Source organism: Sphaerisporangium rufum (assembly GCF_016863395.1).
GTDB lineage: Bacteria > Actinomycetota > Actinomycetes > Streptosporangiales > Streptosporangiaceae > Sphaerisporangium > Sphaerisporangium rufum.
This window is the reverse complement of the sequence record NZ_BOOU01000055.1, coordinates 55,012-110,842: the sequence shown is the minus strand read 5'-3', so window position 1 is coordinate 110,842 and position 55,831 is coordinate 55,012. Positions and strand designations below refer to the sequence as shown.

Annotated in this window: 43 protein-coding genes and 1 pseudogene (1 of these 44 cut by a window edge); 29 read left to right on the top strand and 15 right to left on the bottom strand. The window is 70.7% G+C overall.

Going from position 1 to position 55,831, the window contains the following annotated elements:
* The 6 genes from Sru01_RS21050 to Sru01_RS21025 form a co-directional block, all read left to right on the top strand.
* The coding region (locus tag Sru01_RS21050) for a Rieske 2Fe-2S domain-containing protein (protein WP_203989098.1) at positions 1-199 on the top strand (199 nt) is incomplete at its 5' end.
* A gap of 1 nt (position 200) precedes the next feature.
* Positions 201-947, top strand: coding sequence for a Fe-S cluster assembly ATPase SufC (gene sufC / locus Sru01_RS21045; protein ID WP_203989097.1), 747 nt, complete (start codon positions 201-203; stop codon positions 945-947).
* Positions 944-2,206, top strand: coding sequence for a cysteine desulfurase (locus Sru01_RS21040; protein ID WP_203989095.1), 1,263 nt, complete (start codon positions 944-946; stop codon positions 2,204-2,206). Before sufC ends, Sru01_RS21040 begins: the two co-directional genes overlap by 4 nt.
* Positions 2,207-2,208: 2 nt before the next feature.
* Positions 2,209-2,646, top strand: coding sequence for a Fe-S cluster assembly sulfur transfer protein SufU (sufU, locus tag Sru01_RS21035; protein WP_203989093.1), 438 nt, complete (start codon positions 2,209-2,211; stop codon positions 2,644-2,646).
* Positions 2,647-2,713: 67 nt separating this feature from the next.
* Positions 2,714-3,085: a metal-sulfur cluster assembly factor gene (locus Sru01_RS21030; RefSeq protein WP_203989091.1), complete on the top strand. Its 372-nt coding sequence runs from the start codon at positions 2,714-2,716 to the stop codon at positions 3,083-3,085.
* Between the two features lie 354 nt (positions 3,086-3,439).
* The gene (locus Sru01_RS21025; RefSeq protein ID WP_239137617.1) at positions 3,440-4,930 is read left to right on the top strand and encodes a DEAD/DEAH box helicase; all 1,491 of its coding nucleotides are present in this window, start codon (positions 3,440-3,442) and stop codon (positions 4,928-4,930) included.
* 78 nt (positions 4,931-5,008) lie between these two features.
* Here Sru01_RS21025 and Sru01_RS21020 read toward each other — a convergent pair whose 3' ends face one another.
* Complete coding sequence (locus Sru01_RS21020; RefSeq protein ID WP_203989089.1) at positions 5,009-6,811, bottom strand: SpoIIE family protein phosphatase; 1,803 nt, start codon at positions 6,809-6,811, stop codon at positions 5,009-5,011.
* 377 nt (positions 6,812-7,188) lie between these two features.
* Here Sru01_RS21020 and Sru01_RS21015 point away from each other — a divergent pair, with 377 nt between their 5' ends.
* The 6 genes from Sru01_RS21015 (at position 7,189) to Sru01_RS20990 (ending at position 11,876) form a co-directional block, all read left to right on the top strand.
* A complete protein-coding gene (locus Sru01_RS21015) occupies positions 7,189-7,452 on the top strand; it encodes a phosphoribosyl-ATP diphosphatase (protein ID WP_189163533.1) in 264 nt (87 codons plus the stop codon).
* A gap of 63 nt (positions 7,453-7,515) precedes the next feature.
* The gene (gene hisG, locus Sru01_RS21010; protein WP_203989087.1) at positions 7,516-8,361 is read left to right on the top strand and encodes an ATP phosphoribosyltransferase; all 846 of its coding nucleotides are present in this window, start codon (positions 7,516-7,518) and stop codon (positions 8,359-8,361) included.
* A 97-nt stretch (positions 8,362-8,458) separates the two neighbouring features.
* Positions 8,459-9,355 (top strand): ABC transporter ATP-binding protein, encoded by an 897-nt coding sequence (locus tag Sru01_RS21005; RefSeq protein ID WP_203989085.1) that lies wholly within the window; start codon positions 8,459-8,461, stop codon positions 9,353-9,355.
* 3 nt (positions 9,356-9,358) lie between these two features.
* The gene (locus Sru01_RS21000) at positions 9,359-10,093 is read left to right on the top strand and encodes an ABC transporter permease (protein ID WP_203989083.1); all 735 of its coding nucleotides are present in this window, start codon (positions 9,359-9,361) and stop codon (positions 10,091-10,093) included.
* Positions 10,094-10,095: 2 nt separating this feature from the next.
* Positions 10,096-11,274, top strand: a complete 1,179-nt coding sequence (locus Sru01_RS20995) for a sensor histidine kinase (protein WP_203989081.1) — start codon at positions 10,096-10,098, stop codon at positions 11,272-11,274.
* A complete protein-coding gene (locus tag Sru01_RS20990; RefSeq protein WP_203989079.1) occupies positions 11,271-11,876 on the top strand; it encodes a response regulator transcription factor in 606 nt (201 codons plus the stop codon). Before Sru01_RS20995 ends, Sru01_RS20990 begins: the two co-directional genes overlap by 4 nt.
* A gap of 106 nt (positions 11,877-11,982) precedes the next feature.
* Here the strand turns inward: Sru01_RS20990 and Sru01_RS20985 are convergent, their stop codons facing one another.
* Complete coding sequence (locus Sru01_RS20985; protein WP_203989077.1) at positions 11,983-12,501, bottom strand: ATP-binding protein; 519 nt, start codon at positions 12,499-12,501, stop codon at positions 11,983-11,985.
* Positions 12,502-12,550: 49 nt separating this feature from the next.
* Positions 12,551-12,865 carry a hypothetical protein gene (locus Sru01_RS20980; protein ID WP_203989075.1) on the bottom strand — a complete coding sequence of 105 codons (315 nt, stop codon included), beginning with the start codon at positions 12,863-12,865 and terminating at the stop codon, positions 12,551-12,553.
* A 178-nt stretch (positions 12,866-13,043) separates the two neighbouring features.
* Here Sru01_RS20980 and Sru01_RS20975 point away from each other — a divergent pair, with 178 nt between their 5' ends.
* Together Sru01_RS20975 and Sru01_RS20970 are read left to right on the top strand one after the other, a co-directional pair.
* Positions 13,044-13,931: a helix-turn-helix domain-containing protein gene (locus Sru01_RS20975; protein WP_239137616.1), complete on the top strand. Its 888-nt coding sequence runs from the start codon at positions 13,044-13,046 to the stop codon at positions 13,929-13,931.
* Positions 13,918-14,139, top strand: a complete 222-nt coding sequence (locus Sru01_RS20970; protein WP_203989073.1) for a DUF397 domain-containing protein — start codon at positions 13,918-13,920, stop codon at positions 14,137-14,139. Before Sru01_RS20975 ends, Sru01_RS20970 begins: the two co-directional genes overlap by 14 nt.
* 67 nt (positions 14,140-14,206) lie before the next feature.
* On the opposite strand, the gene Sru01_RS36620 is transcribed toward Sru01_RS20970, so the two are convergent.
* Positions 14,207-14,608, bottom strand: a complete 402-nt coding sequence (locus Sru01_RS36620; protein WP_203989071.1) for a restriction system modified-DNA reader domain-containing protein — start codon at positions 14,606-14,608, stop codon at positions 14,207-14,209.
* A gap of 306 nt (positions 14,609-14,914) precedes the next feature.
* Here Sru01_RS36620 and Sru01_RS36280 point away from each other — a divergent pair.
* A pseudogene (locus tag Sru01_RS36280) lies at positions 14,915-15,226 on the top strand (transposase); the annotation flags it as partial.
* Between the two features lie 48 nt (positions 15,227-15,274).
* Here the strand turns inward: Sru01_RS36280 and Sru01_RS20960 are convergent.
* The 5 genes from Sru01_RS20960 to Sru01_RS20940 form a co-directional block, all read right to left on the bottom strand.
* Positions 15,275-16,477 carry an McrC family protein gene (locus Sru01_RS20960; protein ID WP_203989069.1) on the bottom strand — a complete coding sequence of 401 codons (1,203 nt, stop codon included), beginning with the start codon at positions 16,475-16,477 and terminating at the stop codon, positions 15,275-15,277.
* The gene (locus Sru01_RS20955) at positions 16,474-18,477 is read right to left on the bottom strand and encodes an McrB family protein (protein ID WP_203989067.1); all 2,004 of its coding nucleotides are present in this window, start codon (positions 18,475-18,477) and stop codon (positions 16,474-16,476) included. Before Sru01_RS20955 ends, Sru01_RS20960 begins: the two co-directional genes overlap by 4 nt.
* Before the next feature lie 95 nt (positions 18,478-18,572).
* Positions 18,573-22,622 (bottom strand): Eco57I restriction-modification methylase domain-containing protein, encoded by a 4,050-nt coding sequence (locus Sru01_RS20950; RefSeq protein WP_203989065.1) that lies wholly within the window; start codon positions 22,620-22,622, stop codon positions 18,573-18,575.
* Entirely contained in the window at positions 22,619-25,468 is a 2,850-nt protein-coding gene (locus tag Sru01_RS20945; protein ID WP_203989063.1) for a DUF8741 domain-containing protein, read from the bottom strand. Before Sru01_RS20945 ends, Sru01_RS20950 begins: the two co-directional genes overlap by 4 nt.
* Positions 25,465-30,636 carry a DEAD/DEAH box helicase gene (locus Sru01_RS20940; RefSeq protein WP_203989060.1) on the bottom strand — a complete coding sequence of 1,724 codons (5,172 nt, stop codon included), beginning with the start codon at positions 30,634-30,636 and terminating at the stop codon, positions 25,465-25,467. Before Sru01_RS20940 ends, Sru01_RS20945 begins: the two co-directional genes overlap by 4 nt.
* Before the next feature lie 186 nt (positions 30,637-30,822).
* Between Sru01_RS20940 and Sru01_RS20935 the strand changes: the two genes are divergently transcribed.
* Positions 30,823-31,620, top strand: a complete 798-nt coding sequence (locus Sru01_RS20935; protein ID WP_203989058.1) for a nucleoside-diphosphate kinase — start codon at positions 30,823-30,825, stop codon at positions 31,618-31,620.
* A gap of 144 nt (positions 31,621-31,764) precedes the next feature.
* On the opposite strand, the gene Sru01_RS20930 is transcribed toward Sru01_RS20935, so the two are convergent.
* Positions 31,765-32,184 (bottom strand): hypothetical protein, encoded by a 420-nt coding sequence (locus tag Sru01_RS20930; RefSeq protein ID WP_203989056.1) that lies wholly within the window; start codon positions 32,182-32,184, stop codon positions 31,765-31,767.
* A gap of 165 nt (positions 32,185-32,349) precedes the next feature.
* Between Sru01_RS20930 and pepN the strand changes: the two genes are divergently transcribed.
* The gene (gene pepN, locus Sru01_RS20925) at positions 32,350-34,875 is read left to right on the top strand and encodes an aminopeptidase N (RefSeq protein ID WP_203989054.1); all 2,526 of its coding nucleotides are present in this window, start codon (positions 32,350-32,352) and stop codon (positions 34,873-34,875) included.
* 43 nt (positions 34,876-34,918) lie between these two features.
* On the opposite strand, the gene Sru01_RS20920 is transcribed toward pepN, so the two are convergent.
* Complete coding sequence (locus Sru01_RS20920; RefSeq protein ID WP_203989051.1) at positions 34,919-36,163, bottom strand: MFS transporter; 1,245 nt, start codon at positions 36,161-36,163, stop codon at positions 34,919-34,921.
* A gap of 132 nt (positions 36,164-36,295) precedes the next feature.
* On the opposite strand from Sru01_RS20920, the gene Sru01_RS20915 reads away from it, so the two are divergent.
* The 6 genes from Sru01_RS20915 (at position 36,296) to Sru01_RS20890 (ending at position 43,559) form a co-directional block, all read left to right on the top strand.
* Positions 36,296-37,243, top strand: coding sequence for a LysR family transcriptional regulator (locus Sru01_RS20915; protein ID WP_203989049.1), 948 nt, complete (start codon positions 36,296-36,298; stop codon positions 37,241-37,243).
* A 262-nt stretch (positions 37,244-37,505) separates the two neighbouring features.
* Positions 37,506-38,270 (top strand): acVLRF1 family peptidyl-tRNA hydrolase, encoded by a 765-nt coding sequence (locus Sru01_RS20910; RefSeq protein ID WP_203989047.1) that lies wholly within the window; start codon positions 37,506-37,508, stop codon positions 38,268-38,270.
* A gap of 345 nt (positions 38,271-38,615) precedes the next feature.
* On the top strand, positions 38,616-40,214 hold the full coding sequence (locus Sru01_RS20905; RefSeq protein ID WP_203989045.1) for an ABC-F family ATP-binding cassette domain-containing protein: 1,599 nt from the start codon (positions 38,616-38,618) through the stop codon (positions 40,212-40,214).
* Between the two features lie 114 nt (positions 40,215-40,328).
* The gene (locus tag Sru01_RS20900; RefSeq protein WP_203989043.1) at positions 40,329-40,544 is read left to right on the top strand and encodes a helix-turn-helix domain-containing protein; all 216 of its coding nucleotides are present in this window, start codon (positions 40,329-40,331) and stop codon (positions 40,542-40,544) included.
* Between the two features lie 112 nt (positions 40,545-40,656).
* Complete coding sequence (locus tag Sru01_RS20895; RefSeq protein WP_203989041.1) at positions 40,657-41,574, top strand: enoyl-CoA hydratase/isomerase family protein; 918 nt, start codon at positions 40,657-40,659, stop codon at positions 41,572-41,574.
* A gap of 110 nt (positions 41,575-41,684) precedes the next feature.
* Positions 41,685-43,559, top strand: a complete 1,875-nt coding sequence (locus tag Sru01_RS20890; protein ID WP_203989039.1) for an ABC transporter ATP-binding protein — start codon at positions 41,685-41,687, stop codon at positions 43,557-43,559.
* 16 nt (positions 43,560-43,575) lie between these two features.
* Here Sru01_RS20890 and Sru01_RS20885 read toward each other — a convergent pair whose 3' ends face one another.
* Entirely contained in the window at positions 43,576-44,460 is an 885-nt protein-coding gene (locus Sru01_RS20885) for a sulfotransferase family protein (protein ID WP_203989037.1), read from the bottom strand.
* A gap of 167 nt (positions 44,461-44,627) precedes the next feature.
* On the opposite strand from Sru01_RS20885, the gene Sru01_RS20880 reads away from it, so the two are divergent.
* On the top strand, positions 44,628-45,554 hold the full coding sequence (locus Sru01_RS20880; protein WP_239137615.1) for a S66 peptidase family protein: 927 nt from the start codon (positions 44,628-44,630) through the stop codon (positions 45,552-45,554).
* A 103-nt stretch (positions 45,555-45,657) separates the two neighbouring features.
* The gene (locus Sru01_RS20875; RefSeq protein WP_239137614.1) at positions 45,658-46,491 is read left to right on the top strand and encodes a hypothetical protein; all 834 of its coding nucleotides are present in this window, start codon (positions 45,658-45,660) and stop codon (positions 46,489-46,491) included.
* Here the strand turns inward: Sru01_RS20875 and Sru01_RS20870 are convergent.
* Both Sru01_RS20870 and yczE read right to left on the bottom strand, forming a co-directional pair.
* On the bottom strand, positions 46,473-48,293 hold the full coding sequence (locus Sru01_RS20870; RefSeq protein ID WP_239137613.1) for a glycoside hydrolase family 15 protein: 1,821 nt from the start codon (positions 48,291-48,293) through the stop codon (positions 46,473-46,475). The genes Sru01_RS20875 and Sru01_RS20870 overlap by 19 nt on opposite strands.
* Before the next feature lie 42 nt (positions 48,294-48,335).
* Complete coding sequence (gene yczE, locus Sru01_RS20865) at positions 48,336-48,941, bottom strand: membrane protein YczE (RefSeq protein WP_203989032.1); 606 nt, start codon at positions 48,939-48,941, stop codon at positions 48,336-48,338.
* A gap of 64 nt (positions 48,942-49,005) precedes the next feature.
* Between yczE and yczR the strand changes: the two genes are divergently transcribed.
* Positions 49,006-50,445 carry a MocR-like transcription factor YczR gene (yczR, locus tag Sru01_RS20860; protein WP_203989030.1) on the top strand — a complete coding sequence of 480 codons (1,440 nt, stop codon included), beginning with the start codon at positions 49,006-49,008 and terminating at the stop codon, positions 50,443-50,445.
* On the opposite strand, the gene Sru01_RS20855 is transcribed toward yczR, so the two are convergent.
* Positions 50,429-51,940, bottom strand: a complete 1,512-nt coding sequence (locus Sru01_RS20855; protein WP_203989028.1) for a peptide MFS transporter — start codon at positions 51,938-51,940, stop codon at positions 50,429-50,431. The genes yczR and Sru01_RS20855 overlap by 17 nt on opposite strands.
* Before the next feature lie 287 nt (positions 51,941-52,227).
* Between Sru01_RS20855 and Sru01_RS20850 the strand changes: the two genes are divergently transcribed.
* The 3 genes from Sru01_RS20850 to Sru01_RS20840 form a co-directional block, all read left to right on the top strand.
* A complete protein-coding gene (locus tag Sru01_RS20850; protein ID WP_203989026.1) occupies positions 52,228-54,069 on the top strand; it encodes an AMP-dependent synthetase/ligase in 1,842 nt (613 codons plus the stop codon).
* A 51-nt stretch (positions 54,070-54,120) separates the two neighbouring features.
* Positions 54,121-55,146 (top strand): hypothetical protein, encoded by a 1,026-nt coding sequence (locus Sru01_RS20845; protein ID WP_203989024.1) that lies wholly within the window; start codon positions 54,121-54,123, stop codon positions 55,144-55,146.
* Between the two features lie 155 nt (positions 55,147-55,301).
* Positions 55,302-55,831, top strand: the 5' portion of a protein-coding gene (locus tag Sru01_RS20840; protein WP_203989022.1) for a hypothetical protein. Its footprint extends 298 nt past the window's final position; 530 of the gene's 828 nt are visible here — the first part of the coding sequence; its start codon is at positions 55,302-55,304; the stop codon falls past the right edge of the window.

The following is a 55,831-nucleotide window of genomic DNA, read 5'->3' as shown; positions in this document are numbered from 1 at the left end:
GGTGCGCCTCAGCGAGGGCGACGTGTACGACGACACGCTGGAGTGCTGGCTGCACGGCTCGTGCTTCGACGTGCGCACCGGCAAGCCGACCGGCCCGCCGGCGACCCGGCCGGTCCCTGTCTACCGAGTGAAGCTCGACGGCGACGACGTGCTCGTCTCGCTCGACGGCGCCGACAATGCCGACAATGGAGAGTCCTAAAGTGTCCACCCTGGAAATCCGTGACCTGCGTGTCGCCGTCGAGGACAAGGAGATCCTGCGCGGCGTCGACCTGACCGTGCGGTCCGGCGAGACCCACGCCCTGATGGGCCCGAACGGCTCGGGCAAATCCACCCTGGCCTACGCCGTCGCCGGCCACCCGAAGTACACCATCACCTCCGGCACGGTCACCCTGGACGGCGAGGACGTGCTGTCGCTGTCGGTGGACGAGCGCGCCCGCGCCGGCCTGTTCCTGGCCATGCAGTACCCCGTCGAGGTGCCCGGCGTCTCGGTGTCGAACTTCCTGCGCAGCGCGGTCACCTCGGTGCGCGGCGAGGCGCCCAAGCTGCGGGTGTTCACCAAGGAGCTCAAGGAGGGCATGGACGCGCTGTCCATCGACGCCTCCTTCGCCCAGCGCAACCTCAACGAGGGGTTCTCCGGCGGCGAGAAGAAGCGCCACGAGATCCTGCAGCTGGAGCTGCTCAAGCCGAAGATCGCCATCCTGGACGAGACCGACTCCGGGCTGGACGTCGACGCGCTGCGCGTGGTGTCCGAGGGCGTCAACCGCTTCACCGCGGGCGGTGAGACCGGCGTGCTGCTGATCACCCACTACACCCGGATCCTGCGCTACGTGAAGCCGGACTTCGTGCACGTCTTCTCCGCCGGCCGGATCGTCGAGGAGGGCGGCCCCGAGCTCGCCGACCGGCTGGAGGCCGAGGGCTACGAGCGCTTCACCAAGGCGAGTGCATGACCGAGACCCTGTTCGACGTGGAGAGGATCAGGAAGGACTTCCCGATCCTCTCCCGCGAGCTGCCCGGCGGCCGGCCGCTGGTCTACCTCGACTCGGGGAATTCCTCGCAGAAGCCGCTGCAGGTGGTGAACGCCATGCGCGACCACCTGGAGCATCACTACAGCAACGTCGGCCGCGCGCTGCACGTGCTCGGCAGCGAGTCCACCGAGGCCTACGAGGGCGCGCGCGACAAGGTGGCGGCGTTCATCGGCGCCCCCTCGCGCGACGAGGTCGTCTTCACCAAGAACGCCTCCGAGGCGCTGAACCTGGTGGCCTACGCCTTCGGCAACCCGCTGGCCGAGGACGAGCGGTTCCGGGTGCGGCCCGGCGACGAGATCCTCATCTCCGAGATGGAGCACCACTCCAACATCGTGCCCTGGCAGCTGGTCGCCCAGCGCACCGGCGCGACGCTGCGCTGGTTCCCGGTCACCGACGAGGGCCGGCTGGACCTGTCCGGCCTCACCGAGCTGGTCAACGAGCGCACGAAGATCGTGTCGATCGTGCACCAGTCCAACGTGCTGGGCACCGTCAACCCGGTCGCCGAGGTGCTGGCCCGGGCCCGCCAGGTGGGCGCGGTGATGATGCTGGACGCCTCCCAGTCGGTGCCGCACCGCCCGGTCGACGTGGCGGCGCTCGGCGTCGACTTCGTGGCGTTCACCGGGCACAAGATGGTCGGCCCGTCCGGCATCGGGGTGCTGTGGGGGCGGCGCGAGGTGCTGGAGGCCATGCCGCCGTTCCTCGGCGGCGGCGAGATGATCGAGGCGGTCTGGATGGACCACTCGACCTACGCCCCGATCCCGCACAAGTTCGAGGCCGGCACCCCGCCGATCGTCGAGGCCGTCGGCCTCGGCGCCGCGGTCGACTACCTGACGTCGGTCGGCATGGACGACATCCGGCGCCACGAGCACGAGCTGACCGAGTACGGCCTGGCCGCGCTCGCCGAGGTGCCGGGGCTGCGCGTGCTCGGCCCGAAGACGGCCGAGGGGCGCGGCGGCACCCTGTCGTTCACCCTGCCCGAGGTGCACCCGCACGACGTCGGGCAGATCCTGGACGACGCGTTCGGCATCGCCGTGCGCGTCGGGCACCACTGCGCCCGCCCGCTGCACCTGCGCTTCGGAATACCGGCGAGCACCCGGGCGTCTATGTACCTGTACAACACCACGGACGAGATCGACGCGCTGGTCCGGGGCCTCCACCACGTCCAGAAGGTGTTCGGATAGACATGATCGCCGAGTCGCTGTACCAGGAGCTGATCCTGGAGCACTACAAGCACCCGCAGGGCCGGGGGCTACGCGAGCCGTACGACGCCGAGGTGCACCACGTGAACCCCACCTGCGGCGACGAGGTCACCATGCGGGTGCGGCTCGGCGACGGCGGCAAGGTCCTGGACGTCTCCTACGACGGGCAGGGCTGCTCGATCAGCCAGGCCGCGGCCTCGGTGCTGCACGAGCTCGCCACCGGGTCCACCGTGGGCGACTCGCTGGCCGTGGTGGACGAGTTCACCCGGCTGATGCAGGGCCGCGGCCAGGTGGAGCCGGACGAGGACGTGCTCGGTGACGCGGTGGCGTTCGCCGGGGTGGCGAAGTATCCGGCCCGGGTGAAATGCGCGTTGCTGGCCTGGATGGCCTTCAAGGACGCGGTGGCGCGGAGCTCGGCATGACCGGCCGGGCACAGCGGAACGACGGCCGCCCCGGTGCGGCCGGTGGACGGCGAGGCGAGGAGACGGCGTGAGCAAGCCAGTGGAGACCCCGACCGGACCCACCGGGTTCGACGGCGAGACGAATCTGGAGGAGGTGCTCGAGGCGCTGAAGGACGTGGTGGACCCCGAGCTCGGCATCAACGTGGTCGACCTCGGCCTGGTGTACGGGGTGAACCTGGACCCGGCCGGCGAGGGTGCTCGCCCGGTCGCCACCATCGACATGACCCTGACCAGCGCCGCCTGCCCGCTGACCGACGTCATCGAGGAGCAGGCGCACTCCGCGCTGGACGGCATGGTCTCCGACGTGAAGATCAACTGGGTCTGGCTGCCGCCGTGGGGGCCGGACAAGATCAGCGACGAGGGCCGCGACCAGCTTCGCATGCTCGGCTTCAACGTCTGAACGCGCCCTCTCGGCCGCTGCCCGGGCACCTGGCCGGCCGTTCCCGCGGCCGGCCTGACCGGCGTGTTTCCCGCCGCATGCCCGGCCCGGCGGTGGATTTTGATCGTTGCTTGACGAGGTTCGGGTAGACTTCCTGTCGAACCCGATGAGCGGTGCTCACCTGTCCTGGTCGATCCCACCGCTCCGGCGTCCAGCCGACGCCCGTTTCTCCCGATACGGCACTGTGCCGTACGACCCCGCACGGCACAGCCGCGCAGCCCGGTACGGCACCGCGCCGTACACCCCGGCCCGTCCTTTCGCAGAAGTGACGTGCCATGTCTCTTCGACCGAAAGGCACCACCCATCGTGACCACCATGCACTCCGCCATGCCCGCCGACGCCCTCGCCGGGCACCCCGACGGCGCGCCCGGCGCGTCCGCCGGGACGGCGGCGCCCGACCAGGGACCGGCGGAGTTCACCCTGCTCGGCCTGCCCCGCCCGCTGGTGACCGCACTGGCCAGGCAGGGCATCAACAGCCCGTTCCCCATCCAGCGGGCCACCATCCCCGACATCCTGGCCGGCCGGCACGTCCTCGGCCGCGGCCAGACCGGGTCGGGCAAGACCCTGGCCTTCGGCCTGCCCACCATGACCCGGATCGCCGGCACCAAGGCCGCGCCCCGCCGCCCGCTCGCCGTCGTGCTCGTGCCGACCCGCGAGCTGGCCATGCAGGTCACCGACGCGCTGGAGCCGCTCGGCCGCGGGCTGTCGCTGCGGATGAAGACGGTCGTCGGCGGCATGTCGATGGGCCGGCAGATCGAGGCGCTGCGGCGCGGCGTCGAGATCGTCGTTGCCACCCCCGGCCGGCTCACCGACCTGATCCAGCAGGGCGAGTGCTCGCTCGCGGACGTCCGGATCACGGTGATCGACGAGGCCGACCACATGTGCGACCTCGGGTTCTTCCCGGTGGTGAGCGCCCTGCTGCAGCAGACTCCCGCCGACGGCCAGCGCCTGCTGTTCTCCGCGACGCTGGACGGCGACGTCGACAAGCTGGTCCGCCGCTTCCTGCGCGAGCCGGTGACCCACTCCCTGGCCCCGGCCACCTCGCCGGTGGACACCATGGAGCACCACGTGCTCCAGGTGACCCGGGACGACAAGTTCCAGATCACCGCCGAGATCGCCAACCGCGCGGGCCGCACGATCATCTTCGTGCGCACCCAGCACGGGGTGGACCGCCTGGTCAAGCAGCTGGCCCGGGTCGGAGTCAAGGCGGGTGGCCTGCACGGCGGCAAGCGGCAGAACCAGCGCACCCGCATCCTCGCCGAGTTCCGCGAGGGCAACATCGGCGTGCTGGTCTGCACCGACGTCGCCGCCCGGGGCATCCACGTCGACGACGTCAGCCTGGTGCTGCACGTGGACCCGCCGGCCGACCACAAGAGCTACCTGCACCGCGGCGGGCGCACCGCCCGGGCGGGGGAGCGGGGCACCGTGCTGACCCTGGTGCTGCCGAACGAGCGCCGTTCCACCGAGACGCTGACCCGGCGGGCCGGGGTGCAGGCGAACCGGCTGAAGGCCACCCCCGGCCACCCGCGGCTGGCCGAGGTCGCCGGTGCCCAGCTGCCGAGCGGCGTGGAGATCCCGGTGTGGGAGCCGGCCGCGCCGGCCGCCAAGCGCCCGCGCCGCGAGGGTGGCCACGGTGGCGAGCGGCGGCCGCGCCGGTTCCACGACCGCGCCGCCCGGGGCGAGGGCGGCCGCGGCGAGCGCCGCGACCCGGCGCAGCACCGGGAGGGGCGGTCGGCCACCGAGCGCCCGGCCGGCCGCGGCTCCGGCCCGCGTGGCGGTCGCGGCGGTCGCGGCTACGGCGGCTGATACGACGGCGACGGCCGACACGGCCGACACGGCCGACACGGCCGACAGGGCGGCTGACGCGCCGGCTGAGCCGCCGGATCAGCCGGCGGCCCGGATGAACAGGGTGGCGATGTCGTCCTTGAGGCGGCCACCCTGGTAGTCCAGCGCCGCCCGGCTTATGATGTCGGCCAGCTCGGGCAGCGGTGCGGTCGCGCCGCCGCGCAGCAGGGACGGCAGCCTGGTCTCGCCGAACATCCGGCCGCCGCCGCGCGCCTCGGCGATGCCGTCGGTGAACAGCATGAGCGTCTCGCCCGGCTCCAGGACGAAGGAGCTGGGCCGCACCTCCGGCTCGGGCAGCACGCCGATCAGCATGCCGGGGCGGCCCGCCTCGCGGACCCGGCCGCGCGGGTCGACCCGTAGCGGGAGCGGGTGGCCGCAGACGGCCATCCGCACCCGGATCCGCCCCTCCTCCGGGCTGAGGGTCAGGTACACCAGCGTGCAGAACCGCTCGGTGCCGTGACCGAGGACCGCCTGGTTCAGCACTTCGGCGACCCGGGCGGGGTCGGGGTCGGCCAGCACGGCCGCCCGGGCGGTGTGCCGGATCAGCGCGGTGAGCGCGGCCGCCTCGGCGTCCTTGCCGCACACGTCGCCGAGCACCACGCCCCAGCGCCCGCCGCCTGCGGCGAACAGGTCGTAGAAGTCCCCGCCCACCTGCGCGTCGCCGGTTGCGGGGTGGTAGCGGGCGGCCAGCTCCACCCCCGGGATGTCCGGCAGCCGCGGCGGCAGCAGGCTCTGCTGCAGGGTGCGGGCGATCTCACGCTGGCGCTCCAGGGCCGCGGTCTTCTCGATGCACGCGGCGGCCAGCTCGGCGAGCTGGATGAGCATCGCCTCGTCGTCCACGGTGAAGTCGCCGCCGTCGCGCTTGTCCGACAGCTGGATGAGGCCGACGTTGCCGCCGGCGGAGTCGACGAGCGGCACGGCGAGCCAGTCACGCAGCGGCGGATGGCGCCCGCCGGCCTGCCCGCACCACGCGGGATGCCCGCGCAGCTCGCCTTGGCCCAGCCGCAGCGGCACGTTGTGCCGGCAGACCTCCGCGTACAGGCCGTCCTCGACCGCGAAGGACTCCGGGTCGCGCCACCTGGCGTACCGGTCCGACAGGGAGATCGCGGTGACCGGGCGGGCCCGGCCGGTGGTGAGCGCGGTCAGCGCCTGGTGGGTGCCGACCAGGGCGCGGGCCTGCTCGGTGACCGTGCCGAGCAGGTCGTCCAGCGACCTGGCCGAGTTGATCTCGACGCTCGCCTGCGCGAGATCCTGCAGCTGGCGGGAGCGGCGGCGGGCGCTTTCGGCCTGCTCGTTCAGCCGGGCCGATTCGGCCGAGTCCAGCAGCAGACGGATCTCCGCCATGGCCGCGGTGGCCAGCTCGCCGAGCGTGCGCAGCTGGTCACCGGTCCAGCGTCGGGGCCGGCGGTCTACCACGCACAGCGCGCCCACGGCCTGGCCGTCCAGGGTGAGCGGCACCGCCAGGTAGGCGCGCATGCCGGTCTGGGTGACCGCCGGGTTGCGGGCGTGGCCGGTCCGGCCGCGGACGTCGCCGATCACGAGCGGGCGGGCCTGCGCCACCACCAGCGGGCAGAAGCCCCAGTCCAGCGGCATGGTCCGGTCGGTGGTGCGCGGGTTCCGGGAGCCGATGTACTGGGTCAGCCGCTGCCGGTCGCCCTCGACCAGGGTGACCAGTACCACGCCGACCTCCAGCAGCCGGGCGGCCAGTCCGGCCGAGCGGTCCAGCGTCTGGCGGGCCAGGGCGCCGACGGCCTGCAGCTGCTCCAGCGCCTTGAGGCGCTCGGGGCTGTTCAGCGCGTCCAGGCAGCGCGGGGTGTCGGCCACCCGGCGGGTGAGCGTCACGGCCGGCTCCCACCGCCGGGCCGCCGGCCCCGGGCCGGGCCGGCCGGCGCGGTCCTCGCGGTCATGTCGATCTCGTCCCCCTGCCGGTGCGCGGGGCTCGCCGGGCCGCGTGCGATAGGGCCGGCCCGCCGGCCGGTGCGCGTCCCTTGAGACCCTGGCCACGAACGCCGTGGCTCTGGCATCCTCTCCGACATCCGCCCGCCCGATCCAGGCAGTTTAACGATTAATGTCCGTATTTTGTGTGTAATGAACGTTTTGCTGGAAGATCGGGATCGGCCGGGGCCGGTGGCGGATCGCCCGTTCCGGAGCGCCCCGCACCTGCCGCGTCCCGGGTACGACTACGCTGGAGCGGCAGGCTCACCGACGCGAGAGAGACGATGAAGACCTTCGAAGAGCTGTTCGCCGAGCTGTCCGAGAAGGCGCGCACCCGACCCGCCGGGTCGGGCACCGTGGCGGCCCTGGACGCCGGTGTGCACGCCATCGGCAAGAAGGTCGTGGAGGAGGCCGCCGAGAGCTGGATGGCGGCCGAGCACGAGTCCACCGACCGGGCCGCCGAGGAGATCTCCCAGCTGCTCTACCACGTGCAGGTTCTCATGATCGCCCGCGGTATCGGGCTGGACGAGGTCTACAAGCATCTCTAGGCCGGCGCCGCGCCGGCCGAGACCCGCCTCGCCCGTCCCGATCCCGCGAAGGATTATCCGACCATGCTCCGTCTCGCCGTACCGAACAAGGGCGCCCTGGCCGAGGCCGCCCACACCATGCTGAACGAAGCGGGGTACCGCCCCCGCAAGGACGCCAAGGAGCTCGTGGTCGTCGACCCCGACAACTCCTGCGAGCTGTTCTTCCTGCGCCCGCGGGACATCGCCGTCTACGTGGGCGAGGGCACGCTGGACGCCGGGATCACCGGCGCCGACATGCTGCTGGACTCCGGCGCCCCCGCCGAGGAGGTCATGCCGCTCGGCTTCGGGGTGTCCACCTTCCGCTTCGCCGCCCGCCCCGGCGCGTTCTCCTCGGTGAAGGACCTGGCGGGCATGCGGGTGGCCACCTCCTACGCCGGCCTGCTCGGCCACCACCTGGCCGACGTCGGCGTCGACGCCCGGGTGATCAAGCTGGACGGTGCGGTGGAGACCGCCATCCGGCTCGGCGTCGCCGACGCGGTCGCCGACGTGGTCGAGACCGGCACCACGCTGCGCAACGTCGGCCTGGAGGTCTTCGGCGAACCGATCGCCCACTCCCAGGGCGTGCTGGTCAAGCGGGCCGGCGCGGCCGAGACGCCCGGGCTGCGGCAGCTCGCCCGCCGGCTGCAGGGCGTGCTGGTCGCCCGCGACTACGTCATGATCGACTACGACATCCGCGCCGAGCGCATCGACGAGGCCATCGCCATCACGCCCGGCATGGAGGGCCCGACCGTCTCCCCGCTGCACCGCGAGGGCTGGGTCGCCGTCCGGGCCATGGTGCCGCGCAAGGGCCACCAGCAGATCATGGACCGGCTGTGGGAGCTCGGCGCCAAGGCCGTGCTGGTCACCGCCATCTTCGCCTGCCGCCTGTGAGGCGGTGAGCCGGTGATGTCCGAGATGACAGATGTCATCCCGGACGCCGGATGAGCGGCACTGCGACCGGAGATCGCGCGCTTTTACGGTTATCGGCATGAACGCGATCGAGCTCAGCGGGGTGCGCAAAAGCTTCGGTGCGGTCCGGGCCGTGGACGGCCTGGACCTCACCATGGAGCCGGGCCGCACCGTCGCCATTCTCGGCCCGAACGGGGCCGGCAAGTCCACCACCATCTCCATGCTGCTCGGCCTGGCCCGCCCCACCGCGGGCACCGTCCGGGTGTTCGGCCACTCGCCGGAGGAGGCGGTGGCCCGCGGCGAGATCGGCGCCATGCTCCAGGAAGGCGCGCTGATCCCCGAGCTCACCGTGCGGGAGACCGTCGACTTCATCCGCCGGCTGTACCCCCGCCCGCTGCCGCTGGAGGAGATCCTGCGGATGGCCGACCTCACCGAACTGGCCGGCCGGCGCGCCGACCGGCTGTCCGGCGGCCAGACCCAGCGGGTCCGCTTCGCGCTGGCCATCGCCGGTGGGCCCCGGCTGCTGGTGCTGGACGAGCCCACCGCCGCGATGGACGTGGAGTCGCGGCGCGCCTTCTGGGAGAGCATGCGCGGCTACGCCTCGGCCGGCCGTACCGTGCTGTTCGCCACGCACTACCTGGAAGAGGCCGACGAGAACTCCGACCGGGTGATCGTCATGGCCCGCGGCCGGCTCGTCGCCGACGGCACCGCCGCCGAGATCAAGGCGGGCGCCGGCGCCGGCGCCGGCACGGTCGCGTTCTCGCTGGGCGACCAGCCCGCCGCCGGGCTGGACGTGCTGCCGGGCGTCACCGCGGTGGACATCCAGGGGGGCACCGTGCGACTGGTCACCGCCGACGTGGACGCCACCGTGGCCGCCCTCTACCGCGGCACCGACCTCGACGTGCGCGATCTCCAGGTCCGCGGGGCCGACCTGGAGGACGCCTTCCTGTCCCTCACCCAGGCCGCGGAGGTCTGACCCATGCTCAACTACGTCAAGCTCGAGGCCACCCGGATGCTGCGCAACAAGCGCTACATCATCTTCGTCGTCGCCTTCCCGGTCGGCTTCTACCTGCTCTACTCCAACCTCTGGGGCGCCCAGGCCGACGAGTCGACCGGCCTGCAGGGCAGGATCTTCCTGCTGGTATCGATGGCCGCCTACGGTGCGCTGGCCGCGTCGATCATGTCCACCGCGGTGCCGTGGGCGCAGGAGCGGCAGGCCGGCTGGCTGCGCCAGCTGCAGATCACCCCGCTGCCCGGCTGGGCCGTCATCGTCACCAAGATGATCACTGCGCTGCTGCTGGTGCTGCCGGCGCTGCTGCTGGTCACGCTGGCCGCGGTGCTCGTGCAGCACGTCAGCCTGTCCGGGCAGCTGCTGGCCGTGATCGCGGCGATGTGGGTGGGCGCCATCCCGTTCGCCGCGCTCGGCCTGACCATCGGCTCGCTGCTGCGGCCGGACACCGCCCAGCCGCTCGCGATGATCTGCATGTTCGGCCTCGCGCTGCTCGGCGGACTGTGGTTCCCTGTCGCCATGCTCCCCGAGACGATGCGGGGCATCGCCCGCGCGCTGCCGTCCTACGACTACGCCGACATCGGCTGGCAGATCGCCGCGGGGAAGGTGCCCGGGACGGCCTCGCTGGCCGGCTGGGTGGCCTGGGCCGTCGTGCTTAGCGCGCTGGCGGTGTTCGCCTTCCGCCGGGCCACCGTGCGAGGCTGACCGTGAGCAGGCTGGCGGAGATACTCAACTTCACCGGCAGCGACCCCCGCCGCACCCGGTGGCGGCGCCTGCTCGGGCTCTCCGTCGGCCTGGTCTACCTGGTCTACCCGGCCGGCGACCTGGTGTCCGGGGCCATCAGCGGGGTGAAGGCCTGCTGGGCGGCCGTCGCGCTGGTCGCGTTCGTGGCCGCCTACGTGGGCACCGCGCTGAGCCCCCGCGACTTCGGGGAGCCGGGCCGGTGGACCCACCCGCTGCTCGGGCTGCTGGTGCTGATGGCGCTGGTCTTCCCGCTCATCTTCGGCGGAGGGTGGCTGGCGCTGCCCATCTACGCCACCGTCGTCATCGGCATGGCGCTGCCCACCCGGGCGGCGCTGCCCGGCGTCGCCGGCATGGCCGGGGTGGTGCTCGCCGACGGCCTGTCCGACGGCGCCGACTCCGACACCCTGTTGATCCTGGTGCTGCAGGTGGTGACCGTGGGCGTGCTGTTCATGAGCGTGCGCAACACCCGGGTCCTGGTGCACCGCCTCCAGCAGGCCCAGGGCGAGGTGGCCCGGCTGGCGGCCGGGGAGGAGCGGCTGCGCATCTCCCGCGACCTGCACGACCTGCTCGGGCACAGCCTGTCGCTGATCGTGCTGAAGAGCGAGCTGGCCGGCCGGCTCGCCGAGCAGGACCCGCCGCGCGCCGTGCGGGAGATCCGCGACGTGGAGGCGGTCGCCCGGCAGGCGCTGGGGGAGGTGCGCGAGGCCGTCACCGGTTACCGGCAGCGCGGCCTGGCCGAGGAGCTGGACGGCGCCCGCACCGCGCTGTGCGCGGCCGGGGTGACCGCCGCCGTCCGCACCACCGGCACGCCGCTGCCCGCCGAACTGGACGGGCTGTTCGCCTGGGCGGTGCGCGAGGGGGTCACCAACGTCGTCCGGCACGCCGGGGCCGGTCGCTGCGACATCACGATCACCTGTACCGAGGAAGCGGCGACCCTGGACATCGAGGACGACGGGCACGCCGCCGGGCCGGTGGAGCCGGGCAGCGGGCTGTGCGGCCTGGCCGAGCGGGTGGACGACGCCGGCGGGTCGATGGAGGCCCGGCCCGGGCCGTCCGGCGGCTTCCGGCTGCGGCTGCGGGTGCCGATCCCGGTGCCGGTTCCGGTGGTGGTGCCGGCCGAGACCACCAGGAGGAGCACGTGATCAGGGTCCTGCTCGCCGAGGACCAGGCGATGGTCCGCGGGGCGCTCGCCTCGCTGCTCGGCCTGGAACCGGACATCGAGGTGGTCGGCGAGGCCGCAACCGGCACCGAGGCGGTCCGGGCGGCCCGCGCCGCCCTGCCGGACGTGGCGCTGCTGGACATCGAGATGCCGGAGATGGACGGCATCGCGGCCGCCGCCGAGATCACCGGCTCGGTGCCCGGCTGCCAGGTGCTGATCCTCACCACCTTCGGCAAGCCGGGCTACCTGCGGCGGGCCATGGAGGCCGGCGCCGCGGCCTTCCTGGTCAAGGACAGCCCGGCCCGGGAACTGGCCGCCGCGATCCGCCGGGTGCTGGCCGGCGAGCGGGTGATCGACCCGGCGCTGGCCGCCGCCGCGCTCAGCGCCGGCCCGAACCCGCTGTCGGCCCGCGAGCGCGACGTGCTCGGGGTGGCGGCCGACGGGGCCACCGTCGGCGACATCGCCCGCCGCCTGCACCTGTCGGAGGGCACCGTGCGCAACTACCTGTCCTCGGCCATCCAGAAGACCCACGCCCGCAACCGCATCGAGGCGGTCCGCCGCGCCCAGGGCCAGGGCTGGCTCTGACCTGCCATGCCCTTCAGCCAGACGATCATCCCTTCGTTCGCCGAGCGGGTCGGTCGTCTCTCTGGTCAGCTCGCTGCTCGCCCGGGTGCTCCTATCTGAGTCGAGATCAGGAGGAGGATGGGGCGAGCTCGAACCAGACCAGGGTGCTGGACGGTCGCCGCTCGAAGCCCCATCGCGACGCCAGATCGTCGACGATCAGAAGCCCTCGGCCTTCGGTCTCGTCGTCGGCGGGCCTGCGCAGGTGCGGGATCTTGGACGAGCCACCGTCCTCGATGGCGACCAGCACGCTGGTGCCCGGGAAGGCCACGGACACCAGGAACTCCTGCTCGATCGCGTGTCGCATCACGTTGGCCGCGAGTTCGCTGGTCAGGAGGATGGCATTGTCCCTGCAGGGGTGTTCTGCACCGAGTAGGCCGGCGACGAACGCGCGGGCGGGCCGCACCTGTGAGGCGCAGGGAGCGAACCGGCGTGAGACTACCGGGATCCCGCCGAATGCTGCCGGGCCGGTGAGCGGCCGCATCCGATCGTCAGTCGCATCCGACTTCCCGGTGCGCGGGGTGGAGCGGAAGAACCCGGTGAGACCGTCCAGAGCGAAAGCCAGCGCGCGAGGACGCATCGCGATCATCGGGACAGTTCCTTTCTGTGAGATAACGTTCTATGTCAGTGCAAAATGGTCAGCGCCGGGTGATGCCACCGCATGACCCTAGATCAAACCGATCGACCGCTTCCGCAGCGCCGGCGGTGGACAGGCCGAGGATGAACGGGCAGCCCAGTTCGATCCGATTCATCCGCAGGACAAGCTCCGCACTGCTCCCCGCCTCCACCAGGGCGAATCGTTCGTGGCACCACCACGGGGCGAGTGCCCACCAGCGCCGTGTCGCGACGCCGAACCACACTCGCCATCCGGTGAAGCTGTGATCGAGTTCCCGAGTGATGCGAAGCGGGTCACCGGATGTGGCCGAATTCATCGCTCTTTGGTCGGTTTCCACGGGCCCACCCGTCCTCAGAAGTTGAAGCATGAGCGCGGAGAGTGTTCAAGCTGTCACGTAGGATGACATGAGATTCGCAATCCTGCAGGAGCTTTCCGCCAGCTTCTTCAACAGTGGGTCGCGCTGTCGCTCCACTCGGTAATCTCGCGAGGTCACCGAAGAGCAGGGAGTGATCACGATGGCCGGCAAGCGAGGGATGACCTTGCGCGCCCAATGGCTTGGCCGCCAGTTGCGAGAACTGCGTGAGGCGGCCGGGCTGACGCTTACCGAAGCCGGCAAGTTCATCCAGCGCGACGGCGGCACCATCAGTCGGCTGGAGACCGGCCTATACCCTGCACGCACTCCCGACGTGGCCGCATTGCTGAATCTCTATGGGGTGTCGGACGAGCAGCGTCGTGAAGGTCTTCTCCGGCTCGCCGCCGATGTCTGGCAGATCGGGTGGTGGGACAGCTACTCCGGCAGCCTGTCACGGAAGATCGTGGACTACGCCTGGCTCGAATCGCGTGCTCGTCACATCAGTTCCTTCGACGCACTCGTGGTCCCTGGACTGCTGCAGACCAGTGGGTACATCGAAGCGGTGATCCGCAGGGCGGACGCGGATCTCATGCTGGAGCAGGTGGCGTCTGGAGTGAGATTCCGTGTGGAGCGTCAGAAGGTCCTCGACAAGCCGGAACCCTTGAGCCTCGAATGTGTACTGGACGAGAGTCTCTTGTATCGGGCCACCGGCGGTCCACAGATCTTGAGTGAGCAGCTCGATCATCTGCTGCTTCTCGTCCAACGCCCCAACATCCAGGTCAGGGTACTGCCGTACTCCGCTGGTGCCCACGTCTCCCCGGAGGGCGCGTTCATGATCTTCGAACTGCCTGAACCATACCCAGAAGTGGCTTTCATGGACACTCCCGCAGGCGGAATCTATGTTGAAGCTGATGAAGTTGAGCGGCTTAAATCGAAGTTGCGGCGTATTCGCCAGCTATCACTGGGTCCGGCCGAATCGATCGGCATGATCCGAGCGGCGGCCGAACGGGTCTTGGGTTCACAGGAGGCAATGAACAGTGGTAACACATGAACACGACGCGCTCGCAGCCTGGCATATCAGCAGTTTCAGTCCGAACGGTGGCTCCAACTGTGTCGAAGCGGGTCCGTTGCTGGACGGGAGCGGACGGATCGCGGTGCGGCACAGCCGGCATCCGGATGGCCCGATGATCATCTACAGTAGGACCGAATGGGATGCCTTCCTGGCTGGCGTCCGTGCCGACGAGTTCACTTTCGGATGAAGCATCGCTGACTACGACGCGGTGCAGGCCAGGTGTTGCCATTGGCCTACACCGCGGGCTCTGGTGATTAGATGGCTACTCCGCGTCGTCGCGCCTCGGCTCGTAGATCTTTGAGGCTGGTGTTATCGGGGAGCCGGTGCCATGCCGACCAGCCGTCCGTTTCTTGCTTGGAGAGGGCCTTGCATGCGGGCGAGGGCTTGGTGAAAGCCTCTCCGTTGGCGAGTTGAAGCCGTCCGTCGGGCAAGACCGTCGCATAGTGCACGCGGCCTAGGCGTGGACGCTTCCACATGAGCCGTTCAGCTGGTTGAAGTAAGCCAGCTTTGATCAGGGGGAGCAGAGCGCCTTCGTCTCTATGGGTGGGCTCGGTTAGAAGTAACCTCCGCAGCACGTCATTAGGTTCTTCGATCCATGCCTTAGCCTGCGCCTGGAGGAAGCTGTAAACTTCCTCGTCTATCTCGATCGTACGCAAGGTCCTTCTCGCCTCCTGTGTCTCTGGGCTGGCCCGGGCTGGCCCGGGCTGGCCTCAAGGTTAGGGTGAACGACCGCTGGGCGCAATCGCAGAGAAGGGCGAACATTGTTCGGAATTTGGGGAGGTCGCCATGGCGCGAGTCAGGGTGCATACACCCCCGTACGTTCACGTCCAGGGAGATGGTGTGCGGGTGATCAAGCCCTGAGCTGTAGGGGGTGAGATCCATGTGACAGAAGACGGCCACTTCGTAATCCTGCGATTCGCTCACATCTACACGAAGGGGACGAAGTGGCCGTCAATGACGTTGTGTCCGCTGCCAGGAAGTGCTTCGAAGACACTGCGGCAACTGCGAGCCCGGACCTGCTGCGCACGGTGATCCGGGAGTTCGCGCAGCGGATGATGGACGCCGGGGTCGAGCGGCTGTGCGAGGCTAGCTACGGCGAGGTCAGCGACCAGCGGGTCACCACCCGCAGCGGCTATCGCAGCAGGCCGCGGGACACCGGCGCCGGGTTCATCGAGCTGGCCGTGCCCCGGCTGCGGTCCGGATCGTACCTCCCGGACTTCTTGCTGGACAAGCGGCGCCGGGCCGTGGCGCTGACCAGCGTGATGGCCACCTCCAACACCGGCTGGTGGGCCCCGAGTTCCATGGAGCTGAATTACCGAATCTCATGTCACGGTGGTGGTGTTCGCGAGCATGAGTTCGGCGATCGTCTGGATCTGGTCGCGGAGACTGGAGAGCGGCGCGGCCAGATCCAGTCGGTGCTCGTACAGGTCGATGGCCAGCCGCCCTCGTAGCCGGTGGTGGACGATGGAACTGCCCTGAGGGCCACCCGCGTAGACGATGTGGCCCTGGAGGCATTCCAGCGCGGCGCAATAAGTGATCACTTGGAAGCGGTAATCACGTGCCTTGTCCGTGTGATCGCTGTATTTGGCATCGATGACGGCCTGGGTCTTTTGTCTAGCGACCCATCGGATATCGGGCTTTATCGTGAGGCTGCTATTTGTGGTGATCTTGACTGCTTCATTGCCGATCCAGGTCCCACCGTGTGAGATGAGGATCTGTTCGAGAGCACGATGGAGGAAGTCCTCGAAAATTTTGTCCATCTGAACGAGTAGTCCGTTCACCACCGGGGAGCCGGAGGCGGGGCGGGTGCCGAACTCCAGCGAGCCACCTCGCAGGATGACATCCGCCAGCCCGAGGACGGTCCGGTAGCGGAGGTTGGCCGGACCGGGCACCCAGCGGGGAACGACACCCGGACGGGAAGGCGAGGCCTGGCGCAACCGCGCCAGCAGGTCACGTAACCGTGCCTCGGCCTTCGGATCGACTCCCGGTAAGGCGAGTAACCGTTCCGTTGCCGCTCGAAGTACCTGCGTCTCCGGCACGTCATTGGTGAATCCCTGGTAGTCCACCTCGACCGGAAACAGCCGGCCGTGGTGGCGGCGAAGCTGGTCGGCCTCACGGATGCGGCCGCGCACCACGGGGAGGGCACGTGACTCGCGCCGGTAACCATGCGGCAGCCCGTGCTTCAACGCGTTGGCTGCGCCTTGCAGGAAGGCGTACGCCATCGCGGCCAGCAGGTCCGGATGCTCGGTGGCCGTCACCTCGCGCTCCTGCCACCCTTGCTGAACCTTGTCGTAGGCGAATCCCAGCAGGAACCAGAGTCGGCTGATACTGATTTTCGGCCGGATGTGCAGTTCAAGATCCGGGAAACGGATGGCTCCTACTTTGAGCAGTGGCTTCACCCGCCATCGGTGCCCGCCCAAGGAGGTGACATCGGCGATCTTGTCCTCCCTTAATCGGCGGGCGGTTTCGGGGGAGAACGTCGCCTCGTCGCCCGCCGTCCCTTCGGTCAGACGGAGGCACGTCATCGGTCGTCCCGGCGCAGGGCTTCAAGGCCGTAATGCTCGGTGGGGTCGATGCCATCGTCGAGATGAAGATCTCGCAAGGCCGGAATGATCTGGGTCCGCCATGCCGACTCCAGACCGGCCGCCCCCGCATAAATGCTCTTACGCATCAGGTATGACGGTCCGATGCGGAAGTCAGGCGTGGCGATCTTGTTGTTGAGCCGGACGAGCAGGTCCGCCGCCTCGGTGTCCAGCCCTTCCCGTTGTAGCCATCTGCGAAGTAGCCCTTTGATGGGCTCCTGGGACGGGTGAAGCTCGACGAAGGAGAAGCGGCGGCGCATCGCCGCGTCCATCGGCACGGTGGACCGGTCGGCGGAGTTCATCGTGCCGATGATGTGCAGGTTCGCCGGGAGGACGAACGCCTCCTCGGGGGAATACTGCGGATAGGCGTGCTCGTGGCGGTATTCGAGCAGGAAGTACAGCTCACCGAAGACCGAAGGAAGGTTGCACCGGTTGAGCTCATCGATGATAAGCACGTACACCTGATCCGGATGACGGTGCGCGGCGGACGCCATGATGCGGAGCGGGCCGTCACGCTTGGTGAGGATCATGCCACCGCTGCCGTCATCACCCGGCCGGTAGCCTTCAAAGAAGTCTTCGTAGGCGTAGTTGGGGTGAAGCTGGATGAGGGCGACATTCTGCTTACGGCCACCGGTGAGATGTTCCGCGAGTCGCTGCGCCAGGTACGTCTTTCCCGTACCGGGCGGTCCGTCCAGGATCAACTGCGGTCGTTCGCGCAGTAACGTGACGCACTCCTGCAGCCATTCCGCCGGGTAGAGGAGATTCTGCGCCAGATCATCGTCCACGTTCGGCAGCTTGAACCGCCGCCGCTCCGGAATCTCCCCGATCAGCGCCATCAGGTCGCCGAGCCGGTCGGTCAACTCCACCACGTCGTAGGGTGCGGAGGCCAGCGCGATCAACTCGGTCGGAAGGTCGTCCCAAGTCAGCGGCTTTTCCAGGGGAATCCACTCGGCGGGGCGTTGAAGATTGGCCAGTCCGCCGGTAGAAGCGGAGAAGCGCGGCGGGCCGGTGATCCGGCCGATGCGGTACTCGGCATCGTCGTTGGTCAGAACCAGATCGCCCTCGTCCATCCGGGACAGGAAGGCGTAGAACTCGGCGACATGCCGGTTCTGCTCACTGTAGGAGAGCGAGCCATAGGTGTCCTGCACTTCGTTCTGGATCTCGGCCCGGGTCACGCCGCCCGGCAGCGGACGGAGCTTGTTCGCCGGCAGAGAGCAGATGCCGTTGCTCGACCACAGGTTCACGAGGTTCCGGCCATCCACCTCGGCCCTGATCAGCCAGGCCCGCCGGCGGACTGCGGGACCGTCGTCGAGCTGGCGTAACTCGGTGACCGTGAGCCGGCGGCCGGCCTCCATCTGCCCGTTGATGTTCTCCAGGCCCTCCGCCTGAAGCGTCTCCAGCCAGCCTCTGTAGGCGGCCGGGTCGCCCGGCGGGAGGTGGCCATCTCTGTTAAGAACTCTGCGCCAGCCCTCCGGACGCTCGGCCTGGAGCAGCGCGGCCAGTTTCTCGGCGTTGACGTTCGCGATCGCCGCGACGTCGTCGACTGCGGCCCAGCTCCCGGCGGGGATCGCTCCCGCCAGCCGCTCGGCGGCGGTGAAGCGGGCCTGGTTCTCTTCCCAGTGGCGGTACTCGACATCCAATCCGACGGCGAAGAGCTCAGGGTCCGGATAGCGGCGGAGGGCCGCGTGCCCCGCGTGGGTGATCGACCACGAGGCCGCGCCTAGATGGATCCAGCCGCACTTGACCAGGATGCCGGCCTTGTAGCGCAGCGCTTGCTCGGCGGCATGCCGGCGTGCTGTGGGTCCGGACCAAGCCGCCACGAACCGCGGCTCTACGTTATGGACGTGCTGCCACGCCTCCTGCGGCGTGAGCGAGCCGGACTCGGCCAGAGCGCGAAGCAGCGCGAACAGCGCCCGGGAGGTTATCTCGTCCGTCGAGGCCATGAGGGCTCCGATCAAGCGGGGGTGCCGGAAGGGTGGAGCAGGGATGACCATGCCAGGCGACCCCGACAGTTTCGGGGTCGAGCGTGCGCGTGCGGTTACCGGGCCGGGTGTCTAGGGCCTTGACCAGGAGGTGGGAGCAGGGACGTCTGGTACGGCTCATGACCGTCCATGGACTCGGTCATGGCGTCGTACACCGCCAGGATCTCCGCTTTGGTGCGAGCGAACCGTTCGGGGTCGTTGCGCTGGAAGGCGCCGAAGCCGTCCATGATGAACTCGACGTCTTCTCTGGCCACGCCGTACAGGTGGAAGTAGGCCGCATCCAGCTCACAGCGGATCGCGAATCGGCGTGCCTCGTCCCAGCGGAACGGTCGTTCTGCGCTTCCCAGGCCCTGGGCGAAGCCTGCCATATTCAGGCTAGTGTAATTAAGCTCTAGTACCCGCTCCGATATCCAGTCATCGAGGTGTACTGCAGCTTGCCATGGACAAGGCTTCTCATAATCTGCGGGCGAGAGCACAGGGATCTGCTTGAAAATGAAGAATGTAAGGGAAGTTCCTGCCATTTTTTGTCGTACGCAATAATCGACCACGAAGGCTGACAAGTTCGCTTGAAGCAAAGCTGAGCGTCGCGGGGTGAAGGCGAGGGGGAACTTATGTCCGACGGCAGTTACCGGTATAGGGGCAACCACGAGGGTGCGCTCGTCGGTGCTGCGGCAGATGTCGCGCCAGCCGAGGAGCCAGGTCCGGTCGGAGTGTACGCCGAGTCGCTGGCGGACCTCGTTTTCGGAAACCCAGTAGCGAGGCTGGACCGCGAAGTCTGGGTCGTCCTTGTCGGTCTGGGCAGGGCGGGGGAGGGTGCCCATCTTGGCCTGGGCGGTCGTTTGCCCGTCGTAGGTGCCGAAGCGGTGGTCGAAGTGATGCACCATCTTGGCCTCGTACAGCGGCAGCATACGCTCGCTGTCTTTCACGTAGACATTACCGTGCAGAGTCCAGCCCTCACGCTCCAGCGCAGAACTTCGACGAAAGCGACGCGAATCGTTGGCCATGTCGAACATGCGAAGAAACGACAGATGCCAAGGATTCTCGGGAGGTGCCTCGCGGATCAGGACGGGCACTCGCCGGTAGATGCCGAAGGTGATCTCGGCGTCGCGCTTGGAGCGGAAGAGTGGCATGGTGCCGGTGTTGGGGTTGACCAGCATGATGTCCTCGGGTGGGAGGATCAGCATCCGGCTGGGCAGGTCGCTCATCCGCCGCGCACCGAAAGCCACGGGTGCCGCTTCCACGCGAGCTTGCGGACCGGCCATGGTGAGCAGGCAGAAACGGACACGGTGATCGACATCACGACTAAGTAGAAAGGCCTCGTTCTCGAATTCCAGGAACGAGGCCAGCGATCCGCTCTTGACCAGGTCACCGAAGAACGGCGCGGTTGTGGCGTCGGTGGCGATACCGGTGGGCAGGACCAGGCCGGCGGCCCCGTCCGGGGAGAGTACGGTGCGGGCCGTCTCGGCGAATACCGAATAGGTGTTGATGTCGCCGTGCCCGGTCAGCGGGTACCGGCCGGAATCCCGCAACAGGTGCGTGATGTCGGCGGAACGACGTACTGCCTCGGCGAACCGCATATGTAGCAGTCGGTCCGCGTCGTCCTCGCTGATCAGAAGATCGTCGATCATTTTCTTGCGGGCAGCGGCGTTAGGCGCCTTGGCGATCTCGGGAGCCCGGACCGCGAAGAACTCCTGTTCCTGGAGTTTCACCCGCTCCCAGGGCGGGTTTCCGAGCACGCAGGAGAAACCACCGGACCAACCATTCGCTGAGCCGTCGCCGCCGTCCGCGTCGAAGACCTCTGGAAACTCCACATACCAGTGGAAGAAGGCATAGGCGTCGGTCAGGTCGGCCAGCAGGCGCGTCTCATCCGGATCGAGCGCGTCCTGCTCGCCGTTGTAGAGCCGGCGCAACGTGGCGGTGGTGATGGAGCGGGGTTCATCGGCCCGTTTCGGCCAGGCGAACGCGGCGCACCATGCGTCGGCGAGCACCTTCTGTCGAAGCCGCTCCTGATCACCCTCCTCGAACTTTCGCAGCGCCTCGGTCCGCTCTCTGAGAGTCTCGATCGGTGCCTCAGATGAGGGAATGATCTTCTTGACCTGGGCGGCGATGCGCTGGTTGCCGACCCGGATGGCCTGATCGCCGAAGGTGAGCATCTCCTGGCCGCCGGACAGCTGCTGGCCCCCTCGCTCGACGGCGTTCGCGGCGCGGAGTTGCGAGGCGAACTTGGCGTCATCGCCCGGCAGCGGCTTGAACGCGTCGTCCGGCACGCCGTTCAGGATCAGCCGAGGGGTGGCGCCGAGCAGCGAGTTCCCGGTCTTGATGTGCCCGTCCAGAAAGGAGAGCGGCTTGCCGGGCTCCACCGACTCCATCCACAGCGACCACTTGGCGATCTCCACCGCGAGCGGGTTGATGTCCACGCCGTACACGCAGGAGCCGATGACCCGCCGCAACGCGTGCCGGACCGCCCGAGGGGTGGGCTGCGGATCCGCCTCGTACAGCTCCGCGTAGCGCTTGGCGATACGACGGGCCGCGGCCACCAGAAAATGTCCGGAGCCGCAGGCGGGATCACAGACCGTGATCTTCAACAGATCGTCGGGAATTCCGGATCGGGCGGCGCGCTCGATGACCGGATCGAGTGCGGAATCGAGCAACGACTCGATCAACGCGGCGGGCGTGTAGAACGATCCGGTGGTCTTGCGCTCGCTGCCCGGCAGTTGCTGGAGGAGGAAGCGGCCGGACCCGGGGTCGAAGTCCGGGCGCAGCTCCAGCAGCGACTCGTACACGCTGCCAAGCTCCTCGGCACCGAGATGCTTGAAGTCCACCGGCATGGCCCGCCCGCGCTCCTCGGTCACCGAGAGCTCGTACACCGCCGCCAGCAGGTCGCTGTTGGAGAGCTCGCAGCGCCGCAGATAGTCAGGCTTCAGTACTGACGGCCGGCTCCGAGGATGATGGGGCGGGAAGAACAGACCCCCGAGCCCGGGGAGGGCCAGTTCGGGAAGCCCTCGGTCGGCACCCAGGGCATCGAGCACGAGGGCGGCCGATCGCCACAGGTCGCTGTGCCGATCGCCCTGCCTGATCCGGGCGAGCCTGCGGAGCCGGCGACTGGAGAAGTACTCGTGGTAGCGGGCCCGGGCCCTGGTGAGGTCCGTGCGCTCCGCTTCGGTCATCGCCTCGTCGTGCTGCAGGAGCAGGACGCCCCGCTCCTCGGCGACGAAGACGAAGAGGAGCTGGTAGACCAGTCTCAGCAGGTCATGACGGTAGTCCTCTGGGGTCAGGGTGCCATCGCTCAGCGCCTTGTCCACAGCGGGGTTCGCCTGCCGGAATCCGCTGCCTAGCAGCTCTATCGCGCGTGCGACGCCGCCGCGGAGCCGCTTGTTGAAGCGGACGCCGGCGTCGATCGCGTACTGCCGCCACTGCTCGAGGCGGCAGTCGGCGGGCGTGGACGGCGCGCCGTCATCGCGGGGGAGCGCCTCGAAGCGGGACTGATGCAGGAAGGCGTACAGCAGGAAGAACTCGCTGTAGGCATTGCCCTCGAAGATGGCTTCGAGGTCGAACTCGATGTAGGAAGAACCGACCAGCGAGGTGGAGTCGCGCATGATGCGCAGGCGCCGGCCGTTGGACAGTATGCCCCACAGGTGGCTGGGAGCGGTGTTGAGGAACTCCTGGAACAGCGATTGTGGTGCGCGCTGCTTGTTGTGCCGCCGGTCGAGGTCCACGTGCCAGCCGACGATGTGAACGGGAACGTGCTCCCAGAGGAAGCCGATCGGATACCCGCGCCCGTCAGCGGTGAGTCCATCGGAGCGGTAGGAAAGACGCCCGAAGCCGAACTCGTCCAGCAGGGCCAGCACCCACCGCTGCCGGGTATGCCGGGTGCCGGGGTTGGACGCGGGAAGTTCCGCGAGTTCGGCCCGGAAGGACTCGTAGACGCCGCGGAGATGCTGCCATTTACGCGCGGCGGCGTCCCCGAGGCGTTCGCCACCGGTCAGATGATAAGCAGCCGGTTTGATGCCGGGAAGTTCGGGATCGCCGGCCCGAACGCGGTTGAGCAGGTCGTTGGGAAACAGCCCGCCAACGATCTGGACGCCGGAGAAGGACGACTCGCTCACCGTGCGCCTCCCGGAAGGTAGACATAGACGCCGAGTACGTCGGCGTCGGGCTGGAATCGCACGGAGAGTCCTTTGACGTACGCGCCGGCCGCGTGCCGGACCCGTCGATGTGCCTCTTCCAGTTCGGCGGCGAACTCGGCGCCGCGCAGTTCAAGCTCGTCCTTGAGCCCGGAGACCTCGCGGATCGCGCGGTCGATGTTCTGCCGGACGATCTCGGGAAGGAGGTTGCCGGCCGGTTCGGCGGCTGCAAGGGCCCGGCATTCAGCGGCCGTCAGGCGTTCCCCGCCCCGGTAGGCGAGCATCCTGGCGTCCTCGGCGACGATCGTCTTCGGCTCCGGGGAGGCGCCATCACCGGGCCGGCGCGGCATTGTCACGTGGAATCGGTAGCGAACCAGCAGCAAGGTCGTCCGGCTCGGCACGGCGGTAGTGGCGATCACCCCTGCCCGCCTGGCAGGGCGTTCTCGCTCGTCCAGCCGTGGGTCCAGCGCGGCGTCCAGCACGTAGCGCGCCAGCCCGGCCACCCCGGGATCGGTACGTACCAGGGCCCGTTCCCCCGGGATGACCGGTGGGTGCGGGCGAAACGGGAGAGGGGGCACTTCGCCGGCCGCCGGGATGCCCAATGCCAGCCGTGCCCCGCTCGGCAGATGGTTCACCTCGGCGATGAAACCGCCGTCGTCGGGTTCGGCCGAGGCCACGTGAGCACCGAGGGCGGACAGGGCGCGCCTGGTGAACCACGCCACATCGTCGGCGCTGCCCAAAGCCCTTCGTACCGCCTCCACCTCGGGCTGGATCTCGTCGAGATCCAGCCCGGACTGGGCGTACTTGGTGATGGCCTTGGACTCGCGTTCGGAACCGTCTCGCCAGCGTTTCTCGACCTCGGCCGTCTGCTGCCACTCCTCGTGGAGTTCCTGCGACTCCTGGGTGAAGTCGAGGTCGAGGAAGGGCTGATCCGGATCTCCTTCGAGGATCTCCTTGAACAGTGCGTTCATCACCGTCTCCGCGCGTTCTGGTACCGGGACCGAAACGCCGGTGGTCTGCCGGATCTCGCGGCTCTTCTTCAGCAGCACGTCCAGGACGATGGGGTCAATGACGTTGTCCGTGCTGTACAGGGTGACCGCCCGGACGATCGGTTTCTGCTGCCCGAACCGATCGACGCGGCCTTCGCGCTGCTCGTGCCGGGTGGGGTTCCACGCGAGGTCGTAGTGGACCACTGCCTGGAAGCCGTCTTGGAGGTTGACGCCTTCGGACAGGCAGTCGGTCGCCACTAGAATCCGCGGGCCGGATGAGGCGGTGAGTCCGGCGATCCGCTCCGCCCGGGCCTCCGGTGGTAGCTGGCCGGTCACCGCGTCCACGGTCACCCGTTGTTTGAAGGCGTGCCCCAGGTGTGTCTTGAGGTACTCGGCCGTCGGGATATAGCGGCAGAACACGATCGGGTTGTAGCCGTTGGCGATCAGACCCTTCACCTGCTTGATCAGCTCCGCCAGCTTGAGATCATCGCGTGGCCCGTGCAGTGCGGCGAAGGCGTCGGCGAAACGGCGCAGTCGCGCCCGGTCCTGCTTCGTCAGGCTGTCGTCGTCGGCCGCGGGCGGCGCGTCCACGCCTTCGAGCGTCTCGTCCTCGATGTCGTCGAGTACCGTGACGCGACCCAGCGCGTCGGCTTCCGTCTCGCTGGCGGCTCCACCGCCGCGGTTCAGCAGGGTCGCGGTGGCTGCGGCTGGGGAGGAGGAGACCGAGCGGAGCAGGCCCAGCGCGGACCACCACCGTGTGCGCCGCGTCAGCGCGCCACCTGCCGTGCGGATCGATTCGCGGGCGTAGGACAGTACTTCACGGGTCAGCCTGCCGTATTCCGCTTGGAGCGGGTAGGCGATGTCCAAGAATTCGCGCTTCTCCGGAAACGGTGTCCGCTGGTCGAGGAACTTGCGGATGTCGTGCCGGCGGCGCTGGACGAAGTGGCGGGCGAGCCGGCTCCGGCCCTGCCGGGTGCGTAGGTCGAGACCGGCCAGCGATGGATCGAGCAGACCGATGAGATCACGAAACGCCTGTTCCTTGCCGCTGTGCGGCGTGGCGGTCACCAGCAGCAGATGGCGCTGTGGTCTTCTGGCGAGCCGCTTGAGCAGCTCGTAACGCAGTTGCCGGTCTCGGGTGCCGCCCCCTACACAGGTATGGGCCTCGTCTACGATGATCAAGTCAGGGGCGGTGGTGACGAACAGGTCCCGGCGCGCCTCGCTCTTGATGAAGTCGGTGGAGACCACGGTCACCGGGTAATGCGCGAAGAAGTCCCGGTCCCTGGGCCTGCGGCTCTCCAGGCGGTCTACCGTGGATCGGAGAACCGTGACGGCGTCAAGGGCGAACTTGTTCCGCAGTTCAGCCGTCCACTGCTCGGCCAGGGCGGGCGAGCACAGCACGCTCAGTCCGGTCGCCGAGCCCTGCTCCAGCAACTCCTTGGCGATCAGGGCCGATTCGATGGTCTTGCCGATGCCGACGTCGTCCCCGATGAGCAGCCGTACTGGATCCATTCGCAGGGCCAGCAGCAGGGGCACCAGCTGGTAGTCGCGGGGCGCCACCGCGATGCCGGCGAGACTGCGGAACGGTCCCGCGCTGCCTCGAAAACCGATCTGCAACGCGGTACGCAGCAGGGCCGCGCTGTCGTTGTCGCCCAACTCGCCGGGATCGGCCGTGGGAACGGGGAAGCTGGCCTCGCCGACCTCATGCGCGAACAGCCCGGTGGTGAACTCGTTGTCGCCATTGAGAGGACGGGCCACCACGAAATCCGGCGTACTGCCCGGTAGCACGACCCAGTCACGGCCGCGGGCGGTCACCAGGGTGCCGGGTTCACGGCTCTTCACCCCGTCTCCCGTCCGGCGCCGAAGATGTTCGGATAGCGTCCCGCGACCACGCGCCACTCCTCGTCATACCGAAAACGGATCACCAGCCAGCCCAGGTCCAGGAGGCGGTCTTCCGCGGCCATGTCACGCTCCATGGCCGACGTGGTGTCGTGATCGGGACCATCCACGAAGACAGCCACGGACCCGCCCGGAAGACGGTACACAAAGTCCGGGCGAGCTCGGGCATCGGAGATCAGCTGTTGGGCCGCGTCAGGCAGACGATAGTCATTCTCTTCGAGGAACGTGAGGAATTCGCGCTCAAGTCCAGTCTGGCTGGCCTCGTGCAGGCAGGCGGCATGCTCGGCCGGACTCTGGCCGGTGCCCCCTCCGGCCTGTACGGCGGCCTTACTGAGCTCCATGAGGTGGTCCACGACGGCCAGGCGGTCGATGACGCGGTGGAAGACCTGGTTGGTGTAGGAGAGCAAGCAGTCATAGCAGCCGCGTTCACAACGTTCGCGAGCACCGGGTGCCCGGTCCAGGTCCGTTCCGGTGTTCGGGTCGATGTGGATGATCTCCAACGCCACCCGGGCGACCTGGGCGAGCAGTCCTTGCTCGGACTGCAGCCTGCGGAGGGCCCCCGCGCCGCCTTCGGCGCTCTCGATGAACAGCATGCGCCCTCGACCGTCCAGGTCGGGAAGATCCTCGCTGGAAAGCTCCGAATCCTCCAGCTGGAAATGCGCCTCCATGCCGCGCTCCAGGGCGTAGCGCAGCGTCACGGCCTCGTCCTGTTTGATGGGCTGCTCGAACCGCAGTACGAGGATGTTCCGATGATCCTCGACAAATGGGACGATGCGTTCAGGGCGTCCGGCGCTGTCGCGCGCGGGGAGGTCGTCATCGTCATCCCCGCTCTTCTCTTTTGCTCGCTTGTCGCTGAGCCACGTGCCGTGTGACGCGTCCAGCCAGAACCCGAGCGGCGCATTACGGGGGCGACGCCGCCGGCCGAGGTTGAGAACTCGCAGCGTCGCGGTGTCACCGTAGACGAGCTCGCCCAGCCGGCGTCCGTCCGGCAGCGCGATCTCGCCTGGAAGCCTGCCGGATCGTGTTCCATGATCGCTGAAGCGGTAGGTCGTCAGCAACTCGAAACCCGCCCTGCGTCGTTCCTCCTCGTCGGAAGAGATCCGAGAGCGGGCGCGCGTGTAGACGGTCTGCATGGGCATAAGGCGTGGCAGGGACTCACCGAGCCGATGGTCGCAGTTCTGACAACGGTCCAGGCCGGGAGTGCGCTCATGCCAGTAACCGCACGCACCGCAGAGCCGGCCCTCCCGGGTCGCGATGGCGCCGGAGTCATCCGAGGGCACCTGGACGCGGGTCACCTCATAGCGCTGGCCCTCGTGATAGATCAGAGCGTTCGGCCCGAACTCCCCGATCGCGATGAACCGAGGCCGCTGCAGGTAGCCGCCGTCCTTCGCCTTCTCCGGGGGGATATAGGCCGCAAGCGGCAACCGGGGGAAGGAGTAACCGGGGAGGAACCCCTCAGAGGCGAGATACCGGTACGTGTAGAAGTCACTGAACGACCGCTCGCTGTCCTCATTGAGGAGAAGCCGCAGCTGGTTCTCGGCCTGAGCCCGGCGTGCCTGAGCGGCTCGCTGCTCGTCACGGCGCATGGATGCGTCGATGACTCGCCTGTGCTGCTCCTCGCGATCGGATATGGCGCTTCGATAGAGCGTCCGCCAGCGATCACAGGCAGCGTCGAATGACGCGGGCGCTCGTCGGACGACGTCCTCTGCCCATTCGTCGTACCACCAAGCGCTCTCGGTGATACCCGTTACTCCAGCAAGGACGGCAAGCGCGCGAGCCAGGCCGTTCCGCTGAGCCCCGGGATCGATTATCTGCGGCATGAGGTCAGCGTGGATCGGTAGCCGGTCGGTTCTACTAAGATCAAGTACCTCCCCCATCCCGCTCCCCAGGCGGGCACCTGTCTCGGCCAGCCAGATCGCGTGCACATGGGAACGTACGAGATCTTCGTTGCACAGATCGAGCCGGGGCGCGATGACTCGGCCTGACACCATCCGCTCCGACCGCCGGAAGTAGTACTGGTCGTGAAAGTTCCCGGTGGCACAGTATGTCGCCACCAAGGCCGGGCGGCCGCTGCGTCCCGCGCGTCCGGAACGTTGCGCGTAGTTGGCCGGCGTCGGTGGCACATTGCGCAGGCCTACGGCGTCGAGTGTCGAGATGTCGACACCGAGTTCCATGGTCGGAGAGCAATACAGCAGAGGCAGCGACCCGTTCCGGAAGGCCGCTTCCCGCTCCTGCCGGTTCTCGTTCGAGACCTGGGCGGTGTGCTCGGCGGCGTGGATCCCCGCGAATTCCTTCGCGTGATCGCGATAAAGGGCACGGAAGAAACGGTTGACCCGCACACCCGCTCGGGGCTTAACGGTCTTCCGCAAGGGATCCAGCACGCCGCTGGTCCCGTCGCCGGCCTGCCAGATGAGGGCTGAGGCCTTCAATCGATAGCCGAGCGCACCGGAAGCACGGTCTTTGGGGGCATCCGACAGCAGGCCGATGTCGGCGAGGGCGGCCAGCAGCCATCCGATGATGATGTCGGCGTCATCGGCGCGGAGGTGGTAGGGCCAGTGCGTGAACTCGGCGTCCCGACAAAGGAACCGCCCGAACGCGGATCGGCCGGTGAGGTAGGGCCCTGATCCGCGCCGCCCTCGTGGAGCCGGCGCCGCATAAGCCGTTCCTATTACCGGGTCGGGGGATTCCTTTGGCAGGGACCATGGGCCGGCCAGCAGTTGATCAGAGTCGTGCTGGAGGCGTTCGAACCCTTCTTTCGTCAGTACCTCGACATCGATCGCCAGTGCACGCCGGATTTCGTCGAGCAGGACCCGGCATACCCATTCTCGGTGCGCGGGTGTGTCGTGTTTCAAGGCAGGGTGCGCCGACTCCCAGAACTCCGGGCGAGCGGACATCTCGGCGAGATCGAGATAGTCGAACCTGATCAAGCCCGTTTGCTCGAGGTTGGGCATGCTCACTCGCCAGCCCCGGGCGAGATCGGTATACAGGCGGTACTCCAGTGCCTGACGGAACGCCTTATCGATCGCTCGCCTCGCACCTGTCAGCGGATTGGCCACCGATGAGTAAGACGTGAGGTCCGCGTCGAGAGCGCCGGCTACTCGCTGGGCGAGGTTCTCGTGGGTCAGGCCCTCCGTCGCGTCCCGGGCTGCTCGGTAGAGGGCGCCTCGCAACTGGGTGACCAGCACGAAGTCGTTCAGATGCCCCGCCTGGAGACTCGCGTCCTGGCGATTGTCCACGAAAGTGAGCAACTTGCGTGCGCTAGGGTCCTCGGCCCCGCGCAGTCCCCGGTACACGCTGGTTCCGATGAGCGTGACGGCGGAGCCGCGACCTTCGTACGCCCAAGTAGCCACCCTGCCGAAGTCCTTGCCGTGGAGTTGCTCGTAGGACACGCCGCAATCCGGGTGCAGGCAGAAGCGGAACTTTCCTGGAATGAACGTGGCGTGCAGGCCGTGATCAGACCCTACCTCCGCGCCACCAGAAGACACGACGACGTTCTTGGGAAGCTGGCGGAGCTTGCTAGGGCGGATTTGAGCTGTATCTCCGTCCCCGGTGATCAGCCAGGTATCCGGCAGTCTGCCCGCGGCCAGGGGTTCGGCGGGCCAGGGGTGCTCCGGGTTGATGTACAAGTAACCGATGTTCTGGTCGTCCCCGGCATTTTCGTCGTTGTGTCCTGGAGTGTAGATTCGTCCTCTAGCGCTCACGGTAACTGAGTAATATTCTTGACCGCATTCCCGGCAGAACACCAATGGGAAGAGCGGCTTGTCGCGTTGGTTCGGCACGCTGACCTGGTACTGGCTTGTGATGTAGCGATCACCGGGTGCCTCGAGGCTCGTGTACACCGTTTCTCCCTTGGAGAGGAACTGGTGCAATCTGAATGCGAACAGTGGTCGCCGTGTGATCGGATCCCGGGCGGCCGAGCCGGCGCGCAGGATCTCCTCCACGGCCACCTGACATCTATCCGCCGGGAGACCGGTGCGATTCGCGAGTACTCCCGCCGCATCCACGATCTTGGTCGGCTTGCGGCGCACGAGTCGATCTGTTCCCGGCTCGACATCAAGCCCGAAGACGGTTTCCACCCAGCATGCGAAGGGATGCGCGGTTAGGTCGGGGTAGGCGAGTTCCTGCCAGTCGTTGGCGAGAATGCTCGCTCGGAGCTCCTCGTCGTCTGGAACATGGTCGAGGGTCGCCCGTTCGAGGGTCTCGCCCACGATCCGGTCGGGGGTGATCTCCGTACCGAAGATCTTCGAGGCGACCTCGGCAACTTCCGCTCGCTGCTCATCGAAGATGTCACTGCTCGCCATGGTGGCGGACGTACCGACGCACTGGACGTCCGGGGCTGCGAGCGTACTTTTCACCCGGCGAATCAAGAGTCCGACGTCCGCTCCTTGCCGCCCTCGGTAGGTGTGCAACTCATCAAGGACCAGAAAGCGCAGCCCCCGAGCCGCCTCCATGAGGACCTGTCGCTCGTAGGGGCGGGTGAGCATGTACTCCAACATCACGTAGTTGGTCAGCAGGATGTCCGGCCGTTCCTGCAGGATCGCCTCACGCTGCTCTGCGCTCTCCTGGCTGGTGTAGCGCGCGTAGCTGACAGGCTCCTGGCCTTTGGGGAATCCGAACTCCAGGTACTTTCTCAATTCCTCCATCTGGCTGTTGGCCAGCGCGTTCATCGGATACACCACGATCGCCTTGATCCGCCCGGGATCCGGATTCCGTAGGACCGAGTCCACGATCGGGACGATGTAGGTCAGGCTCTTTCCTGATCCGGTACCCGTCGTCAGTACGTAGCTGCGACCGTCCCGGGCCAGTTCGACCGCCTCGCGTTGGTGCCGGTACAGGACCAGGGGAGGCCCCGACACCCCGTCCGTGGCCTGTTTGTTGCGGAAGATCGGATCGGTTCCGGGGTGAAGTACTCCGTCGGCGATGAGGTCGGGAATCGAGCCGCCGGTGACGAACCGCGGATTGAGTGAGACCCATGGTTCGGGCCAGCGCGTCTTGAGCGCATGCTCCCGCTCGACATGGGCCGCGATGGCTGGGTCACGGACTTCTACGAAGGAGGAGGTATAAGACTCGTAATCTTCGATGAGTCGTTCGTGAACCTTGAAGACGTCCATACCACCTGCGTTTCCCCGGTCTCCGTGCCAGCGCTAGCACGTTACCGGGGAACCGCGGTGCTACACACCGTGCCGGCCGAGAACGCTGTCGCCCTCCGAGCGCGACGGGGGTCGCGGCCGACGAGGCCGCCGTCTTGAAGAGGAAGGGGCTCAGTTGATCACCTGTTGTGGAGGACCGGAGAGTACATGGTCGACTTGAACCGCCGCGCCCTGATCATGGTGAAGCCCGATGGGGTCGTCCAGCGGATCACCGGAGAACTTCTCGGCTGGCTGGCGCTCCGCGGACTCAGGCCGCTGGCGTTCCGTGAAGTGGTGCTGACCGCCGAACGCCGCCGGTCGCTGTACGCGACCACGCGCACCGGCGGCCGGCTGGACTGGGACCTCAACGCGATCCTCTACACCTTGGGCCCCGTGCACGCCGTCCTGCTGGAGGGGGATCACCCGGCGGGTTTCGACTCGCTCTCTGATTTCGTGTCGCGCGCACTGAAAGGTCACTTCGTGCCCGGCAGAGCGCGGCCCGGCACCATGCGTGGAGCGCTGGGCGCGCTCAATCCCGTCTTCAACCTGGTCCATGCCACCGACAGCACCGACGACCTGGAACGGGAGACGATGGCGTTGTTCGACGAGACCTTGTGTCACGTCGCGGTGCCTCGCGAGGTGCCCTTGCCGGACGCCGTCCGCGCGACTCCGGCGCGCCGAACCCCCCTCTGGACGACCGTCGCCGGGGTGGTCGAGCCCTGGATCGGAAAGGCGAACTGGCCGGACGACCGTGCGGGCCCGTCGGTCCCGGCGCTGCTGGAGGCGCGGAACGCCTGGGACGCGGCACTGGAGAGGCTGCCGGACGCGGGGGAGTCGCTCAAGGGCATCCGCACCGGCGCCACGCCCTACGGCAGTCTCGTCGAACGCCCCGAGTGGGCGTCGTATCTCACTTACACCACCCTCCGTTACCTGGATCTCTGTCTGGAGGGGGCTGCACCGGGTTGAAACCGGGCCGAAGTCGAGGGGGCCGGTTTCAACGCCTGCCTCGCGTCCCGACTCCGGCCCTTCACAAGGCACGCACCCGCGATCGGACCGAAGCCGCCCGCCGTGGCCAGGGTCAGGACTGGGCCGCGGCGGGCGGGGCGGGGACTATTCGATGCTGCAGATGGGGGCTCCGTCGTAGAAGCAGGTCGCGTTCTCGATGCTGGAGAACTTCGTCCAGATCTTGGCGTTCACCCAGTGGCTGCTGGTGCCGCCCCAGCGCTCCACCTTGTACCGGCTTTCCACCATGACGGCGTCGGTGTCCCAGTTGGCGCCGCGGATCTGGTCGTCTGCCTTGCCGGAGGGCAGCCAGTATGTCTTGCACTTGTACAGCTTGCCGCCGTCGACCTGGCAGTTCTCGGTGAGACCGGAGCCGGAGAATGTGGCGATCTTCACGGTGTAGGAGGAGGAGAGCCGGTTGGTCACGTCGCCGTCCAGCGCCCCGGCCTGCGCCCCGGCGGCGTTGACCGCCAGGAGGGGAAGGGCCAGGCCCAGGCCGCCGACGACTCTCCGGATGGTGCGTCGCATGTCCGTCCTTTGCTCGGCTGAATGATCGCCTCAGCAGACTCCGGGCGGCCGGTGCCCGTCAACGGTATTCGGCCCAGATCGAAACCCGCCGATCATGCGCCGCGTTCGGGGGTCCGGACCCGGCCGGGCCCGCCGTCGGCGCCGGAGATCTCGTAGGGTCGGGCCATGACGAGCTTGACGCACGACGAGGCGATCGACCGGGCCCGGCTGGTGAACGTGGAGTCCTACCACGTGGACCTGGACCTGAGCGGGGCGCCGGCCGGCATGCCGTTCGGCTCGGTCACCACGGTGCGGTTCTCTTGCGCCGAGCCGGGGGCGGCCACCTTCGTCGAGCTCAAGCCGGTGGAGGTCCAGGAGATCCGGCTGAACGGCGTGCCCGTCGACCCGGCCGCGCTGGACGGGAACCGGCTGCCGCTGGCCGGCCTGCGCGCCGACAACGAGCTGGTGGTGCGGTGCACCATGGCGTACTCCACCACCGGCGAGGGGGTGCACCGGTTCACCGACCCCGAGGACGGCGAGGTGTACCTGTACGCGCAGGCCTGCCTGGACGACGCCCAGCGGATCTTCGCCTGCTTCGACCAGCCGGACCTGAAGGCCACGATGACCCTGGCGGTGTCGGCGCCGCCGGACTGGACGGTGCGGGCGAACGCCCCCGGCGAGCAGGTGCGCCCCGGCCGGTGGGAGTTCGCCGGCACGCTGCCGCTGTCGACCTACCTGATGACCGTGGTGGCCGGCCCGTACCACACCCGGCAGGCCGAGCACGACGGCATCCCGCTCGCCCTGCTGTGCCGGCGCTCGCTGGCCCCCTACCTGGACAAGGACGCCGAGGAGATCTTCGCGGTCACCGGGGCTTTGCTGGATCACTTCCACGGGCTGTTCGGCATCCGCTACCCGTTCGGCGACTACGTCCAGGCGTTCGTCCCGGAGTTCAACGCCGGCGCGATGGAGAACCCCGGCTGCGTGACCTTCCGCGAGGAGTTCCTGCACCGCTCGGCCGCCACCGACAGCGAGCTCGAACTTCGCACGATGGTCATCGCGCACGAGATGACGCACATGTGGTTCGGTGACCTGGTCACCATGCGCTGGTGGGACGACCTGTGGCTGAACGAGTCGTTCGCCGAGTACATGGGCTGGCGCGCCACCGCCGAGGTCACCCGGTTCACCGGCGCGTGGACGTCGTTCGCCATCGTCCGCAAGAGCGGCGGGTACGCCGCCGACCAGCGCCCCTCCACCCATCCGATCGCCCCCGAGCGGGTCGCCGACACCGAGCAGGCGCTGCTCAACTTCGACGGCATCTCCTACGCCAAGGGCGCCTCCGCGCTGCGCCAGCTGGTCGCCTGGCTGGGGGACGAGGCGTTCTTCGCCGGTCTGCGCGCGTACTTCGCCGCGCACGCCTACGGCAACGCGACGCTGGCCGACCTGCTCGCCGCGCTGTCGGCGGCGAGCGGCCGCGACCTTTCGGCCTGGGCGGACGTCTGGCTGCGCCGGCCGCAGGTCAACACGCTGCGGCCGGAGGCGGTCACCGGCCCGGACGGCCGCTACGGCGAGGTGGCGGTCCGGCAGGCCGCGCCGCCCGGGTATCCGACGCTGCGGCCGCACCGGATCGGTGTCGGCGTCTACGCCGAGGAGGGCGGCCGGGTGACGCTCGCCCACCGGGCCGAGGTCGACCTCGACCCCGAGGCGGACGGGGGCCGCACCCCGGTACCGCAGCTCGCGGGGGTGCCGGCCGGGCGGCTGCTGCTGCTCAACGACGGCGACCTGACGTTCGCGAAGGTCGGCCTGCTGCCGCAGGACCGCGCGGTGCTGGCCGAGGTACTGCCCGCGCTCGCCGACCCGCTGGCCCGGGCGCTCACCTGGGCCGCGGCCATGGAGATGACCCGGGACGCGGAGATGCCCGCCGCCGAGTTCCTGGCACTGGCCGGCGCCGGGCTGCCCGCCGAGGACGACGTCGCGGTATTCGCGCAGATGCTGCGCTTCGCCCGCGAGACGGTGGCCGACCGCCACCTGCCGCCGGCGGCCCGCCCGGCGGCGCTGGCCGCGCTGGCCGGGGCCTGCCAGAACGCGCTGGACGCCGGCCGCCCGGATGCCGGCGGCCGGCGGCTGACCGCGCTGCGCGGCCTGGTGAGCTGCGCCGGCCCCGAACTGATATCGCGGCTGCGCGGCTGGCCGGCCGGCCGGGACGTGCCGGCCGGGCTGGAGATCGACGCCGACCTGCGCTGGGCCATGCTCGGCCGGCTGGTGGTGCTCGACGCGGCCGGCGAGCCGGAGATCGCCGCCGAGTGCGAGCGGGACCGAAGCGCCCGGGGCGCCGAGCACGCCGCCCGCTGCCGCGCCGCGCTGCCCGGAGCCGCCGCCAAGGCCCGCGCCTGGGAGCTGATCGTCGGTGACGGCCCGCTGCGGCTGGTCGCCGCGGTCGCCGGCGGTTTCTGGCATCCCGAGCAGGCGGCGGACACCGCGCCCTACGTCGCCCGGTACTTCGCCGAGATGCCCGCCGTGGCCGCCCGGCGCACCCCGAACGTGGTGCCGGCGCTGGCCCACGCCGCCTACCCCCGGTACGCCGTCACCGCCGAGACCCTGGCCGCGGCCGAGGCGATGATCGCCGTCCCGGACCTGGACCCCGGCCTGCGCCGCGCCGCGATCGACGCCACCGACGACCTGCGCCGCGCCCTCGCCGCCCGCACTCTCACCTGACGGCCCCGGCGGCGTCCCACGCCGAAGCCGGAACAGTGGCCGGTCAGGCGGGGTCCGGGGCCGGCCGTGGTTCGGGGAGGGGCGCCGGGGCGCGGCGGGGGAGCAGCAGCGGGGTCGCCAGCAGCAGCACGCCGGCCACGCCGATGGCGGCGCGCGGGCCGAGCACGCCGCCCAGCACCCCCCACAGGGCGGTCAGCAGCGCGGTGGTGGCCCTGGACGTCACCGTCCAGGCCGACAGCGTGCGGGCGACCCGGCCGGCGGCGGTGCGCTCGAGGCGGCAGGTGGCGGCCAGCGGATTGAAGATCCCGCAGCAGAAGATGAGCCCGAGTTGCAGGCCCATCAGCACCAGCAGCCCCGCGGCGCCCGGTCCGACCAGCGCCAGGCCGAGCGGCCAGATGGCGCGCGCCCATCCGGCCGCGACCAAGACCCGGTGCGGTCCGAACCGGGCGGCCAGCGGCCGGGCCAGCCGCGACGCGACCAGCCCGCCGACGGCGGGCGCGGCGAACGCCAGGCCGTACTGCCAGGGCGCGAACCCCAGGTGGGCGAGCATCAGGACGGCCAGCAGCGCGTCGGCGGCCATCAGCAGGCCGTTGAACAGGGCGGTGTTGAAGAACAGCGGGCGCAGGACGGGGTCGGCGAGGATGTGCCGCCAGCCGTCGAGCAGGTCCCGCGCCCGGAGGCGCCCGGCCGGCCGGCGCGCCGGCCGCGGCTCGCCACCCCCGGTGGCGCCGATGCCGAGGGCCGACAACAGGTAACTGGCCGCGTCGGCCACCACCGTCGCCACCGGGCCGAGCAACCCGATCGCGGCACCGCCCAGCGGCGGTCCGATCATCGTGGTCGTCCAGGTCGTGGACTCCAGCCGGGTATTGGCCACCAGCAGGTCCCCGGGCGGCAGCAGCGTCTTGAGGTAGGCGCCGGAGGCGGCGCGGAAGGTGATGTCGGCCGCCGCGACGACGACCGAGACCGCGAGGAGCCAGGCGAACGAGAGCACGCCGAGCGCGAACGCGGCGGGGATCGTCAGCAGCGCCGCGCACCGCACCAGGTCCGTTCCGATCAGCACCGGGCGCTTGCGGCGGAACTCCACCCACGAGCCCAGCGGTATCGCCGCCGCCGCGCCCACCAGCGCCCCGACCGACGACAGCGCCGCGACCTGCGCCGGCCCGGCGTGCAGCACCTGGATGGCGATCAGCGGGAACGCGCCGAACGCGAGCCATGTGCCAAGCGCGCTGGTCCCGTACGCCGCCCACAGCCAGCCGAACCGCCGCCCCAGCCGGTGCCCGCTCCGCATTCCGCCACCTTCACCCTTCGCCCGTACAACCGATTCGCGATCGCCGACATCAAATCGATCAGCACCATGGCCGGTCAAACAACGGAAACCCCTCACAAGCACAACGGAACGTTGTATCTGTAGGGTGTCCGGGTGGATCTCGACATCGTCCGGACGTTCGTCGCCGCCGCCGGCGCCGGGCAGTTCCAGCAGGCCGCCGCCGAGCTGGCGGTCACCCAGCAGGCCGTCTCCAAGCGGGTCGCCGCGCTGGAGCGCGAACTCGGCGTGCGGCTGTTCGCGCGTACGCCGCGCGGCGCCGAACTCACCATCGACGGGCAGGCGTTCCTGCCGCACGCGCGCGAGCTGCTGCGGGTCGCCGAGCGGGCGGTCGCGTCCGTGCGCGCCGGCGGCCGCCCGCTGCGCGTCGACGTGATCGCCTCACGCCTGGCGGCCTCGGGCCTGATGCGCGGCTTCCACCGCGCGTACCCGGAGATCGAGCTGGACGTGGTGATGCTGCTGGAGATCGACCGGGCCGTGGCCGCCATCCGCTCCGGTGCGATCGACGCGTCCTTCCGCGCCGTCGCCGCGCCCGGCCGCCCGCTGCCCGAGGACATCGCCGCCGTCCGGGTGCTCGACGAGCCGCTCCAACTGCTCACCGGGCCCGCCCACGCGCTGGCGGGCGCCCGGTCGGTGCCGCTCGCCGGTCTCGCCGGGCACCGGATCTGGATGCCCGGCATCGCCCCCGGCACCGAGTGGGCGGCCTATTACGACGACCTCGCCGATGAGTTCGGCCTCACCGTCGAGGCGACCGGTCCGAACTTCGGCTCCGACGCGCTGCTGGACACCATCGCCGACACCCCGGCCCTGGCCACCTTCATGGGGGAGCACACCCGCCTCGTCTGGCCCGCCGGCCACGGCCTGCGCCGCATCCCGGTGACCGACCCGACGCCCGTCTACCCGCACTCGCTGCTGTGGCACCGCGATGACTCCCACCCCGCCCTGGCCACCTTGCGCGCCCATCTCGCCGTCGCAACCGCCGGCCACCCCACCCCAGAAACCTGGGCGCCGGACTGGGTCATCCCGCACCGATCCCCGTACTGATCTCACCCGGAGGCCGCGTCCCGCCGGGTCGGCCGATCAAGCTCATCGCGGTGCGGTGCGGTGCGGTGCGGTGCGGTGCGGTGCGGTGTGGTGTCCGGTGCGCCGGGGATGGGCGGGACCGTCACACCGGGATTTTCCAGCGGTTTCATGAACAACTGGCCAGAGCGCCGCGGAGTTCACCCAGTTTTCTCCGGATATTGGGGAGGAGCCGGGTTCAACACGCGCGGGGGGCGGGTGCGCCGGTGGAGTACTGTCGCCAGGCATGACGGGACGACCGGCGGCGGGCGGCGGGCGATGGGTCTCGGTGGCGCCCGAGCGGCTGGCCGGCTGGCTGCGCGGGTTCGCCGAGCGGCACGGCCCGGCCGAGGCGGTCCTGGTGCGCGCCGGGGCGGGCGGGAAGGACGCGGGGGACGCCTGGGACTTCCGGAACGCCGGAGACCTCAGGGGCCTCGGGGAGCTCGGGGAGCTCGGGGACGTCGTCCGGCTGCGGGCGGCGGACGGCGCGGTCGCCGAATGCCACGTCCCGTTCCCGCCGCTGCGCGGCCCGGGTCCGGGTGGCGCGGGGGGCGCCCTGGTCGAGGCCCTGGTCGCGCATGCGCGGGCCGAGCGGATCGTCGGGGTGCTGCTGGTGCGGCGCGGCGGGTACGCGGCGGGGATCTTCGAGGGCGAGCGGCTGGTGGCGTCCAAGGTCGGCTCGCGCCTGGTGCAGGGGCGCAGCGCGGCCGGTGGCTGGTCGCAGCAGCGGTTCGCCCGGCGCCGGGAGAAGCAGGCCGCCGAGGCGGCCGGCGCCGCCGCGGACGTGGCGGCGCGGGTGCTGGCGCCGCGGGCCGGGGAACTGGCGGCGGTGGTGCTGGGCGGCGACCGGCGCGCGGTCGGCGCGCTGCGCGGCGACCGGCGGCTGGCCGCCGTGTTCGCCTTGGAGACCGGTCCGTTCCTGGACGTGCCCGATCCGCGGCTGGCGGTGCTGCGGGAGACCCCGCGCCGGTTCCGCGCGGTCGCCGTCCGGCTGCTCGACCCGCCGGACTGACCGGCCCGGCCGCGCGGTCCGCCCGGGTCGACCGGCCGGGCGCCCGATTCCGCGCCGACCGGTCCGGCCGCTCGATCCCGGGCCGCTCGATCCCGGGCCGCTCGATCCCGGGCCGCTCGATCGCGCGCCGACCGGTCCGGCGCTCGCCGGGCCGCTCGATCCGGGCCGACCGGCCCGGGCCGCGGGGCCGGGCGGGGACGGAATCGGCGCCGATGCGCGACCGGCCGTACACTAGCCGCATGCGCACTCCCGACTGATCGGCGCGACCGCTTCGCCCGCCGGCCCCGGGCGGCCCGCCGCCGGCGCGTTTCCCCGACCCCGTTCCACTGGGAGTGTTCCCTCATCATGATCATCGCGTCCGACATCGAACTGCGCGCCGGTTCCCGCCTGCTCATCGAGGGGGCGAGTTTCCGCGTCAACCCCGGCGACCGCATCGGCCTGGTGGGCCGCAACGGCGCCGGAAAGACCACCCTGTGCAAGGTGCTGGCGGGCGAGGGCCTTCCGGCGGCCGGCACCGTCGCCACCACCGGCACCGTCGGCTACCTCCCGCAGGATCCGCGGACCGGCGACCTGAGCGTGCTGGCCACCGACCGGATTCTCTCGGCGCGCGGGCTGGACGAGGTGCTGGCCGAGCTGCGCGAGGCCGAGCAGGGCATGTCCTCGGCCGACCAGCGCACCCGTGACCGGGCGGTGCGCGCCTACGGGCGGCTGGAGGACCGGCTGCACGTGCTGGGCGGGTACGCCGCCGAGGCGGAGGCCGCCTCCATCGCCTCTAGTCTCGGGCTGCCCGAGCGGGTGCTCAAGCAGCCGCTGGCGACGCTGTCCGGCGGGCAGCGGCGGCGGGTGGAGCTGGCCCGGATCCTGTTCAGCGGATCGGACACTCTCCTGCTCGACGAGCCGACAAACCACCTCGATGCTGACTCAATCGGGTGGCTTCGTGATTTTTTACGATCGCACCAGGGCGGTTTGATCATTATCAGCCACGATGTCGGGCTTCTTGAAGCGACGGTCAACCGCGTCCTGCACCTGGACGCGAACCGCTGCGTCATCGACACCTACAACGTCGGCTGGACCGCCTATCTCGCCCAGCGGGAGACCGACGAGCGCCGGCGCAAGCGGGAGCGGGCCAACGCCCAGCGCCAGGCCACGCAGCTGCTCTCCCAGGCCGACCGGATGCGCGCCAAGGCCACCAAGGCCCGGGCCGCGCAGGACATGGAGCGGCGGGCCCGGCGGCTGCTGGCCGGCGTGGAGGAGGAGCGCCGGGCCGACAAGGTGGCCAAGCTGCGCTTCCCGGATCCGGCGCCCTGCGGGCGCACGCCGCTGACCGCCACCGGGCTGTCGAAGTCCTACGGCTCGCTGGAGGTCTTCACCGACGTGGACGCGGCGGTCGACCGGGGCAGCAGGGTCGTGGTGCTCGGCCTGAACGGCGCCGGGAAGACCACGCTGCTGCGCCTGCTCGGCGGGATGGAGAAGCCCGACACCGGCGAGGTGCGGCCCGGTCACGGCCTCAAGCTCGGCTACTACGCCCAAGAGCACGAGACCCTGGACGCCGGCCGCACGGTGCTGGAGAACATGCGCTCGGCCGGGCCCGACGTGCCCGACGTCGCGCTGCGCAACGTGCTGGGCTCGTTCCTGTTCTCCGGGGACGACGCCGACAAGCCGGCCGCGGTGCTGTCCGGCGGGGAGAAGACCCGGCTGGCCCTGGCCACGCTGGTGTTGTCGAGCGCGAACGTGCTGCTGCTGGATGAGCCCACCAACAATCTGGACCCCGTGAGCAGGGAGCAGGTGCTGGCCGCGCTAAGATCCTATTCTGGGGCAATTGTCCTAGTCACGCATGATGAGGGAGCAGTTGCGGCTCTACGACCGGATAGGGTGATCTTGCTACCGGACGGAATCGAAGACGCGTGGAGCGAAGAATTTTCCGATCTCGTGGCACTCGCCTGATCTTAATTTGATCGGGTACGGATCTTTTCCCACGGAGTAGGTAGCCGATCCGGCTCAAATGACTGATCATGGCGTGAGTAACGCTGCGGAAGTCTGGCACTACAGGAGGTACTCATGGCCGAGACTCTGAAGAAGGGCACCCGGGTGACCGGGGCCGACCGTGAGAAACTGGCGACCGATCTCAAGAAGCGCTATGCCGCGGGTGAGAGCATCCGCGCGCTGGCCGCTTCCACCGGCAGGTCATACGGGTTCATCCACCGCATCCTCAGCGAGTCCGGAGTGACTCTGCGCGGGCGCGGCGGGGCGACCCGCGGCAAGTCCAAGCGCTGACGGCAAGGTCGCGAACCCGCGACCGCGCGCTCCATCGGCCGGCCGGCTCAGTAGAATCTCGTTCTGGAATGTGGGCGGGGTTCGGGCGGGCGGCACACGGACGGAGCGGGCGATGGCGGACGCGACACTCGGCGCAAGTACGGCGACCACCTCGGCGGGTGGCGGCGCCGGACCGGAGCAGGGCCACGCGCGCGCTGGAGGGGTGCGCGACGGGTCCGGGACGCCGCTCGGTGCGGAGCGGCTCGCGGAGATCGGTCTGCGCTTCGAGGTGGACGGTGAGATCGCGACGGTCAGCCTGGACCGGCCGGAACGGCGCAACGCTCAGACGTTCGCCACCTGGTCGGCCTTGGCCCGGATCGGCAGGACCCTGCCCGATCAGGTGCGGGTCGTCGTGGTCCGAGGCGAGGGGCCGTCCTTCTCGGCGGGCATCGACCTGCGCATGTTCACGCCGGAGGGCGTACCGGGCGAGGGGTCCTTCGCCACGGTGGCCGGCCTGCCCGACGAGGAGGCCGACCGGCGCATCGCCGAGGCCCAGGAGGGCTTCCTGTGGCTGCGGCGGCCGGACATCGTGTCGGTCGCGGCGGTGCAGGGGCACGCGATCGGGGCCGGGTTCCAGCTGGCCCTGGCCTGTGACCTGCGGGTCCTCGCCGATGACGCCAGTTTCCGCATGAAGGAGCCCGCCCTTGGGCTGGTGCCCGACCTGACCGGCACCAAGCCGCTGGTCGAGCTGGTAGGTGTGGCCAGAGCGGTGGAGATCTGCCTCACCGCCCGCGCCGTCGGGGCCGAGGAGGCGCTGCGGCTCGGGCTGGCCCACGCCGTGGTGCCGCGTGACGAGCTGTCCGCGGCCACCGCGGAACTGGCGGGCGCGCTGCTCGCCACCGACCGGGCCGCCGCGACGGCGACCAAGCGGTTGCTCCAGGAGGCGCCGGGCCGCACCCTGGCCGAGCAGTGCGCCGCCGAGCGCGCCGCGCAGGCGGTGCGGATCCGCGCGCTGGCCGGCGGCGGTGCGGCGGGACCGGCCGCCGATTGATCGTTCGCCCACAGCGGACCGGGGAATCGCGCGGCCACCGGCCGTGCTTGGGCCAGTGGAAGACGGGGGCGTGACACCCGGCACGGGGACAGGACCGGCGAAGGGCGACGATGTCGATGATGCACGGGGGATACGGGCCCCAGGTGATGCGGTCGCTGCGGCGCGACAGCTCGGTGACCAAGGAGCGGCTCACCCCCGGCACGGTCCCGCGCATCGGCCGCTACGCCCGGCCCTACCGACGGCACATCGCCGCGTTCCTCGCCCTGGTGGTGCTGGACGCGGTCATCGTGATCGCCAACCCGCTGCTACTGAAGTCGATCATCGACGACGGCATCGTCCCGGCCCGCACCGGCGTGGTGATCGGGCTGTCCCTGCTGATCGCCGGCCTGGCCGTGCTGGACGCCGGGCTCGGGCTGCTGCAGCGGTGGTTCTCCGCGCGCGTCGGTGAGGGACTGATCTACGACCTGCGCACCGAGGTCTTCGACCACGTGCAGCGGATGCCGGTGGCGTTCTTCATGCGGGCCCAGACCGGCGCGCTGGTCTCCCGGCTCAACACCGACGTGATCGGCGCGCAGCGCGCGCTGACCAGCACCCTGTCCTCGGTGGTGTCCAACATCGTCAGCCTGGTCATGGTGCTCGGCGCGATGCTGATCCTGTCCTGGCAGGTCACCCTGATCGCCCTGGTGGTCCTGCCGATCTTCATCCTGCCGGCCCGCTGGGTCGGCCGCCGGATGTCCGGTCTCACCCGCGAGCAGATGCAGCTGGACGCGGACATGAGTTCGGTGATGACCGAACGGTTCAACGTGGCCGGCGCCATGGTGGCCAAGCTGTACGGCCGGCCCGGCGACGAGGCCCGGCACTTCGCCGAGCGGGCCGGCCACGTGCGCGACATCGGCATCACCGTCGGCATGTACGGCACGGTGTTCCGCATCGCGCTCGGCCTGGTCGCCGCCCTGGCCACCGCGCTGGTCTACGGCATGGGCGGGGTGCTGGTGGTCGACGGCGCCTTCGAGATCGGCACGCTGGTCGCGCTGTCGGCGATGCTCATGCGCCTGTACGGGCCGCTGACCAGCCTGTCCAACGTGCACGTGGACGTGATGACCGCGCTGGTCAGCTTCGACCGGGTCTTCGAGGTGCTGGACCTGCGGCCGATGGTCGCCGACGCCCCGGACGCCCGGCCGGTGTCCGGCGGGCCGGTCACCATCGAGTTCGACGGGGTCGGCTTCCGCTACCCGGCCGCCGAGGAGGTCTCGCTGGCCTCGCTGGAGTCGGTGGCCCGGCCGGACACCGGCCCCGGTCCCGAGGTGCTGAAGGACGTCACCTTCACCGCCCGGCCCGGCGAGCTGATCGCCCTGGTCGGCCACTCGGGGGCCGGCAAGACCACCATCACCTCGCTGGTCTCCCGGCTGTACGACGTGACCTCCGGGGCGGTGCGGATCAACGGCCTGGACGTGCGGGAGGCGACCCTGGCCTCGCTGCGCGACACGGTCGGCGTGGTCATGCAGGACGCCCACCTGTTCCACGACACCCTCGGCGCGAACCTGCGCTACGCCCGCCCCGGCGCCACCGACGAGGAGATCTGGGAGGCGCTGCGCGCCGCGCAGGTCGCCGAGCTGGTCGAGGCGCTGCCCGAAGGACTGGACACCGTGGTCGGCGACCGCGGCTACCGGCTGTCCGGCGGGGAGAAGCAGCGGGTGGCGCTGGCCCGGCTGCTGCTGAAGGCACCGCGGGTGGTCGTGCTGGACGAGGCCACCGCACACCTGGACTCGGAGTCGGAGGCCGCGGTGCAGCGGGCCCTGAAGACCGCGCTCGCCGGGCGCACCTCCCTGGTGATCGCGCACCGGCTGTCCACGATCCGCGAGGCCGACACCATCCTTGTGGTGCAGGACGGCCGGGTGGTGGAGCGTGGCGGGCACGAGGAGCTGCTGGCCCTGGGCGGCGCCTACGCCGAGCTGTACCGCACGCAGTTCGAGCACCAGCGGTGAGCCGCCGGCCCGCCGGTCAGCGGTAGCCGAGCCGGGCCAGCTCGCCGGCGGCGATCTTCTCCACCAGCGCCGCGTCGTCCGGCCGCAGCCGGGTGCGCCACCGGCCCACCTTGGGCGCCACCGCGCCGTACAACGCCACCGTCGACACCCGGGTCTCCAGGAACGCCGAGACCGCGGCCATCGTCGCCGCCGGATCGGCGGCCATGTCCTCGTAGCGGACGGTGAGCAGCTGGTCGCGCGGCAGGTCCTGGCGCAGCGCCGCGCTGAGCCGCACCGCGCTGCGCCACCGCAGCGCGCACTTGCCGGCGGTGTCCATCCGCGCCCACTTGTCGCGGTGCTCGGCGGAGTTGACGCCGAGGAACGGGTTGGGGAACTCGGTGTCGTCGCTCAGCATGCTGGTGCGGAACCAGCTGAGGCACGCCCGGTCGGCCAGCATGTCGGCGGCCACGTCCCGGCCGTCCCGGATCAGCTGGACGAACCGGGCGTCGGGAAACGCCTGCAGCAGCACCGGGGCGCTGTACAGCAGGTCGGGGTTGGCATCGCCGAAGCGCACCACCCCGCCCGGCGCCGCGCACGGCCCGCCGCCGGTCACCGCGCCGGCCTCCCGGCACGGCGCCGGGCAGTCCGCGCAGGCCCCCGGCACGATCTGCCAGGCCTCGGCGAGCGCGTCGCGCAGCACGCGCACCGCGCCGCCCCCCTTGCGGCGCATGATGGACGGCCGGCGGGCGAAGGCGTAGACGACGTGGGCGACCGCCGCCCGGCCCATGGTGAGGTGGAACCCCGGGGAGCGTTTCAACGCGCGGCCCAGCAGGTCCGCGCCGGAGTGCGGGGCGCCGACCACGAACACCGGCCGGCGGACCTTGATGCCGTTGACCACGAGAATGTGGGTGGGGGGTCGCATAAGTGAGGACAGTCTGACAGCCTTTGCGAGATGAACGTACCGGCCACGTCCCGCCCGCGGGTGGCACGTGACGCCATCCGGGTAAGACTACTGATTGTGGCGAGCTTTCCAGCCGGCCGGCCCGGCCCGCCGGCCCGCGCGGCCCGCGGAGATCGCGGAGCCGGGGGGTGACCGCGCGGCGGCCCTGGGTGCCCGCCCGGCTGCGGCCGGGGGACACCGTGGCCGTGGTGGCGCCGTCCGGCCCGGTCGACCCGGTGCGGCTGGCCCGCGGCCGGCAGGTGCTCGGCGACCTCGGTCTCACGGTCGTCGTCATGCCGCACGTGCTGCACCGCCGCGGCCACCTGGCCGGCTCGGACGCCGGCCGGGCCGCCGACCTGCAGGAGGCCTGGTGCGACCCGCAGGTGCGCGCGGTGATCTGCGCCCGCGGCGGGTACGGCGCCACCCGGCTGCTCGGCCTGCTCGACTGGCCGGCCATGGCGGCGGCCCGGCCGAAGATCCTGCTCGGCTCCAGCGACGTGACCGCCCTGCACCAGGCGTTCGCCGCGCGGCTCAACGTGGCCACCTGCTTCGGCCCGATGCCCGCCAACGACCTGATCGGCGACCCGGGCCCGGACGGCGAGGCCACCCGGGCCAACCTGCGGGCCGCGCTGATGGCCGACGACGCCCCGGGCCCGGTGGCCGGTGACCGGGTGATCGTGCCCGGCAGGGTGGAGGGGCCGCTGACCGGCGGCAACCTGGCGCTGCTCGCGGCGCTGTGCGGCACCCCCTACGCCATGCGCGCCGAGGGGCGGCCGGTGCTGCTGGAGGACGTCGGCGAGGCCCCGTACCGGGTGGACCGCATGCTCACCCAGCTGTCGCAGGCCGGCTGCCTGGCCGGCGCCACCGGGTTCGCGCTGGGCTCGTGGACCGACTGCGAGGACCCGATGCCGGTGCTGGTCGAGGCGCTGGCCCCGCTCGGCGTGCCGGTGATCGCCGGGTTGCCCATCGGCCACGGCCGGCCGCAGCTGACCGCCTGGCTGGGCGCCGACGCGGTCATCGATACGCAATCGTGCTCGTTGACCTGCCTGTTCCGCGACCCGGCCACGGCACCGTGAACCCTCGTTCGGGGGAAGACGACAGCGTGGTTGGGGGCCTTTCGTGGGCTGGAAGTGGTGGCGCCGGCGGGGGCGGCGGGCGGCCGGGCGGCCGATCGAGGACGTGGATCTCGATTCCCTGCTCGCGCTGGTGGCCGACGGGCTCGGTTACGCGTGCGCCTTCGAGCCCGGCGGCGAGGTCCTGCTGCTGACCGGCCCGCGCCGGGTGCGGGTGCGGCTGACCGGGCTGCGCCGCGAGGCCGGCCGCCGCCCCCGCGAGGACTGGCCGATGCTGGCCGCCGAGCACCTGGCCCGCGCGGTCGCCCGCGACGAGCACCTGCCCGACGCGTGCGAGTACGCGGAGGTCCGCCCGCTGCTGCGCACCGCCGTGCTCGGCGCGGACGCGCTCGGCGAGGAGCGGGTGGTGGGCCGGCACATCGGCGCCGACCTGGTGGAGATCCTGACCGTGTCCGGCCGGCCGGTCCGCCCTGAGGAGGCGTTCTGCTGGCCGGTGCCGCCGGCCGAGGCGCTGGACGCCGCGGCGGAGAACGTGCTGGCCGACGAGCGGCTGAGCACCGAGCGGGTCGACCTGGACGGCACCCCCGCCTTCGTGATGACCGGCTCGGCCAGCGCCGCGGTGCACCTGCGCCGCATCGACCACTACCTGGTCGTCTCGCCGGACGGCGTCATGGTCGCGCTGCCCCGCCCCGGTGAGATGGTCGTGCATCCCATCGGCGGCCTTTCGGTGATGCACGCCATCGAGCGGCTGTGGCTGCTGGCCCGCCACCAGTACCGCACCCGCGACGACGGCCTCAGCCCGCACGTCTACTGGTGGCGGGCCGGCCGGCTCACCCGCATCCAGGCCGACCTGGTGGTCCAGGACGGCCGGCGGCGGCTGGTCGTCGCGCCGCCGCCGGAGTTCGCCCGCCTGCTGGCCGGCTACGCCCGCGGCGCCTGATCCAGCAGGTCGGCGTAGCGGGGCATGCAGCTGGCCCGGGACAGGGTGTGCGCGGTGTGGATCAACGGCACGTGGCTGAAGGCCTGCGGGAAGTTGCCGACCAGCCGCCCATACCGCGGGTCGTACTCCTCCGCCAGCAGCCCCACGTCGTTGCGCAGCGACAGCAGGCGCTCGAACATCTCCACCGCGTCCCGGCGGCGGCCGATCATGGCCTGGGCCTCGGCCAGCCAGAAGCTGCAGGCCAGGAACATCCCCTCGCCGCCGGACAGGCCGTCCACCGAGTTGTCCTGGGCCATCGGGTAGCGCATGACCAGGCCTTCCTCCATCAGCTCGCGCTCCACCGCCGTCACGGTGCCGACCACCCGCGGGTCGCGCGGCGGCAGGAAGCCGGTCTGCGGGATGAGCAGCAGCGCGGCGTCCAGCTCGCGCGAGCCGTAGGACTGGGTGAAGGTCTCGCGGACCGGGTCGTAGCCCTTCTCCAGCACCTCGGCGTGGATGCGGTCGCGCAGCGCCCGCCACCGGTCCACCGGGCCGCTCTGCCCGAAGTGCGACACCTGGCGGATCACCCGGTCGGCGGCCACCCAGGCCATGACCTTGGAGTGCACGAAGTGCCGGCGAGGGCCGCGCACCTCCCAGATCCCCTCGTCCGGCTCGTCCCAGTGCGACTCCAGGAAGTCCATCAGCGACCGCTGGATGGCCCAGGTACGCGACAGGGCGGCCAGCCCCGAGGCCCGGGAGACGAACAGGCAGTTGGTGACCTCGCCGTAGATGTCCAGCTGGAACTGGTCGACCGCGGCGTTGCCGATGCGCACCGGCCGGGACTCCTCGTACCCCTCCAGCCACGGCAGCTCCAGCTCCGGAAGCCGCCGCTCGCCGGCGACCCCGTACATGATCTGCAGGTCCTGCGGCCGGCCGGCGATCGCGCGCAGCAGCCACTCGCGCCAGTCGCGGGCCTCGTCCACATACCCCGCGCACAGCAGCGCGTCCAGCGTCATGGTGGCGTCGCGCAGCCAGCAGTAGCGATAGTCCCAGTTGCGGACCCCGCCGAGGTCCTCCGGCAGCGAGGTGGTGGGCGCGGCCACGATGCCCCCGGTCGGCGCGTACGTCAGGGCCTTGAGGGTGATCAGCGACCGGACGACGGCGTCCCGCCACTGCGGCTCGGTGTGCGGGTCGCAGCGGCCCACCCACTCCTGCCACATCGCCTCGGTCTCCTCCAGCTCGGCGAACGGCTGGATCGGCTCGGGGCTGGGGGAGTGCGAGGGGTGCCAGGTGAACACGAACGGCAGCCGGTCGCCGGCGCTCATCCGGAACGTCGCCCGGTGGGCGTAGTCGCCGCCGCGCAGCGGTACCGGTGACATCAGCCAGGCCGAGTCCGGGCCGCCGATGGCCTGCAGCAGCCCGTCGGTGCGCCGCACCCAGGGCACGATGCGGCCGTAGTCGAAGCGGATGCGGACCTGGGTGGCCATCTCCACGGTGCCCGCCAGGCACTCCACGATGCGGACCAGGTCGGGGTTGGCCTGCCGGGGCGGCATGAAGTCGGTCACCCGGACCGTGCCGTCCTCGGTGTCCCACTCGGTCTCCAGGATCAGCGTGTCCCCCCGGTAGCGGCGCCGGGTGCTGAGCCGGCGGTCGGGGCCGGCCGGACCGATCCACCAGCTGCCGTTGCGCTCGTCGCCGAGCAGGGCGGCGAAGCAGGCGGGGGAGTCGAAACGGGGCAGGCACAGCCAGTCGATCGAACCGTCCCGCCCGACGAGGGCGGCCGACTGCATGTCGCCGATCATGGCGTAGTCCTCGATCCGCATGCCCGTACGCTAGCCGGTTATGCCGCCGCACGTCGGCGCAGGTCAGGGCCTAGGGCGCATCAGCGGCATGAAGAACTGGGTCAGCGGGCCGATGGCCAGCGCGAAGACCACGGTGCCCACCCCCACCGTGCCGCCGAGGATCCAGCCGGCCACCAGCACGGTGACCTCGATCAGGGTGCGGGCGGCCCGGATGGACAGCCCGAGCCGGTGCAGGCCGGTCATCAGGCCGTCGCGCGGCCCCGGCCCGAGGCCGGCGCCGATGTACAGCCCGGTGGCGGCGGCGACGAACACCACGGCCGCCAGCAGGTAGACCCAGCGGACGGCCAGGTTCGCCGGGGTGGGGGCCAGCCAGATCGTCGCGTCGGCGAACAGGCCGAGCAGCACGATGTTGGAGATCGTCCCGATCCCGGGACGCTGGCGCAGCGGGATCCAGAACAGCATCACCGCGGCGCCGACCAGGATGATCCAGGTGCCGATCGACCAGCCGGTCCGCACCGCGAGGCCCTGGTGGAAGACGTCCCAGGGGTCGTTGCCCAGCCGGGACTCCACCTGCAGGCCGATGCCGGCCCCGTACAGGGCCAGCCCGGCGTACAGCCGGGCCAGCCGGCCAGGGAACGAGCCGAGGTCGGGGAGGGAGAGTTCGCTCATAATGGCCCTCATCTTTCCGGCCATTGGCTTGCCGATAAAGGGCCAATAAGGGAAAGTGGCCTTGATGGACCGTTATCTGAGCGCGCCCCAGCTGGCCCGGCTGGTCGGCGTCCCGGCGGGTGCCCGGCCCTACTACCGGGCGCTCGCCGAGGCGGTGCGCGCGCTGATCCTGGACGGCCGGCTGTCGGTCCGGGTGCGGATGCCCGCCGAACGCCACCTGGCGGCCGCCCTCGGGGTGAGCCGCACCACCGTGACCGCCGCCTACGACCGGCTGCGCGCCCAGGGCTACCTGGACAGCCGCCAGGGGTCGGGCAGCTGGACGGCGCTGCCCGGGCCCGGCTCGCTGGGCGTGGAGAACCCCTGGCTGGCCGCCGACGGCGACGGGCTGCTGCCGCTGCACTGCGCGGCGCCGGCCGCCACCGCGCTGCTGCCGGACGCGGTCGCGGCGGCGGCGACCGACCTGCCGTGCCACGGGCTCGGCACCGGCTACGACCCGGTGGGGCTGGCGCCGCTGCGGGCCGCGATCGCCGCCCGCTACACCGCCCGCGGGGTGGCCACCCGACCGGAGCAGATCCTGGTCACCGCGGGCGCCCAGCACGCGATCCACCTGGTCATGACGCTGCTGGCCGGGCCGGGGGACCCGGTGGTGGTGGAGTCGCCGACCTATCCGCACGCGCTGGACGCGGCCCGCACGCGTGGCGTGCGCCTGGTGCCGGCCGGGGTGCCCGACAGCGGCTGGCACCTGGACCTGCTGACCGGGGCCCTCCGCCAGTCCGCCGCCCGCCTCGCCTACCTGATCCCCGACTTCCACAACCCCACCGGGCTGCTGATGTCCGGTGCCGACCGCGCCGCGCTGGTGGCCGCGGCCCGGCGGTACGACACCACGCTGGTGGTGGACGAGAGCTGGGCGGAGCTGGCGCTGGACGCCGGACCGCCGGTCGCGCCGATGGCCGCCCACGACACCGACGGCCGGGTGATCAGTATCGGGTCGGCGTCCAAGCTGTGGTGGGGCGGGCTGCGGATCGGCTGGATCCGCGGCACCGGCGCGCTGGTCCGCCGGCTGGCCCTGCTGCGCGCGTCGGTGGACATCGCCGCCCCGCTGCTGGAGCAGCTGGTGGTGGCCCGGCTGTTCGACCGGATCGAGGAGACCCGGGCCGAGCGCCGCCGCGACTTCACCGCCTCCCGGGACGCCCTGGTCGCGGCGCTGCGCGCCGAGCTGCCCGACTGGCGGTTCACCGTGCCCGCCGGCGGCGGCTTCCTGTGGGTGCGGCTGGACTCGCCGGCGGCCACCCCGCTGGCCGAGACGGCGGCGGCCCAGGGCGTGCGGCTGGCGGCGGGCCCGTGGTTCGGCGTGGACGGCACCCTGGAGCGTTACCTGCGGCTGCCGTTCACCCTGCCGCCCGCCGTGGTGACCGACGCGGTCCGGCGGCTGGCCGCCGCCCGGGCGGCCGGCGCCGGCCCGGCCGGGCGGCCGCCGCGCCCGCCGCTCATCCCGACCCTGTGACCGCCGGCGCGGGCGGCCGGATCTCGCCCATCAGAACGCGCAGCCGCCGGGCGAAGACGAGCAGCACCAGGGACGCGGCGACGGCGATGGCGGCCAGGGTGAGGAAGTAGGCGGGGCGGGACAGGTAGGTGAGCAGGCGCGCGGTCTGGCCGCCCACCGCGTCCCCCACCGCGAAGGACAGGTACCACACGCCGAGCATCTGGCTCTGGAAGGCCCGCGGCGCCAGTTCGACGGTGACCGACAGGCCCACCGGGCTGAGCGCCAGCTCGCCGAACACCTGCACCAGGTAGACCAGGGCCAGCCACCACACCGACACCTTCCCGGCCTGGGCCATGCTCGCCACCAGCGCCATCAGCGCGAAGCTGGCTCCGTTCATGAACAGGCCGAAGGAGAACTTGTGCGCGGCGCCCACCCGGTCGCCGAGCCTCACCCACAGCACCGCGAAGACCGGGACGAGCAACATGATCAGCAGCGGGTTGATCGACTGGGTGGCGGCGGCGGTGATCCGGTGTCCGAACACCGTCAGGTCGGTGCTGGTGGCGGCGAAGTCGTTCAGCACGGTGGGTGCCAGGTCGTAGATCATCCAGAAGATCGCCGCCGCGGCGAACAGCCAGATGTAGGCCTTCATCCGGGAGCGCTCGCCGGTGGTCAGCCCGTGCGCGCCGAGCAGGATGTAGGCGAAGTAGGCGACCGGCACGATCAGGATCAGCACGGTGAGCGCGACGGTGAAGCGGTCCACGGTGAGCGTGCCGCTCGCCGCCCACAGCGCCATGGCCAGCGCGGCCGCCGGGACGGCGGTCCCGGCGACGAGCAGCAGCCGCCGCCGTTCGGCCGGCGTCAGGCGGTGTCCCGGGGCGGTGCCGGCGCCGCGCAGGTGCCGGCCGCCCAGCACGTACTGGGTCAGCCCGAGCGCCATGCCGACCGCCGCCGCGCCGAACCCCAGGTGCCACCGGTCGCCCTTGGCCAGCTCGCCGACCACGTAGGGGGCGATGAACGCGCCGAGGTTGATGCCGAGGTAGAAGAAGGAGAACCCGGCGTCGCGCCGGGCGTTGTCGTCCGGCGGGTACAGCCGGCCGACCATGCCGGCGATGTTGGGCTTGAGCAGGCCGGTGCCGGTCACGATCAGCCCGAGGCCGAGCCAGATCGTCGCCGCCCCGGTCACCGGGACGGCCATGCTGATGTGCCCGGCCATGATGATGACGCCGCCGGCCAGCACCGCTCGGCGGGCGCCGAGGATGCGGTCGGCGATCCACCCGCCGGGCAGCGCCACCAGGTAGACCAGCGCCCCGTACACCCCGACGACCGCGGTGGCGGTGGCCTTGGGCAGGCCGAGCCCGCCGCTCGCCGCGCCGGCGGTGAGGAAGAAGAACAGGATCGCGCGCAGCCCGTAGAAGCTGAACCGCTCCCACATCTCGGTGCCGAACAGCGTGAGCAGGCCGCGCGGATGCCCGAAGATCTTTCTCTCCGGTGCCGCGGATCCGGTCGTGGTGGTCATGCGGGTACGCCCCCGTCCCGATGGCCGTGCACGCGCCGGCGGCCCCCGCCGGCCGGCGCGTGACGAGAAGATGCCGTGTTTTGTGGTTGATATCCGAAAAAGTGGCATTTGACCAAATGGCTGAACGCGCCGCGACGGATCACTCACTCTATGTCATGTCCGGTGGTGGCGAGGCCGCGGTGGGACGCGATATTCGTGGCCGGATCGCCACCTCCTGGGACTTGTCCGGTATCGGCGCGTTGTGGTGCGATGCAGGCCACTCGGCGGAATTTCCAGGGAGGCAGGACATGGGCGGACCCGGAGTAATCGCGGAACGTTCCGAGATCGAGCGGGAGATCGCCGGTCGCACCATCTGCGAGCAGCTACGGGTGACGGCCGAGCGCTTCCCCGACGCGCCCGCCTACTCCGACCCGGCCGGGGACGGCTGGACCACGCTGACCTACGGCCAGGCCCGCGAGCGGGTGCTCGCCATCGCCGCCGGCCTGACCGCGCTCGGCCTGGCCCCCGGCGAGGCGGTCGCGCTCATGATGGTCAACCGCAGCGAGCACGTGCTCGCCGACCTCGGCGCCGTGCACGCCGGCGGGGTCTCCTGCTCGATCTACGCCACCTTCGCCCCCGAGCAGGTCGCCTTCGTCGCGCAGGACGTCGGCGCCCGGATCGCCGTACTCGGCGGCGCCGCCGAGCTGGCCCGCTGGCGGCCGGTGCTGGACCGGCTGCCGGGGCTCCGTAAGATCATCATGCTGGCGGACGTGCCGGACGGTGACCTGTTCATGAGCTGGGCGGACTTCCTGGCGCTCGGCGAGCGCGAGCTGGCCGCCGCCCCCGAGGCCGCCGAGGCGCGCGCCGCGGCGGTCACCTCCGCCGACGTGCTCAGCGTGCTGTACACCTCGGGCACCACCGGCAACCCCAAGGGCGTCCCGCTGACCCACGCCAACATCTTCTACGAGGTGGTGGCCACCGACCGGATGACCGCGCTGCCCGCCCAGGGCGCGCAGATCTCCTACCTCACCTACGCCCACATCGCCGAGCGGGTGCTCAGCCTCTACCTGCCGCTGTTCAAGGTGTCGCACATCCACTTCTGCACCGACCCGGCCGAGCTCGGCGCGGTGCTCGGCCGGGTGAAGCCGGTGCTGTTCTTCGGCGTGCCGCGGGTGTGGGAGAAGATGATGGCCAAGCTGCAGGCCCTGCTGGCCGGGCAGCCGGAGGAGCAGCAGCGCGCCGTCCGGGAGGCGATGGCGGCCGGCCTCGCCTACGTGGAGGCCGGCCAGCACGGCCGCACGCCCGGCCCGGAGGTCACCGCGGCCTACGAGCAGGCCGACGCCGCGCTGCTGTCGATCATCCGGTCGATGATCGGTTTCGACAACGCCGGCTGGCTCGGCACCGCCGCCGCGCCGATGCCCGCCGAGGTCCAGCGGTTCTTCGCCGGCCTCGGGCTGAAGGTGCTCGACGTGTACGGCATGACCGAGACCAGCGGGGCGTTCACCGCCAACGCCATCACCGCCTACAAGCTCGGCACCGTGGGGCGCCCCGGCCCGGGGGTGGAGGTCCGGATCGAACCCGACGGCGAGATCCTCACCCGCAGCCCGGCCAACACCGCGGGTTACCTGAACCGGCCGGAGGCGACCGCCGAACTGTTCGACTCCGACGGCTGGCTGCGCACCGGGGACGTCGGCTCGGTGGACGAGGACGGGTTCGTCAGCATCCTGGACCGCAAGAAGGAGCTGATCATCACCGCGGGCGGCGAGAACATCTCGCCGGCCAACACCGAGAACCTCCTCAAGGAGCACCCGCTCATCGGGCAGGCCCTCGCCTACGGCGACGGGCGGCCCTACGTGGTCGCCATCCTCACCCTGGACGGCGAGCTCGCGCCGGTGTGGGCGCGCGGCCGCGGCATCGAGGCGGCCACCCAGGCCGAGCTGGCCGGGCACCCGGACGTCCTGAAGGAGGTCGAGGCCGCGGTGGCCGCCGCCAACGCGCGGCTCGCCCGGGTGCAGCAGGTCAAGCGCTGGCGGCTGCTGCCGGTGGAGTGGACCGCCGAGACCGAGGAGCTCACCCCGAGCCTGAAGCTCAAGCGGCGGGTCATCCACGCCCGGTACGCCGAGGTCATCGAGGAGCTGTACCGGGACTGACCGGCGCGCCGGGCGCGTCCCGCACGGCGGTGCCGTGGTGTGATCGATCGCATGCGAAAAGTGATCGAACGGCGCGGCCGGCGCTTCGGCCGCCGCGCGCGGTGCACCCGGCCCACCGGATGTCCGGCGCCGGCGGTACGGCCGGATCCCGCCGTCCCGGCCGCCGTCTCCGCCGCCGGGCCGGCCGCCGTGCCGGAGGGCCGGCTCGTCACCGGGCCGGCCGCCGTCCTGATGACCGCGCTGATGACCGCGCTGATGACCGCGTTGGTGAGCGTGCTGGTAAATGTGCTGGGCCCCGGGCCGTTCCCCGGGTCGGGCGCCGCGGCCGAAGCCGCCACGGCGAGCAGGGCGGGTGCTTCGGGGACGACGGCCGCCTCCCGAGCTGCGGGCGCTTCGGGCGCGGCGGATGCCTGGGGACAGGGGCCGCCGCCGGAGGGCCGGCCGGTCATCCGGTCGGTGCGGGTGCTGCCCGCCGCGCCGGTGGCCGGGCCCAAGGGCGCGGCCCGGCTCACCGTGGAGGTGGTGGCCCGGGGGGCCACCGGTCCGTCCGGGGTGACCGTGCGGGTCGAGCCGGCCCGCGGCCGCCGGCCCGCCGGCCGGTCCGGCGCGGCGCCCGAGGCGGGCGGCGGCTGGGAGGTGTGGCGGTTCAACCCGCCGGTCGGCCTCAGCCGGTGGTACCCGGCCGGTCGCTGGCGGGTGGTCGCGACCGCGCGCGGCGCCGGCGGCCGCCGGGCGACCGTGGAGCGCTCGTTCCTGTTCCGCAAGGCCAGCATGCTCAGCGGCGTCCGGCTCACCCGGCTGCCCGGGCGGCCGCGCGCCCTGCGGATGACGGGCATGCTCATGCGGGTGGACCCGAGCGGGCGGTTCGGTTACTGGTCGTTCCCCGGGCAGCGGGTGCTCGTGCAGTTCCGCCGGCACCACGGTGACCGGTGGCGGACCGTGGGGACGGCGCGCACCGACGCGGACGGCTACTTCACCGAACGAGTGAAACGGTCAAAAGGTGCATGGCGTGCTGTATATCGAGGAAACCTCCGTTATGCGACTACTCATACCGGAAGTCGGCGAGCGCCGCATTAGGCCGACAAATGTCCCAACATCCCAGGTGTGGCGGCGATAGTTGCCGATTCGTTATCTTTTATCGCGTTATTTCCTGCAACTTTTTTCTCTCTCGTGACATCTAGGGAGTAGGCCCCCATCCGGGGATGCCTTCTCCACAGGGAGAGGAATTCCGCATGATGCAACGGATCGCCACCGCACTGGTGGCGGTGGCCGTGGGCGCGTCCGCGCTCGCGGCGGCGGGCCCGGCGTTCGCCGAGCCCGCACCGGAGTCCGCGGTCATCGACTCCGTCCGGGTCAGCCCGGACCGGGTCGTGCTCCGCGGGCGGGACCGCGCGGAGGTCACCGCGACGGTCCAGACCACGGGAGCCGAGAAGGTGGAGATCGGCTTCGAGCCCACCGGGAACGGTGGCCGGCCGGACTGCAACCCGTGCACCGGCCGGGCGAAGGCGTCCGCGGGCGGCTCGCCGCAGGTCTGGTCCCGGTCCATCGTGCTGGACCGGGGCGACCCGGACGGCAGATGGCTGGTCAAGGTGAAGGCCACCGGCGAGGACGGCAAGGTGGTCAGCGCCACCGCCTCGTTCCTCGTCCGGCACGAGAACCGGTACCACGGCCCTCGGGCCACCCGGATCGAGCGCTTCAACGCCGCGCCCGAGCCGGTCCGCAAGGGCCGCAAGCTGTCGCTGACCGGCAGCCTGCGGGCCGC

What these genes read in the sequence shown, in the direction of transcription:
- yczR (WP_203989030.1), top strand. Translation starts at nt 49,006, where the DNA reads ATGGACCGTTATCTGAGCGCGCCCCAGCTGGCCCGGCTGGTCGGCGTC.
- Sru01_RS20960 (WP_203989069.1), bottom strand. Translation starts at nt 16,477, where the DNA reads ATGACGTGCCTCCGTCTGACCGAAGGGACGGCGGGCGACGAGGCGACG.
- Sru01_RS20845 (WP_203989024.1), top strand. Translation starts at nt 54,121, where the DNA reads ATGCGAAAAGTGATCGAACGGCGCGGCCGGCGCTTCGGCCGCCGCGCG.
- Sru01_RS20855 (WP_203989028.1), bottom strand. Translation starts at nt 51,940, where the DNA reads ATGACCACCACGACCGGATCCGCGGCACCGGAGAGAAAGATCTTCGGG.
- Sru01_RS20870 (WP_239137613.1), bottom strand. Translation starts at nt 48,293, where the DNA reads ATGCGGATCGAGGACTACGCCATGATCGGCGACATGCAGTCGGCCGCC.
- Sru01_RS20910 (WP_203989047.1), top strand. Translation starts at nt 37,506, where the DNA reads ATGACGGGACGACCGGCGGCGGGCGGCGGGCGATGGGTCTCGGTGGCG.
- Sru01_RS20940 (WP_203989060.1), bottom strand. Translation starts at nt 30,636, where the DNA reads ATGGACGTCTTCAAGGTTCACGAACGACTCATCGAAGATTACGAGTCT.
- Sru01_RS20850 (WP_203989026.1), top strand. Translation starts at nt 52,228, where the DNA reads ATGGGCGGACCCGGAGTAATCGCGGAACGTTCCGAGATCGAGCGGGAG.
- Sru01_RS20900 (WP_203989043.1), top strand. Translation starts at nt 40,329, where the DNA reads ATGGCCGAGACTCTGAAGAAGGGCACCCGGGTGACCGGGGCCGACCGT.
- Sru01_RS20890 (WP_203989039.1), top strand. Translation starts at nt 41,685, where the DNA reads ATGTCGATGATGCACGGGGGATACGGGCCCCAGGTGATGCGGTCGCTG.
- hisG (WP_203989087.1), top strand. Translation starts at nt 7,516, where the DNA reads ATGCTCCGTCTCGCCGTACCGAACAAGGGCGCCCTGGCCGAGGCCGCC.
- yczE (WP_203989032.1), bottom strand. Translation starts at nt 48,941, where the DNA reads ATGAGCGAACTCTCCCTCCCCGACCTCGGCTCGTTCCCTGGCCGGCTG.
- Sru01_RS20985 (WP_203989077.1), bottom strand. Translation starts at nt 12,501, where the DNA reads ATGATCGCGATGCGTCCTCGCGCGCTGGCTTTCGCTCTGGACGGTCTC.
- Sru01_RS21000 (WP_203989083.1), top strand. Translation starts at nt 9,359, where the DNA reads ATGCTCAACTACGTCAAGCTCGAGGCCACCCGGATGCTGCGCAACAAG.
- pepN (WP_203989054.1), top strand. Translation starts at nt 32,350, where the DNA reads ATGACGAGCTTGACGCACGACGAGGCGATCGACCGGGCCCGGCTGGTG.
- Sru01_RS20975 (WP_239137616.1), top strand. Translation starts at nt 13,044, where the DNA reads ATGGCCGGCAAGCGAGGGATGACCTTGCGCGCCCAATGGCTTGGCCGC.
- Sru01_RS20905 (WP_203989045.1), top strand. Translation starts at nt 38,616, where the DNA reads ATGATCATCGCGTCCGACATCGAACTGCGCGCCGGTTCCCGCCTGCTC.
- Sru01_RS20935 (WP_203989058.1), top strand. Translation starts at nt 30,823, where the DNA reads ATGGTCGACTTGAACCGCCGCGCCCTGATCATGGTGAAGCCCGATGGG.
- Sru01_RS20895 (WP_203989041.1), top strand. Translation starts at nt 40,657, where the DNA reads ATGGCGGACGCGACACTCGGCGCAAGTACGGCGACCACCTCGGCGGGT.
- Sru01_RS21040 (WP_203989095.1), top strand. Translation starts at nt 944, where the DNA reads ATGACCGAGACCCTGTTCGACGTGGAGAGGATCAGGAAGGACTTCCCG.
- Sru01_RS20885 (WP_203989037.1), bottom strand. Translation starts at nt 44,460, where the DNA reads ATGCGACCCCCCACCCACATTCTCGTGGTCAACGGCATCAAGGTCCGC.
- Sru01_RS20955 (WP_203989067.1), bottom strand. Translation starts at nt 18,477, where the DNA reads ATGGCCTCGACGGACGAGATAACCTCCCGGGCGCTGTTCGCGCTGCTT.
- sufU (WP_203989093.1), top strand. Translation starts at nt 2,209, where the DNA reads ATGATCGCCGAGTCGCTGTACCAGGAGCTGATCCTGGAGCACTACAAG.
- Sru01_RS21015 (WP_189163533.1), top strand. Translation starts at nt 7,189, where the DNA reads ATGAAGACCTTCGAAGAGCTGTTCGCCGAGCTGTCCGAGAAGGCGCGC.
- Sru01_RS21005 (WP_203989085.1), top strand. Translation starts at nt 8,459, where the DNA reads ATGAACGCGATCGAGCTCAGCGGGGTGCGCAAAAGCTTCGGTGCGGTC.
- Sru01_RS20930 (WP_203989056.1), bottom strand. Translation starts at nt 32,184, where the DNA reads ATGCGACGCACCATCCGGAGAGTCGTCGGCGGCCTGGGCCTGGCCCTT.
- Sru01_RS21025 (WP_239137617.1), top strand. Translation starts at nt 3,440, where the DNA reads ATGCACTCCGCCATGCCCGCCGACGCCCTCGCCGGGCACCCCGACGGC.
- Sru01_RS20920 (WP_203989051.1), bottom strand. Translation starts at nt 36,163, where the DNA reads ATGCGGAGCGGGCACCGGCTGGGGCGGCGGTTCGGCTGGCTGTGGGCG.